Here is a 55,184-nt window from a genome sequence, read left to right as displayed (position 1 = left end):
ACACGGCACACCAGATCCTCGGGCGCGGCAGCGCGGGAACGGTGTGGCTCGGCGACGGACCCGAGGGTCCTGTCGCCATCAAGCTGCTGCGCGAGGACCTGGCCGCCGACCAGGACCTGGTCGAGCGGTTCGTGCAGGAGCGCAGCGCCCTGCTCCACCTCGACCACCCCCGCGTCGTCGGCGTCCGCGACCTGGTGGTGGACGGGAACGAGCTGGCCCTGGTCATGGACCTGGTGCGCGGCACCGACCTGCGGACCCGCCTGGAGCGGGACCGCCGCCTCGCGCCCGAGGCGGCGGCCGCCATCGCGGCGGACGTCGCGGACGGGCTGGCGGCCGCGCACGCCGCGGGTCTCGTGCACCGGGACGTGAAGCCGGAGAACGTCCTGCTGGACGCCCTCTCGCTGGAGGGGCCCGGCGGGGCACCGCCCGCGCTGCTGACCGACTTCGGCGTGGCCAAGCTCATCGACTCGCCCAGCCGGACCCGCGCCACCTCCATCATCGGTACGCCCGACTACCTGGCGCCCGAGATCGTGGAGGGGCTGCCGCCGCGCGCAGCCGTCGACATCTACGCGCTGGCCACCGTCCTCTACGAGCTGCTGGCGGGCTTCACCCCGTTCGGCGGCGGGCACCCCGGCGCGGTGCTGCGGCGCCATGTGACGGAGTCCGTCGCGCCGCTGCCCGGCATCCCGGACGAGCTGTGGCAGCTCATCCACCAGTGTCTGGCCAAGGCTCCCGCCTCCCGGCTGCGGGCCGTGGAGCTGGCGACCCGGCTGCGTGAGCTGCTGCCCTCGCTGGAGGGGCTGCCGCCGCTCGACATCGACGAGCACGTCGAGGACGGCTACGAGCACGACGAGGCGGACGAGGGCGACGGCGAGGGTGCGGCGCACGGGCCTGCCACGGGCGCCGCCCAGGCCGCCGCGGGCGGCGGCGCGGTGCCGCTCGTCCACTCGCGGGTGGGCCCGGACGCCAACCGCGACACGCACACGAGCATGCGCGTGCCTGCGGCGGACGAACTGGCCGGAGGAGCGCACGGCACCGCCCGCGCGCCCCGCCCGGTGGGCGAGGCGCGGGCCGGCTCCGCGAGGCACCACCGGGTTGCCGAACGCCGGCGGCGGCTCAAGATAGGCGTTGTGGCCGCGCTGGTGGCCGCGGCGCTCGCCGTGGGCGGCTGGCTGGCCACGTCGGAGGACGACACAGGGTCGTTGCCCGCACCCGCGGCCGGGTACTCGGGCGACTGACCGCCGACCGGTGCCCGGGCACGCCGTCGCCGTGCCCGCGCACCACCGTCCGGCGGCAGGCGCGGCCACTTCCGTGCATGCCCGAGAGCCGAGACGACGGGAGCACCCCATGACGGCGACCACCAGGCAGGCCGCCAGGGCCGACGCGGCACCGGCCGGGCCCGCGCTGCCCGAGCCGCGCGGCCCGCTGTCCGCGGGGGTCCTGGCGGCGCTGGGCGGCGGCAGCGGGCACCTGGACGACGACCTTCCGGCCCGGGTGGTGACCGCCGACCCGTACGGCGAGGATCTGCACCTGGCCCTCTACGTGCTCTACGAGCTGCACTACCGCGGCTTCGCCCGGGTGGCCGAGGACCGCGAGTGGGACCCCGAGCTGCTGCGGGTGCGCAGGGCGCTGGAGGACCACTTCCTGGCCGCCCTGCGCAGGGACGTGCCCGCCGGGCGCACGGTGGACGAGGTCTTCGGCGAACTCCTGGTCGAGCCCGTCGAGCCGGCGGGGCAGGAGGGCGGGGTCGCCCACCACCTCCAGTACCACGGCGAGCGGTGGCAGCTGCGCGAGTACGCGGCGCTGCGCTCGCTCTACCACCTGAAGGAGGCCGACCCGCACGCCTGGGTGATCCCGCGGCTGACCGGCGCCGAGAAGGCCGCGATGGTGGCCATCGAGTACGACGAGTTCGGCGCGGGCCGTGCCGAGGACGTGCACGCCCGGCTGTTCGCCGACCTGATGCGCGACCTGGACCTGGACGACACCTACGGGCGCTACCTGGACGCCGCGCCGGGCCCGGCCCTCGCCCTGGTCAACCTGATGTCGCTGTTCGGGCTGCACAGGGCGCTGCGCGGCGCGCTGGTGGGGCATTTCGCCTGTGTGGAGGTCACCTCCTCGCCGGGCTCCCGCCGGCTGGCGGCGGCGATGCGCAGGCTCGGGGCGGGCGAGGCGGCCCAGCGGTTCTACGACGAGCACGTGGAGGCCGACGCCGTGCACGAGCAGGTGGTGCGCCGGGAGGTGATCGGCGGGCTGCTGGCGAGCGATCCCGCGCAGGAGCCGGAGATCGCCTTCGGCGCGGACGCCACCGTCCGGCTGGAGGAGCGGCTGGGCGCCGCGCTGCTGGAGGCGTGGCGCGCGGGGGCCTCGGCGCTGCGGACGCCGCTCCAGCCGGAGCCGGGCCCGGCCGTGGCGGCGTCCGGGTCCGAGAGTCCGGATGCGGACCCCGCGGGCGCGTAGGAGGATTGCCGCATGGTGGACATGGCGGGTGCCCAGACGGAGAAGAGCGCGGGCGAGGTCGCCGAGGCCAGGCAGGCGCTGCTGTCCCGGCGGGCCCACGTGATGCGGCCCGCCGCCCTCTCGCGCTGCGTGGGCGCGGACGAGGCGGACTGGCGCCGCTTCGCCTCCCACTGGGAGGACCTGGAGGAGGACGCGTACGCCGCCCGGCACGGCACGCGCCGGCTGCGCCGCTACGGGCACTTCCTGCTCGACCGCACGGGGGCGCTGCGCCCGATGCCGCACCTGGCCTTCGCGCAGCCCGAGGAGACCAACCGGCTGCACGTCGGCGAGGACCGGCACTTCGCACCGCTGACCGACGCCTTCGTGGCCGACCCCCTCTTCGCCTCGCTGACCCGCATGCTCGGCCAGCTCGCGACCTGTCTGCACGACGCCGACGAGTGGAGCGTGAAGGTGCACCCGTTCCGGGTCGTCGCCTCGCCCGACGCGGAAGGGCAGCCCACCCCCGAGGGCCGCCACCGGGACGGCGTCACGCTGGTGACCTCGCTGATGATCGGCCGGGAGAACGCGGCCGGCGGCCGGAGCGCCGTCTACGAGCCCGACGGCACCCAGGTGCTGGCCACCACGCTGCACGAGCGCGGCACTCTCCTGCTCGGCGACGACCGGGCCACCTGGCACGCGGTGGATCCGGTGCGCCCCGCCGACGGCGTGCGCCCGGCGCGCCGCGACGTCCTCGTCACCACGCTGACGGCACACCGGAACGCGGAGCGTGACGCCCAAGTGGGCTAAGGCTGGGGTGGCGGCTTGCGGTTAGGGTGGGGAGCGTGGCAGTCGTCGATGTATCCGAAGAGCTGAAGTCCCTCTCCTCCACCATGGAGTCGATCGAGGCCGTCCTTGACCTGGGCAAGATGCGGTCAGACATCGCCGCGCTCGAGGAGCAGGCGGCGGCCCCCGACCTGTGGGACGACGTCGAGCGCGCACAGCAGGTGACCAGCCGGCTCTCCTATCTCCAGGGGCAGCTGCGCAAGGTCGAGGAGCTGCGCGGACGCATCGACGACGTGGGGGTGCTCTTCGAGCTGGCCGAGGACGAGGGCGACGCCGACGCGCGCGCCGAGGCCGAGGGCGAGCTGGAGTCCGTCCGCAAGACGGTGGACGAGCTGGAGGTCCGCACCCTGCTGTCGGGCGAGTACGACCCGCGTGAGGCGGTCGTCAGCGTGAGGGCCGAGGCGGGCGGCGTGGACGCCGCCGACTTCGCCGAGCAGCTGATGCGGATGTATCTGCGCTGGGCCGAGCGGCGCGGCTACCCCACCGAGGTCTTCGACACCTCCTACGCGGAAGAGGCGGGGATCAAGTCCGCGACCTTCACCGTGAAGGCCCCGTACGCCTACGGCACGCTCTCCGTCGAGCAGGGCACGCACCGCATGGTGCGAATCTCCCCGTTCGACAACCAGGGCCGCCGTCAGACCTCGTTCGCCGGGGTCGAGGTGCTGCCGGTGGTCGAGCAGGTCGACCACATCGACATCCCCGAGAACGAGCTGCGGATCGACGTCTTCCGCTCCTCGGGCCCCGGCGGCCAGTCGGTCAACACCACCGACTCGGCGGTCCGGATGACGCACCTGCCCACCGGCATCGTCGTCTCCTGCCAGAACGAGAAGTCGCAGATCCAGAACCGCGCCGCCGCCATGCGCGTCATGCAGGCCCGACTGCTGGCCCACCGCCGCCAGGAGGAGCAGGCCAAGATGGACGCCCTCAAGGGGGACGGCGGCAACTCCTGGGGCAGCCAGATGCGTTCGTACGTGCTGCACCCCTACCAGATGGTCAAGGACCTGCGCACCGAGCACGAGGTCGGCAACCCGCAGTCCGTTCTCGACGGTGACCTCGACGGCTTCCTGGAGGCGGGAATCCGCTGGCGCAAGCAGCAGGAACAGGCCCAGGACTGACGTTTTGTCAGTCGGTTCATCCGGTCTTCGCTTGACGTGCGTGTGAAGGCTGGGGAAAGCTGTTCGCTCGGCATGCCTGTGTCAGGGGCGCATGTACGGGGTGAAGAATGCGCCCCGGTGACAAACGGCGGGAGCCCGGGGTGGGGACGAACCAGTTCGCCTCGACGGCACGCCCGGTGCGGACGCGCTCCGCGCGCAGCTGCCCCATGGACGAGTACAGCTACTGGGGGTAGTTGGAACATGAGCAAATCGAAGACGCGGCTGCGGGTCGCGCGCATAGCCGCGGCGACGGTGTTCGCGGCCGGCGCCTCGCTGACCGCGGCGGGCGCCGCGCAGGCGGCGGGGCCGGACGATGGCCCTGGCGGCTCCGGTGGAGGTGACAACGGCGGCATCATCGGCGGTGTGATCGGCGGCCTCATCGGCGGCGGTGACAGCGGCGGCGACGACGGTGGTGACTCCGGCGGCGACGACGGCGGCATCGGCGGCGACGACGACGGCGGCATCGGCGGCACCGTCATCGGCGGTGACGACAACGGCGGCGGTGACAACGGCGGCCCGGGCGGCAACGGCGGTCCCGGCGGCGGTGACGACGACGGCGGCGGCGACAACGGCGGCCCGGGCGGCAACGGTGGCCCCGGCGGCAACGGCGGTCCCGGCGGCGGCGACGACAACGGCGGCGGCGACAACGGCAGCGGTGGCAACGGGAACGGCGGCAACGGCGGCAACGCCGACGGCGGCGGGAACGGCGGCAACGGCGGGACCGGCGGCAACGGCGGGACCGGCGGCAACGGCGGCAACGGCGGTGGCGAGGAGCCCGCGACCATCGGCGGTTCCGGCGGTGGCGACGACGACACCTGCGAACTCGACGGCGACAACGTCAACTGCCAGGGCGGCGGGGCCAACCCGGACAGCGCCGGCAGCCAGCCGGTGCAGGACAGCAAGCCCGAGGCGCCGAAGGACGAACTGGCCGAGACCGGTTCGACCGAGACGACGTTCCTCCTCGTGGGCGCCGCGACGATGATCGCCGGTGGCATCGGCTTCCGCCTGATGCCGCGCTTGGTCAACCGTCGTACCGCTGCGTAACGGCACGGCTGTTGCGTGACAGTACGACTGCCGCATAACAGCACGACTGTTGCATAGCAGCACAGACACGCATCGCGCCGGGTTCGGCGGCCTTCGGGCCGCCGGGCCCGGCGCGCTGTCGTCGGGCCCGTACCGGCGTGGCGCTTGGGCCCGCGGTGCTCAGGACCCGGGACGGCGCTCGCGCGGAGTCAGGCCGTGGCGACCTTCTGTGCCACCAGCGCCACGGCCATCAGCGTCGCCAGCAGGGCGATCAGCGCGGCGGGGGACAGGTTGGCGAGCGGGGACTCGCGGTGCAGACGCTCGCGGTGGGCGCGGCACACGGCGCACCGGCCCTCGCTCACGGGCCCCGCGCAGTTGGCACACACCAGTCGGTCGCATGTCATGCGAATCCCTCCTCAGTCGCGCCAACGCCACCCGTGCGTGATTCGTTCCCCATAGGTGCTCTACTCCACTCTGCCAGGTGACGGCAGCTTCCGCAGAAACAAGCAGGTGGAGCGTCAAAGCACCGGTCAGGGGGCGCCGGCGCGGGTGGCGTACGCCGGTGCCGCGTGCACGGCACGCCACGCTTCGCGTATGGTCGCCCACACCGCACCCCCGGCTGAACGCGGGAGGTGCGCCAGGGGCCGCACCGCGGCTTCCGTTGCCCCTACCCAGGCCGACGTGGTGTATCCGTGATCCGATTCGACAGCGTCTCCAAGTCCTATCCCAAGCAGAACCGCCCGGCGCTCCGCGACGTTTCGCTGGAGATCGAGCGCGGCGAGTTCGTCTTCCTCGTGGGCTCCTCCGGTTCCGGCAAGTCCACCTTCCTGCGGCTGATCCTGCGCGAGGAGCGCGCCAGCACGGGCCAGGTGCACGTGCTGGGCAAGGACCTGGCACGGCTGTCGAACTGGAAGGTGCCGCACATGCGCCGTCAGCTCGGCACGGTCTTCCAGGACTTCCGGCTGCTGGGCAACAAGACGGTCGGGGAGAACGTGGCGTTCGCGCTGGAGGTCATCGGCAAGTCCCGGGGCCAGATCCGCAAGACGGTGCCCGAGGTCCTCGACCTGGTGGGGCTGGGCGGCAAGGAGGAGCGGATGCCGGGTGAGCTCTCGGGTGGTGAGCAGCAGCGTGTGGCCATCGCCCGGGCGTTCGCCAACCGGCCCATGCTGCTGATCGCCGACGAGCCGACCGGCAACCTGGACCCGCAGACCTCTGTCGGCATCATGAAGTTGCTCGACCGCATCAACCGCACGGGGACCACCGTGGTGATGGCCACCCACGATCAGCAGATCGTCGACCAGATGCGCAAGCGCGTCGTCGAGCTGGAGACCGGCCGCCTCGTGCGCGACCAGTCGCGCGGCGTCTACGGATACCAGCACTGAGGAAAGCCGAGGAAAGCACGCCATGCGCGCCCAGTTCGTTCTGTCGGAGATCAGCGTCGGTCTCCGTCGCAATCTCACGATGACCTTCGCGGTGATCGTCTCCGTCGCCCTGTCGCTCGCGCTGGCGGGCGGCTCGCTGCTCGCCCGTGAGCAGGTCAGCACGATGAAGGGGTTCTGGTACGACAAGGTCCAGGTCTCCATCTATCTGTGCAACAAGAACGACGCCTCCTCGGACCCCAACTGCGACAAGGGTGCCGTCACCTCGCAGCAGAAGCAGGAGATCAAGACCGACCTGGAGAAGCTCGACGTCGTCGAGAAGATCTACTACGAGTCGGCCGACCAGGCGTACAACCACTACAAGGAGGACTTCAAGGACTCCCCGCTGGCCGACTCGCTGACCGCGGACCAGATGCAGGAGTCCTACCGGGTCAAGCTCAAGGACCCGACGAAGTACCAGGTCCTCCAGACGGCGTTCTCCGGCAGACAGGGCGTGCAGGAGGTACAGGACCAGCGCAGCCTGCTGGAGAACATCTTCAACCTCCTCAACGGCATGAACATCGCGGCGCTGTGCGTGATGGCGCTGATGCTGGTGGTGGCGCTGCTGTTGATCGTCAACACCGTGCGGGTCTCGGCGTTCAGCCGCCGCAGGGAGACGGGCATCATGCGGCTGGTCGGCGCCTCCAGCTTCTACATCCAGATGCCGTTCATCCTGGAGGCGGCCATCGCGGGCCTGATCGGCGCCGGTTTCGCCTGCGTGCTGCTCGTGCTCGGCAAGTACTTCCTGATCAACAACTGGCTCCAGGAGAAGATCCTGCTGATCAACTTCATCGGCTGGGACGCCGTGATCAAGGTGCTGCCGTTGATCCTCGCGGTGGGGGTCCTGGTGCCGGCGGCAGCAGCGTTCATCACGTTGCGCAAGTACCTGAAGGTGTGACACAGGACGCGGGGTGCCCTTGTCGCAACCGCCCGTAGAGCGCCCCGCGCTGCCCTACACTCCGGACCATGCCAGGCTCGTGGTTCCTCGATACGCGCCCGCGCCGGTCGCGGCGCGGGGCCCTGACATTGGTCTTCGTCGGCGTGCTGGCGACCGGCGCCGCCACCGGGTCCTTCGGCGGTGAGCTGACCGCCCTCGGCTCCCCGGCAGGCCCCGACGCGGCGGCACACGGTGCCGCGCGCGGTGCTCCGGGCGCCGCGGGTGACGGCAAGGGCGAGGCGCCCAGGGACGCGCGCGAGGCGCGGGAGCGTGCCGGGGACGGCGCCGACGCCGACGTCGTCGTCAGCCGCAGCGGCGACCGCTGGTCCGCGGCCTACACGGCGCGCGAGTACGCGCAGCTGCGGCGCGCCCTGGAGGGCGGCTACGTCGGCGTCGGCATCTCCGTACGCCAGACCCACGCGGGTGACGGGGCGTCTCGAGGGGACGGCGGTCACCCCCGCACCGACGGCCCGGGGGCGTCGAGAGGGGACGTGTCGGGAGCCGGCCGCGGTACCGCGATCGAGGTGGACGGCGTGCGGCCCGGCAGCCCCGCCGACGACGCCGGAGTCCGCGTCGGCGACCGGCTGCGCTCCGTGGCCGGGAAACCGGTGACCGGCAAGCCCGTGACCGCCGTCGTCGCCCTGCTGCGCGGCTCGGACCCCGACGCGCCGACCGGCGCCGCCGCACCCGGCACCCGCGTCGCGCTGCACCTCGTACGCGACGGGCGCGAGCTGACCCGCACCCTGCGTCGCGCACAGCTGACGACCGAGTCCGTGCGCGTCCGGCGGCTGGGTGACGGCGTCACCCGCATCAAGGTCGCCGCCTTCACCCGCGGCGCGGGCGAACGGGTGCGCGAGGCCGTCCGCGAGCAGGTCCCCGCGGACGGGGCCATCGTCCTCGACCTGCGGGGCAACTCCGGCGGCCTGGTCGACGAGGCCGTTACCGCGGCGTCCGCCTTCCTCGACGGCGGCCTCGTCGCCACCTACGACGACAACGGCAGGCAGCGGGCCCTGTACGCCGAACGCGACGACGCCGGCAGCGGAGCGGGCGGCGTCGACGTGGAGCGCCGCCCCGTCGTCGTCCTCGTCGACAGCGGCACCATGAGCGCCGCCGAACTGCTGACCGGCGCGCTCCAGGACCGGGGGCGCGCCGTCGTCGTCGGCTCCCGCACCTTCGGCAAGGGCTCCGTGCAGATGCCCGAGCACCAGAGTGACGGCTCCGTCGCCGAGCTGACGGTCGGTCACTACACGACTCCGTCAGGTCGCGACGTGGAGGGGCGGGGCCTCACCCCCGACCTCGCCGTCCACGACACGGACGCGGCCATGCAGCGGGCGAGGACAGTATTGAGTGGCCTCGAAGCCCGGTCGTAGTGGGAGAATGGCCGGGCTATGGCGAAGATGAAGACGCAACGGACCAAGGCGAAGGCCAAGGACGACAAGGACGCCAGGAAGCTCGTCGCGCAGAACAAGAAGGCGCGCCACGACTACCTGGTGCTGGACACCTACGAGTGCGGCATCGCGCTGACGGGCACTGAGGTCAAGTCGCTGCGCATGGGCCGTGCCTCCCTCGTCGACGGCTTCGCCCAGATCGACGGCGGCGAGGTGTGGCTGCACAACGTCCACATCCCCGAGTACGCGCAGGGCACGTGGACCAACCACGCCGCCCGCCGCAAGCGGAAGCTGCTGCTGCACCGCGTGGAGATCGACAAGCTCACCGGCAAGCTCCAGGAGACGGGTCTGACCCTCGTCCCCCTCCAGCTCTACTTCTACCGGGGCCGCGCCAAGGTCGAGATCGCCCTCGCGCGGGGCAAGAAGGAGTACGACAAGCGGCAGACGCTCCGCGAGAAGCAGGACCGGCGCGAGGCCGACCGCGCGATGTCCGCGGCCCGGCGGCGGCAGCGGAGCATGGCCAGGTAGCCGCCCCGGGCCCCTGGCCGGCCCCCCCCCGCAGCCCGGGGGAATAGGTGAGGGGCCGAAATGGTTGGCACAGATGCGCACAGGTCACGTACCATGGGCGTCAGCCCTCCCAGCGGGGCGGAGTTTCTCAACTCAACATGGGGATGATCGGTTTCGACAGCGAACGTCGAAGCAGGGGAAGCGAGCCGAGGAACGCGGCAATGATCTCGTTAACCACGTGCCGCAAAAAAATAATCGCCAACACCAAGCGCGATTCCTTCGCCCTCGCTGCCTGAGCAGCGACCTGCGAAGTGTCAGCCCGGGGTAGTTCCCGCCCCGGTTCCTGGCATCAGCTAAGGGAACTCACCGCGTAGGCCCGGTCACGGGGCCTGCCGGGACATCACACAGTGACTGGGCCCGTCGGAGACTTGTCCGCGTGATCTCCGGGGCCGAGAAAATCGCAGCGGACTGCGCTCGGAGAAGCCCTGTTTCCACTTCGTTGGACGCGGGTTCGATTCCCGCCATCTCCACGAAGGCGAGAGGCGAGGTGTGCCCACGGACAGCGTGGGCCGCCTCGCCTTCGTTGTTTTGCGCGGCTTCGCCGCGCGTGGGCGGGGGCTTCGCCACCCGCACCCCCTCCACAGGGGTGGGGCGGCGTGGTGGCGGTGCCCTCTCCTGGGCTGCGGCGTGGTGGCGGTGCTCTCTCGTGGCCTGCGTGGGTGGGCGGCGCGGTGGTGGTTGCTCTCCGGTGTGCTGATCAGGGCTTTTCGGGGTTCCCGGGGTTTCGGGGGCGTGCTGTGATGGGGGTATGGAACAGATACCGGGCAGCTTGCCGAGGCGGCTCTTCCTGCTGGCGTGCGACGTCGAGAAGGAGCGGCTGAAGTGGGGGGACGAGTTGGGGTATGCGATCAGGGCGGCCACGTTGGCCGAGCTCGAGGCGCGGGCGTGCCTGAAGGACGACCGGGGTAAGGCCCGGCCCGTCGGGGGAGGCCGCCGTACCGGTGATCCCGTGTTGGACGGCGCCCTGCGCTCCGTCGAGGGCCACTCCCGTGCCCGCCGCTGGCACACGCTCGTGCAGAAGGAGCGCCGGGAGACGTGTCTGGCGGTCGAGAGTGACCTGGTCGGGGCGGGGCTGATCTCCGTCGCGTCCCGGACGCTGCGCCGCAAGGAGATCACGGTGCGTGACAAGCGGCTTCCTGGTCTGCTGCGGGCGGAGGCCGTGGCGACGCTGACGGGCAGCGATCCCGTCGACCGGGTCGAGCCGTCGCGCGCCGCGCTCGCCTCGTTCGCGGCGCTGGCTCGGCTGTGCCCCGAGCTGAGCTGGGGGGTGCGGCACCGCAACCGCCGGCGGCTCAAGGAGCTGACGGCCCGCGCGGGGGTCGCCGGGCCCGCGTTGAAGAAGGCGCTCGACGCGCGGACGGCGGCGGCGAGCGGGGCCTCGGCGGGGGGCTGACGTCGCCGCTCGCGGCCTCTACGCTGCGAGCGGGCCGCCGCACCCGGAGCGGAAGGAGCGCCCGATGGTGAGAGGCGTACGAGACGACACGCCGGAGCCGCTGGGTCCCGACTCGCTGACGTGGCAGTACTTCGGCGACTGGCGCGGCGTCCTGCTGGCGCCGTGGGCCGGAGCGATGCAGAACATGCACCCGCGGCTGGGCGCGGGGGTCGCGGAGCACTCGCGCTTCTTCGAGGAGCGGTGGGAGCGGCTGTTCCGTTCGCTGTATCCGATCGGCGGCGTCGTCTACGACGGGCCGCGTGCGGTCGAGACGGCGCGGCAGGTGCGCGGCTACCACCACACCGTCAAGGGGACCGACCGCGAAGGGCGCCCTTACCACGCCCTCGACCCGGACACCTTCTACTGGGCGCACGCCACCTTCTTCATGCTGACTCTCCTGGTCGCGGACCGGCTCGGGCCGGGCCTGACGCAGGCCCAGAAGCGCCAGCTGTTCGACGAGCACGTGCGGTGGTGGCGGTTGTACGGGATGAGCATGCGCCCCGTGCCGGCCAGTTGGGAGGACTTCCGCGAGTACTGGGACCGTATGGCGGCGGAGGTGCTGGAGGACAACACGCCGGCCAGGGACGTGCTCGATCTGACGGCGCTGGCGAAGCCGCCCGCGCTGGGGTGGCTGCCCGAGGGGGTGTGGCGGCTGGTGCGCGGGCCGCAGGCGCGGGCCTCGGTGTGGTTCACGGTCGGATTCTTCCCGCCCGCCGTGCGGCGCCGCCTCGGTTACGTGTGGACGGTGCGGGACGAGCGCAGGCTGCGCAGGATCGGGCGGCTCATCCACTGGGGCTGGAAGCTGGTGCCGCCGGCGCGCCGGTTCCATCCCAGGGCGCGGGCCGGCTGGGAGCGGGCGCGGGGCGTGCGCGCCGAGCACGCGCCGCCGGTGGAGACTCCGGCCCGCAACCTGCCGCCGCCCGAGGAACGGGACCGCCCCCAGCACTACTCGCCCCCGGTGTGAGGACGCGCCCCGAAGGGACGCGGGGAACTGCGCGGCCCACCACGATCCCCCCGCAGACCGCCTACTGCCGCCAGGGGCACCCTCTGGCTCGGCATCCGGCCGACAGGACGCGAGGAACGGGACGCTCCCGCGATGGCGGCAGGTCCAGCACGCGTATCTGACCGCGCTCGCGACGGACGGCGACCATCCCCACCTGGTCGCCGCCCTGACCGCCGGGCAGCAGACCGCCGGGCAGGGGGCCGCCGGGCAGCAGGCCGGTGGCCGGGACGGCGTGGGGAGGAGTCCGCGGAGGCCCTCTTCGACCGCCTCGTCGCCCGCGTACTGACGGGGCTCCTCGCCCCCGAGGACGGCGGCCCGGCGGCGTCGGACTGAACGCGGACTTCACCGGCGGGCGGGCGTGGTCACCGCCTGCCGGTCCGTACCGCTCCCGCGCTCGCGGCGACCACCATCGCGATCGCGGCGCACTGGGCCGCCGACAGCCCCTGGTGGAGCACCAGGTATCCGGCCAGCGCGGCGACGGCCGGTGCCAGGCTCGTGAGCACCGCGAAGGTGGCCGCGGGCAGGCGGCGCAGCGCGAGCAGTTCCAGGGTGTAGGGCACGCCGGAGGACATCACCGCGATGGCGAGGCCCAGCGCGAGGACGCCGGGGTCGAGCAGGGTCGTCCCGGCGGAGGTGAGGCCGAGCGGCAGGCTGACGAGCGCGGCGACGCTCATCGCGATGGCGAGGCCGTCCAGGCGGGGGAAGCGGGCGCCCGCGCGGGCGTTGAGCAGGATGTACGCGGCCCACATCGCCCCGGCGCCCAGGGCGAAGGCGACGCCGGAGAGGGTGAGCTGGTCGAAGCCGCCACTGCCCAGCAGGTAGACGCCGGCCAGTGCGAGGCCGGCCCACAGCAGGCCGGCGGCGCGGCGGGAGGTGACGGCGGACAGCAGCAGCGGCCCGAGCACTTCGAGGGTGACGGCCGGTCCGAGGGGGATGCGGTCGATCGCCTGGTAGAAGAGCATGTTCATGCCGCCGAGGGCCAGGCCGAAGCCGGCGACGACGGTCCAGTCGGCGCGCGTGTAGCCGCGCAGCCGGGGGCGGGTGACGAGCAGCAGCAGGACGGCGGCGAGCGCGATCCGCAGGGCGACCGTGCCGAGCGCCCCGGCCCGCGGGAACAGCAGCGCGGCGAAGGCCGACCCGAACTGGACGGACACCGTCCCGGCCAGCACGAGGCCGACACCGGTGAGACTGCCGCGCCCGGTGGACCCACCGACGTGCACACGAACCGCCGAGGTCTCAGGCCCTGCGGCCGCCTCCGCCCCTGCGGCCCCCGCCGCCCCGGCCGCCGCCGTCGGTCCTGCCACCGTTTCCGGGCCGGAGTTCCCGGTGCCCCCGGCGGACGCGGAGGCGGCGGACACGGACGTGGGAGCGGCGGCGCGCGCGGCCACCGGGACGGGCGCGGAGCCGGCGGCAGGGACGGACGTGGCGGCAGACACGGGCGCGGACGCCGAGGTGGCGGGAGCGGGCGCGGTGGAGGTCATGGCCTTCACGCTAGGGATTCTTCCAACGCGGGTGAAATGCCGATTCCGCAGTGGTTATGCTCGGTAGGCATGACCATGGAGCTGCGCCATCTGCGTGCCTTCCTCGCGATCGCCGAGGAGGGCGGTGTCACCCGCGCCGCCGCCCGCCTCCACGTGGGGCAGCCCGCGCTGTCGCGCACGCTGCGCCAGCTGGAGGACCACCTGCGTACCCGCCTTGTGGACCGTTCCACGCACCATCTCGAACTCACCGCCGCCGGACGCGTGTTCCGCGACAAGGCGACCGCGGCGCTCGCCGCGGTCGAGGTCGCTCTCGATCCCCGCGGGCTGACGGCCTGGCCGTTGCGTCTCGGCCACACCTGGGCGGCGCTCGGCGACCACACCGTGCCGCTGCTGCGCCGCTGGGACGAGACGCATCCGGGCGTGCCGCTGGAGCTGCGACGGATCGACGACGCCACGGCGGGGCTCACGCGGGGCGCGGTCGACGTGGCCCTGCTGCGCGGCACCGTCACCGTCTCCGGGATCGCCACGCGGCTGCTGCTGCGGGAGGAGCGGGTGGCGGTCGTCTCGGCGGACAGCCCGTTGGCCGCGCTGCCGCAGGTGACGCTGGCGGACCTCGCCACCCGCCCGATCGCCCTCAACACCGTCTCGGGCACGACGACGATGGACCTGTGGCCGCCCACGGCCCGGCCCCCGGGGGCCATCGAGGTGGCCAACACCGACGAGTGGCTCATCGCGATCGCCGCGGACCGGGCCGTGGGGGTGTCCACGACGGCCACCCCGCGCAACCACACGCACCCCTCGCTGGTCTACCGCCCGCTGGTGGACGCGCCGGCGGTTCCGGTGGTCCTCGCCTGGCGCGAGGGCCCAGGACACCCGGCCGTCCCCGATCTCGTGGCACTGGCGTACGAGGTCGTCTCGGGCGGCGGAGCGGGCGACGGCGGCACGCCGTAACCGGGGGCGGACCTCCGCGGCATTCGCACCGGTTCAGCCGTCGGCGCCGGTCCGGCGCGCGGTGACCACCACGGACGTGTACGGCATCGTGAACGCGCCGCCCAGGGCGTCGATGGCCGCGCCGGTCGCCGCCATCAGTTCCCGGAGCGTGGCGGCCCGCATCCGGGCCGCCACACCGCTGGTGGGGATCTGGTCCAGCCAGGCGTCGCGCGTGTAGGTCCGCTCCCACGTGAACCGCCACTCCTCCGGCTCGTCGAACGCGCCGGACCGGCGTATCCCGTCGGCGGCCGTCGTAAGCAGTGCCACGTGTCCGTCGAGGGCGGGCTTCGCCCACTGGTTGAGCGGCTCGTGAGGCAGCACCCGCTGGTGCACGTCGTGGAAGGCCGCCGCGACCTCGGGCGAGGGCGCGGGGACGTTCCAGAAGAGGGCCAGCCTGCCGTCAGGGCGCAGCACTCCGGCCGCCTTGGCAGCGCCGGCGACCGGATCGACCCAGTGCCAGGTCTGGCCCGCGACCACCGCGTCGAACACGCGCCCGGCCGCGTCCCAGTCCTCGAAGGCCGCCACCTCGGTCTCGACGCCGCCGCGCCGCGCGAAGGCGGCCATGCGCGCGTCCACGTCGAGGCCGAGTACGTGGCAGCCGGCCGCCTCGAACTGGCGGGCGGCGATTCCGGTGCCGCAGCCGACGTCGAGCACGGAGGGTCCTGGGCTGCCGGCGGCGATCCGCCGCACCAGCGCTTCCGGATAGCGGGGCCGCGCCCGGTCGTAGCGTTCGGCGTCTGCGCCGAACGACTCGGCCATCCGGCGTTCCCGGTGGGGTGCGGGCGTGGCGGGCTGTGCGCCGTCCGGCGGTAGAGTGGGCATGTGCCCACCCTAGTGGGCACATGCCCACTAGGCAACGGAAAGGGATGCGAGTGCCGACAGGAGTGCACCTGAGCGACGTGCGCGGCAGGCTCTTCGACGCCGCCGAACGCGTACTGCTGCGGGAGGGGCCCAGCGCGCTCACCAGCCGGGCCGTCACCACGGAGGCCGACTGCGCCAAAGGCGTACTGCACCGGCACTTCGCCGACTTCGACGGCTTCCTCGCCGCACTCGTCCTCGATCGCGTCGCCCGGCTCGACGCGCAGACCCGCGCCCTGTGCGACGCGGCCGGAAGCCGCACCGTCGCCGACAACCTCACGGACGCGCTGACGACGCTGTTCGAGTCCGTGGCCGTCGCGATCGTCGGCCTGGTCACCTCGCGCGACGAACTGCGGGCCCGGCTGCGCGCGTCCCGCCCCACGGGCGTTCCGCTGCTCGCCGAGGCCACGGCGATGATCGCCGCCTACCTCGCCGCCGAACGCGGCCTCGGCCGCGTCGCGGCCGACGCCGACGTCGACGTCCTGGCCCCGACGCTGATCGGTGCCGCGCATCTGCTCTTCGCCGACCGCACGGGCGCCCCGCCCCGTGCGGCAGCCGTGCACCGGTCCGTGGTCACGGTCCTCGCCGGGGCGGGGTGACGCCTCGCCCGCGCGGGGCGGTGGGGACTGTCAGTCCTGCGGACCGTCCGACGGCTCTTCCTCGATCTCCATGTCCTTCGCGTCGTCGGCCCCGAAGCCGTGGTCCAGCAGCTCGGCCGCGTCCTGGAACCGGTCCTTGCTGTTGAGGACCGCGCCGACGAACTCCTTGTCGCCACGGGTGGCGGCGAACACCAGGCACTCGCCCGCCTTGGCCGTGGTCCCCGTCTTGATGCCGGTGACGCCGTCGTACGCGTCGAGGAGATGGTTGGTGTTGTTCCAGGTGTAGTACCGGGTACGGCCGTTGGCGGCCGGGGCCTCGGTCTTGTACTTCTCCGTCTTGACGGCCTTGCGGAAGACGGAGTTCCGTATCGCGTGCCGGGCCAGCTTCACCAGTTCCTTCGGGGTGCTGGCGTCCTCGCCCGTGCCGTCGAAGGTGGAGAACCTCGTCTTGTTCAGGTGGAGCGCGTCGGCCTTGGCGTTCATCTTCCCGACGAAGGACTTCACCCGCTGGGTCGTGGTGTCGCCCTCACCGAAGGTGTCGGCCAGCGCGTAGGCGGCGTCGGCGCCCGACGGCAGCAGCGCGGCGTAGAGCAGCTGGCGGACGGTGAGCTTGTCGCCCGTCTGCAGGTCAGCGGTGCTGGCGTGGTGCTCGGTGACGTAGTCGCGGTACGCCTGCGCGACGGGAACCCGGCGCCCCAGGTCCAGGTCCTCGCTGTCGAGCACGACGGTGGCGACCATGATCTTCGTCGTGCTCGCGATGGGGCGGACGGTGTCGGCTTCCTTGGCGAAGACGGACTTGCCGCTCTTGCCGCTCACGTCGACCAGCGCGGCGCCCTTGGCGGCGACGGTCGGCGGAGTGTCGCGGGAGATGACGGCGTGGGCGACCAGTGGGGTGGCCACGAGCAGCGCCCCGCCGCCGGCGACAGCGGCAACGACCTTACGGCTCGGCTTTCTGACAGTCATCTGGGAGTGCTCCGCATCTGCGGTGTGGCGTCGGTGGGGGTGCTGCGCGCGGCGGCGACGCGTGCGCTCGCTCCGCCGGCCGTGGGGGGCGCGGAGCCGGACGCTGCCGCCGAAGCTCGCACTGGCTTCACGGGAACGCGGGGTCACCGGTTCAATCAGGCGCGCCGCCACGGGATCGCCGGGCGCGCATCAGTTGTGATGCCGTGCCCCGGGGTGAAGTTCACGGGAACGGGAAAATTTCTGAGGGCTGTGGCCGGCCGGGAAGGTCTCCCTCACCTTCCCGGCCGGGCGCGCGGACTCCGAGAGCCGTCAGAGTCCGGACGCCGACGCCTCGTCCAGGATGCGGGCGAGGTCGGCGGGCAGGGGCAGGACAGTGTGCAGGCCGACCCCCGTGCGGCCCGTGTTGCCCTTCGGAGCGCGCCCCATCAGCGAGCCGGGGCCGGCCACGACGAGCCGGACGACCTGTCCGAGCGCCTCCGTCCGGTCGCGGCAGCGCACGGCGAGACGGAACATCTCCCAGTGGGCCCGGGTGTGCGGCCACGCCCAGTCCTGGGACAGGATGTGAGCCCGCTCCAAGTGAGGCCACATCCGCTCGGCGTCGCCCCCGCGCCCCGCCTCGTGCGCCGCCCGGAGTTCGGCTTCGAACGCCACGCGTACGGACGTCGGCATCGGACCTCGCACCGCGGCTTCCCCTTCCTCCGGTGGCGGGCTGCGTGCTGCCCCTCCACTCTGGGCCGCGGCGCCCCGGCGGGCTTGAACGAACCTGCTGCCGCGTGAACCCGCTGCCGCGTACGGGAGAGACGTCAGCTTCTGCCGGAGGCATCCGCGGGGGACGGTGCGCAGCGGCCCTCGTGCGGGCCCGGCACCCAGGTGATGCCGCTCGCCGGCTCGGAGGGCGCCATGCCGAAGAGGCGTTTGCACGAGCGGCTGAAGTGGGCGGCGTCGGCGAAGCCCGCCTCGTGGGCCGCGTCGGACAACGAGCGGCCGCCTTCGATGAGTTCGACGGCGCGCTGAGTGCGCAGCCATCGCACGTACGCGCGGAAGGGGAGCCCGACCTCCGCGCGGAAGACGTGCGCGAAGCGCCCCTCGGACAGGCCGGCCGCGCGCGCCACCTCGCCCAACCTCACTGTCCCGGGCAGGCGTTCGGGAAGGAGACGCAGTGCGGACCGTACGGCGGGGTGCCGGGTGCGGGACGAGGCGGAACCGAAGCGCGCGTCCAGCGCGGCGGTCAGCTCCTCGACCCGGGCGGGCGCGGGTCCGCCGGGCGGCGGCACCCCGGCGGACGCCTCGCCGGGTGCCCCGGCGGGATGTCGCTCGGCGTATGCGGCGAGGCACGGCAGGGCGTACGCGGTCCGGGTCCACTCGTGTGCGCAGCCCCGGTCCGCGGGGAGCGCGTCGAGCGCCCCGCCCACCGTGCCCTCGGGGGCGAGGTGCAGCATCACGCCCTCACTCGTGCCCCGTGACACGGCGTGCGGCGCGTCGGCCGGGATGACAGCGGCGCACCCGTCCACACGGTGACCGCACGCGTCCTGGAGCCGGAACGGCTCCCGCGCGGTGGCCAGAACCTGCACCGCGTGGTGCGCGTGCAGTGCCGCGGTACCGAAAGGGCCCGCGTACAGCAGCCGCCCCGGCAGCAGGGAGCCCGTCCCGGTCCAGTGCGGAGGTTCCGTCGGTGCGCGGTCCATGGTCACCGAGTATGCGCGACGGTGCCGGTTTCTTCCTGTTCGGACGTCCTTGGCGCCGTCACTGTCTAAGGGGGTGACGAGTCAGGGGTGGGTGGTGGTGGCGTGGGTGGTGAACCGCCCCCAGGCGGCGGGGGAGAGGGTGAGGGTGGGCCCGCCCGGATTCTTCGAGTCCCGCACATGCACGGCGTGTGAGCAGTTGGCGACCTCCAGGCACGCGCTGCCCTGGTCGCTGCTGTAGCTGGACTTGTGCCAGTCGTAGGCGACTTCGAGGCAGTTGCCGCCTTCTGTCCCGCTGTAGCTTGACTTGAACCACGCGAGGTTGTGCGGGCCTGGGACGGTCTTTGCACTCATCACGATTCTCCTAGCAGCCGATCCAGCAGGGCCTTTGTCTCCTCTTGGGTGTAGGCCTGCGTGCGCAGCATTGCATACTTCTGCGCGAGACGGCTGATGTCGCCGGCGTCCGAGACGAGTTGACTTCCGAGTTGCGTCTCCATATATGCCAGTTGTTCGTGGTCAGGTGTCTCCAGCAGTACAAAGGGACCGTCGAGCGCAGCGTGCATCCGACGCGTGAAGGGCATGATTTGCAGGGAGCAGTCGAGTACATCAGCCCACTCGCGGAGGTGCTGCATCTGTGCCCGCCACACTTGGTCGCCACCGAGTCTTCCGCAGACGACGCCTTCGTTGAGTACGAAGCTGGTACTCGGGCGGCGCTTGCGATGCAAGATGCTCTGCCGCTCCAAACGAGCCGCAACTTTTTCAGCGATCTCGTCGTCCGTGAACCGGGGGACCCGGTTCTTGAGGACGTAGTGCGCATAGTCCTCGGTCTGAAGGAGGCCTGGGACGAGCATGCTCTCGAACGAGCAGATGACGATCGCTTCGCGCTCCCGATCGATGAACTCCTCCGCCCACAGCGGATACTTGTCCATCTCGGGGAGGTTGGCGACGGCGATAGCCAGCGAGTTCTTCGTTCCGAGGATCTCGTCCAGCAGTTCCGCGAGGTCGCTCTTGAGGGGGCGTCGGCCCTGTTCGATGGAGGCGATGGTCTCCTCGTCGACACACGCCTGTTTGGCGAGACCGCACTGCGTGAAGCCCGCCACGCGGCGGTAGTTGGCCAGCAGCTGGCCGACCATCTTCATGGCGGAGGCATTCTTCTGACGCTTCTTCTGTGGCATAGCCATGTCTCTCCCCAACCCACGCCCGGTTGAGTTTTGTCGGGGTCGTACAGCCAAGCTGTACGACCTCCCTCCCTGGTGAGCGTATCCACAGATCGCGACGGTTCTCTCATGAACCGGGAAACTCATCTGCCCCATTTCCGTGAGCACTTCTACCGCAGGGAGCGCCGTTCCATTCCCCGTTCTCGCGCATTTGTACGGGAGGCGCTCACCGCCTGGGGTGTGGGCGAGCGGCGCGACGACGTACTCGTCTGCGTCAGCGAGATCGCGACGAACGCGCTGCTGCACGGCGTACCGCCCGGACGGGGATTCCGCGTCATGATCTGGCTGGATCATGACGGCCTGCTCCGCCTGGAGGTGCACGACAGCGGCGACGGCGCGCCCCGTGTCGGGTGCCCGGACGACGACGCCGAGTCGGGCCGGGGCCTGCTCCTCGTCGAGACGCTGGCGGACAAGTGGGGGGTGGGGGAGCGGGACCCGGGAAAGGTGGTGTGGGCGGAGTTCGCCGGCTGCTCCCCGCCCGGTGACAGGTGACGGCGAGACTCGCCGCGCATCAGGCCCCGCGGACGAGGTACTCCCTCGCGCAGGCACGGAAGGGGCCGAGGAGCGGATGGGGGTCCGCGTGGCGGGTGGCGACGACCACCTGGCAGGGTTCGATGTCCTCGACGGGCACCGTGACCAGGTCGTCGCGGAGAAAGCAGCGTCGGTCCCCGGCCGGCACCAGGGCGACGGCCCGGCCGTCGGCGACGACCTCGAGTTTGTCCTCGAAGGTGTCGACGAGCAGCGGACCGAGGGGAGCCGGGCTGCCGTCCGAGCGCGGGTCGAGCCGCCAGAAGCCGGTCCACACCGCGGCCATGCCGGCGCAGGCCACGAGGGGCTCGTCGGCGAAGTCGGCCGAGGTGAGGGACTTCTCGCCGGCGAGCCGGTGGTCGGCCGGCACGAGAAGCGCGCGGGGTTCGTCGTAGAGGACCGTCACCTCCAGGCCGTCGGCCGGGATCGGCAAGGGGGTGCGCAGGACGAGGGCGTCGACCCGGCCGTCGGGCAGGGCGCGGGCCTCGTCCCAGTCCAGGTGGCGGGTGCGCACGTGCGCGGTGGGGAAGCGGCGCCGCAGGCCCCGCACCGCGAGGGTGATGACGAGGTCCTCGACGTATCCGACGGTGATCGTGCGCGGCGGCGCGGCGTCGCGGGCGGTGGTCACCGCGTGCCGGGCGTTGTGCAGCAGCGCCTGTGCCTGCGGAAGGAAGGCCGCTCCGGCCGCGGTCAGCGTGCTGCCCTGGGGAGTGCGCTCCAGCAAGCGCACCCCGAGGGCGTCCTCCAGCCGCTGGATCTGGCGGCTCAGCGAAGGCTGGGCGACGTGCAGCGCCGCGGCCGCCCGGGCGAAGTTGAGGTGCTCGGCGACGACCGTGAAGTACCGCACGAGCCGCAGATCGAGGTCCGGGCCGGGAGGTGGCGCTGACGAAGGCGGGGCGCTGTCTGGCACACCGACACCCTATCCGTCATGCGGTTGCTGCATGACGGGGTGCGGAACAGGTCTTGGACCGCCCTGGTCCGGCGGCTGTTGACTCGTGGATGTCCGGCCGGGGCGGCCCGCCGGAGGGAAACCACCAGTCTCTGTTGAAGGAGTGTGTCTGCCATGGGCAGGTTCGAGGGGAAGAAGGCCGTGATCACCGGCGGCAGCAGCGGGTTCGGGCTGGCCACGGCGCAGTCGCTCGTGGACGAGGGGGCGCGGGTGCTCGTCACCGGGCGTGACCGGGCCCGGCTCGACGCCGCAGGCGAACAGCTCGGCCCGCAGGCGATCACGGTGGTCAGCGACGCCGGGTCGCTGTCCGATACCGATGCGCTGGCCGACCGGGTGAAGACCGAGTTCGGCACGGTCGACGCCCTGTTCGCCAACGCCGGCGTCAACGGGTTCGCGCCGTTCGGGGAGACGAGCGAGGAACTCTTCGACGAGCTCATGACCATCAACGCCAAGGGTCCGTACTTCACGGTGCAGAAGTTCGTTCCGCTGCTGGCCGCGGGCAGTGGCGTGGTGGTGACCACCTCGGTCGCCAACGCCCTGGGCCTTCCCATGCTCAGCGCCTACGCGGCCGGTAAGGCGGCGCTGCGTTCGATGGCCCGCTCTCTGGCCCGGGAACTCCTGCCGCACGGCATCCGGGTCAACGCGGTCAGCCCCGGCCCCATCGACTCCGGGATCCTGGAGAAGTCGATGCCGAAGGACGCCGCCGAGCAGACCAAGGCGGGGATGGCCGCGGACAACCCGATGCGGCGCATGGGGACACCGGCCGAGGTCGCCAGGGCGGTGGTGTTCCTCGCCTTCGACGCCACCTACACCACGGGCGCCGAGCTGGTCGTCGACGGCGGCGGCTCCCAGCTGTAGGCGTGCCCTGTCAGGGCCTGGACTCACCTGCCGATCATGGAGCAGCCGAACGGGGGGCGAACTACGTGACCGGTCACGGTGGTTACGGCAATGGCAGGGTCCCCAGGGGCCACCGGCCCGGCCCGGGCGCGTACGGCCACGGGCCCGGCCCGGGCGGTCACGGGCTCGGCCTGCAACTCGGGGTCGTCTTCATCCTCGGCGCGCCGGTGACCCTGACGGCCCTCGGCCTGCTGGAGACCCGCCGGCTGCGCCGCCACCACGGCGTGCGCCTGCGGGGCCACCCGCTGACGCACGGGGCCAGGTGACAGGGGCCGCCCGGCGGGGCGGAATCGCGTACGGTTGACGGCTGCCCTAGGGAGAGCAGAAGGGGGCCGCCGCGTTGAACGCGCAGCACAGAGCGGAGCCGGAGAGCGTCCGCGACCGCGAGATCCGCGCGGAGCAGAGCCATCTCGACCGGGTCTACCGGCGGCTGGAGGAGAAGATCCACGAGGCGGAGTTCCTCATGGACGACGCCGCCAAACGGGGCCAGGTCGGCACGCCGGGCGCCCTGGCCGAGCGTGACGCGCAGGTCTTCCGCGCCGGCATCCACCTCAACCGCCTCAACAGCGAGTTCGAGGACTTCCTCTTCGGCCGTATCGACCTGCTCGAAGGCAAGACCGGCGAACGCGGTCCCGACGGGGCCTACACCTCCGTGGAGCCCGCCGACGGCGCCGTCCGCGAGGCCGCCGACGACGGTGCCACCGACGACGGCGCCACCGACGACGGCGCGGCCGGTGACGGCGCGGCCGGGGGCGGCGACGGCGCGGCCGGCACGGTCAAGATCGCGGACATCGCGGAGACCCTGCACATCGGCCGTCTCGGCGTTCTCGACGCCGACTACACGCCCCTGGTCATCGACTGGCGCGCCCCCGCCGCCGCCCCCTTCTACCGCGCGACACCCGTCGCTCCCGGCCGCGTCGTACGCCGCCGCGTCATCCGCAGCAAGGGCCGCCGCGTGCACAGCGTCGAGGACGACCTGCTGCGCCCCGAGATCACGGCACGGCTCGACGGGGAGGCGCTGGCCGTGGTCGGCGACGGCGCCCTCATGGCCGCCCTCGGCCAGGCGCGCGGCCACACCATGCGCGACATCGTCGCCTCCATCCAGGCGGAGCAGGACGAGGTGATCCGCGCGCCCGCCGCCTCCGTCACCGAGGTCGAGGGGGGCCCGGGCACCGGCAAGACCGCCGTCGCCCTGCACCGCGCCGCCTACCTGCTCTACCAGGACAGGCGCCGCTACGCCGGGGGCATCCTCATCGTCTCGCCCACCCCGCTCCTCGTCTCCTACACCGAAGGCGTCCTGCCCTCCCTCGGGGAGGAGGGCCAGGTCGCCATCCGCGCGCTGGGCTCCCTCGCCGAGGAGACGGCGGGCGCCACGGCCACCACGTACGACGAACAGCGCGTCGCCCGCGTCAAGGGCTCGGCGCGCATGGTGAAGGTGCTGCGCAAAGCCGCACGCGGAGCGCTCGATCTGGGCCTGCGCGCCCCCGTGCCCGAGCGGCTGCGCGTGGTCGCGTTCGGGGCGCGCGTCGAACTCGACGCCACCGAGCTCGCCGCCGTACGCGGGCAGGTCCTGGGCGGCACGGCGCCCGTGAACCTGATGCGCCCCCGCGCCCGCAAACTCCTGCTCGACGCGGTCTGGGACAAGTCCGGTGCCCGCCGCAGACACGACGACCCCGAACTGGCGGCCGAGGTACGGGCGGGCTTCGACGAGGACATCACGGGCGAGGACGACTTCACCGCCTTCCTCGACGCCTGGTGGCCGGAGGTGACGCCGCGCCAGGTCCTCGGCGCCATGGCCGACGAGGGCCGGCTCGCCCGCTGGGCCCGGCGCGTGCTGCGGCCCGCCGAGGTCCGCACCCTCGCCCGTGCGCTCGCCGCCCGGCTCACCCCCCTCGGCGAGGGCGAACTGTCCGTCCACGACATCGCACTCCTCGACGAACTGCGCACCCTCCTGGGCGCCCCGGCCCGCCCCAGGAAACGCGAGGTCGACCCCCTCGACCAGCTCACCGGCCTGGAGGAGCTGACCACCGCGGCCGACCGCGACGCCGGCGCGCGGCGCGAGCGCGCCTGGGGCTACCAGGGCGGGGGCGGCGGCGCCCAGGAACGTACCGAGTACGCGCACGTCATCGTCGACGAGGCCCAGGACCTCACCCCCATGCAGTGGCGCATGGTCGCGCGGCGCGGCCGCCACGCCACCTGGACGATCGTCGGCGACCCCGCCCAGTCCTCCTGGACCGACCCCGACGAGTCCGCCGCCGCCCGCGACGAAGCCCTCGGCAAGCGGCCCAGACGCCGCTTCGAGCTCACCGTCAACTACCGCAACCCGGCGGAGCTGGCCGTCCTCGCCGACCGGGTGCTCGCCCTGGCCATGCCGGGGACCGCGCCGCCGCGCGCCGTACGCTCCACGGGTGTCGAACCCGGGTTCTCCGTGGCGGGCGACGACCTCGGCGCCTCCGTCCGCGACGCCGCCGCGCGGCTGCTGGACGAGGTGGAGGGCACCGTCGGCGTCGTCGTCGCCATGGCCAGGCGCCAGGAGGCCCGCGAGTGGCTCGCGGGGCTGGGGGAGCGGGTCGTCGCGCTCGGCAGCCTGGAGGCGAAGGGGCTGGAGTACGACGCCTCGCTCGTCGTCTCCCCGGCCCAGATCGCCGACGAGTCGCCCGCCGGGCTGCGGACGCTGTACGTCGCCCTCACCCGCGCCACCCAGCGTCTGGAGGTCCTCAGCACGGCAGCGGACCTCCCCGACGAGACGGCGGCCCCCGACCTGTTGCGGGCCGACTGAGAGCGGGCCGAGTGGCGGAGCGGCGGTCGGGCCGAGGGGCGGGCTGACGGGGGCGACCTGCGGGTGGAGCCGTCCGTTCAAGGAGGGCCGGCCGAGGGGAAGTGCGAGTCCGGGGTGGTTTGTTAGCCTGGAGTTGGCACCGGCCCGATCCATGCCCCCGGGCCCAACCATAGGCGCTTCGAGCGCCCACTTGCCGCGAGGCGAGCTGGCGGGTCGGTGTCACTGAACTCCGGTAGAGCGAGAGGGCTCCCGCCGTCACCACGGCGGGAGCCCTCTCGTCGTGCGGGGGTCTGCTCGGCGTCAGCCGACGACGCGGACCCCGTCGGCCTGGGGCCCCTTGCGGCCCTGGGTGATCTCGAACTCGACGCGCTGGGAGTCTTCGAGACTCCGGTAACCCTCGCTGTCGATCGAGCTGTAGTGCACGAAGACGTCCGGTCCGCCGCTCTCCTGAGCGATGAAGCCGTATCCCTTCTCGGCGTTGAACCACTTGACCGTGCCCTGAGCCATGTTGCGGGTCTCCCATGAAGTGCAGAGGCAGTGTGCGGGCCGATCTTAGGCGGATTCTGTCTGTTTCAGGGAGATTGATGGCGTTTTTCCTGCGAAGGAGTGGGGGCCCTGCGGGGGGTGACAGCCTCTCGTATGGTGGAATACGATTTCCGAAACCAGGGACGCGTTACCGCGTACCGGGGGGTAGGTGGGAATATCTGTTGACGTGCCGCGCCGCTGGCCGTAAAAAACGCGGCGGAGTCGGGGCGCGCACGTGCACAACGTGACAAGGGAAAGCAGAGGGAAGTCGGCAATGGCGCCAAGCGTCTCCTACTCGATGACGGTCCGCCTGGAGGTCCCCGCAGGCGGGACGGCGGTCAGTCAGCTCACCACGGTCGTGGAGTCGTCCGGCGGCTCGGTCACCGGCCTCGACGTCACCGCCTCGGGCCACGAGCGGCTCCGGATCGACGTGACGATCGCCGCGAGCTCGACGGCGCATGCCGACGAGATCGTGGCCGAGCTCCGCTCCATCGAGGGCGTCACACTCGGCAAGGTCTCCGACCGCACCTTCCTGATGCACCTCGGCGGCAAGATCGAGATGTCGTCCAAGCATCCGATTCGCAACCGTGACGACCTGTCCATGATCTACACGCCCGGCGTGGCGCGCGTCTGCACCCAGATCGCCGAGCACCCCGAGGACGCCCGGCGCCTGACGATCAAGCGCAACAGCGTCGCCGTCGTCACCGACGGCTCCGCCGTGCTGGGCCTGGGCAACATCGGCCCCAAGGCCGCGCTCCCCGTCATGGAGGGCAAGGCGGCACTCTTCAAGCGCTTCGCCGGCATCGACGCCTGGCCGATCTGCCTGGACACCCAGGACACCGACGCCATCGTGGAGATCGTCAAGGCCCTGGCACCCGGCTTCGCCGGCATCAACCTGGAGGACATCTCCGCACCCCGCTGCTTCGAGATCGAGGCGCGGCTGCGCGAGGCCGTCGACATCCCCGTCTTCCACGACGACCAGCACGGCACCGCCATCGTCGTCCTCGCCTCGCTCTACAACGCGCTGCGCGTGGTCGGCAAGCGGATCGAGGACATCCGCGTGGTGATGTCGGGCGCGGGCGCCGCCGGCACGGCCATCTTGAAGCTCCTGCTGGAGGCGGGCGTCAAGCACGCCGTCGTCGCCGACATCCACGGCGTCGTGCACGCGGGCCGCAAGGACGTCGCCGACGCCGACGAGAACTCGCCGATGCGGTGGGTCGCCGACAACACCAACCCCGAGGGCCACACCGGCACCCTCAAGGAGGTCGTGGTCGGCGCCGACGTCTTCATCGGCGTCTCGGCCCCGAACGTGCTCGACGGCGACGACGTGGCGAAGATGGCCGACGGCGCCATCGTCTTCGCGCTCGCCAACCCCGACCCGGAGGTCGACCCCGCGGCGGCCCGCGAGTCCGCCGCGGTCGTGGCGACGGGCCGCTCCGACTTCCCCAACCAGATCAACAACGTGCTGGTCTTCCCCGGCGTCTTCCGCGGCCTGCTCGACGCGCAGTCGCGCACCGTGACCGACACCATGATGCTGGCCGCGGCCCGCGCGCTCGCCGACGTCGTCGGCGAGGACGAGCTGAACCCCAACTACATCATCCCCAGCGTCTTCAACGAGAAGGTCTCCGGCGCGGTCGCAGGAGCGGTCCGCGAGGCCGTGCAGGCCACCGGAAAGAGCGCCCTGAGCGAACCGGCCAGGGCCACGCCCACCCAGCCCTGACCCGGCCGGAATCCCGCCCTGCTCAGCCGGGGGTTCTCCCGAGCCCCCGGCCCGGCGCGTCGGGGGAAGGTTCACCCGGGCGGCCCTCTAGGGTGGCCGCAACCGGAGACGTCCGGAAGACATCGGATTGGCTTTCCCGCCGCAGGTAGGGGCAGGATGCATCCCCAAGGACTTGTCCGAGGGGGTAACCCCGCCGAGGACGTCGTCCGGGGGGATACCCCACGGGGCGCGCGGGCCCGAAGGCGGACCCGGGTCCGGAGACTGTCGTAGGGCCCTGGCAGCATCGGCTTCGCTTGGTCCGAAATGCGGCTCTGCCGCGTGGCACGCCTCATCGGCAAGAAGAACACGGGAGTACGAATTATGAACCGCAGTGAGCTGGTGGCCGCTCTGTCCGAGCGGGCCGAGGTGACCCGTAAGGACGCCGACGCGATCCTGTCGGCATTCGCCGAGACCGTCGGCGAGGTCGTCGCCAAGGGCGACGAGAAGGTCACCATCCCCGGCTTCCTCACCTTCGAGCGCACCCACCGGGCTGCGCGCACCGCGCGCAACCCGCAGACCGGTGACCCGATCGAGATCCCGGCCGGGTACAGCGTCAAGGTGTCGGCGGGCTCCAAGCTCAAGGAAGCTGCGAAGGGCAAGTAACCCTCAGCACCCCGGGCGGCCTCCCCTTTGGGAGGCCGCCCTTTCGCATGCCCGCACCCTCGCGTCCACCGCGCGCGCCCCAGGGGCGCGGGGAACTGCGCGCCCGGCCACAACGCCCCCGCAGCGGGCCTGCGGGGCCCGGTGGCACTCCCCGTGGTCCTGGTCGGATCCGGGGGAGTCGGGGCCGCGCCCGGCAGGGGCGCGGGGAACTGTGGGGCCAGCCACAACGCAGCCCACAGCCGGCCGCAAGGCCCAACGGCACTCTCTTGGGCCCGGCTGGCTAGGGCAAAAGGGGCGCGGGGAAAGGGAGCCGGGTGAGATCCACCTCTTCGAGGGACCGGACCAGGAGGGTGCCGGCCCCGGAGGGGATGCCGTCGACCGTGGGGACGGCCACCACCCGGCACCCCGCGGCCCGCGCCGACGCGGCCCCCGTGGGCGTGTCCTCGACGGCCAGACAGGTCTCTGGAGCCACCCGCAGGAGCCGCGCGGCGGCGAGGTAGGGGTCGGGGTGGGGTTTACCCCGTTCGGTCTCCCCGTGCGCCACCGAGCAGGTGAAGCGGTGCGGCCCCAGCGTGTCCAGCACGAGATCGGCGATCACGCGTTCGGAGGCCGTGACAAGTGCCACAGGCACGCCCAGGGCGCGGGCGCTGTCGAGCAGGCGCAGGGCGCCCGGCTGCACCGTCACTCCGGCGCGCACCCGCGCCGTGAAGGTCTCGCCGAGCTGGGCCTCGGCGGCCTCGGCCGGCAGTTCGGTGCGCTGGGCGACCAGGGTGGCCGCTCCGTCGAGCGGGAGCCCGGCGAAGGGCGCCAGCGCGGCCTCGTCGGCGGCGGCGCCGTGTGCGGCCAGCAGGTCGGCCAGGGCGGCGAGCCAGTCGCGTTCCGTGTCGACGAGGGTGCCGTCCATGTCGCACAGGAGGGCGGCAGGCAGGGCGGCGGGCGTGAGGGTGGTGGGCAATGCGTGCTCGCACTTCTCCGAGAAGGGGACGGACGGGATCGGCCTCCGGGCCCGCCGGCCCCCGAGGGTCGGGGACCGGCGCGGCCCTCGGGGGCCGGGACCGGCGCGGGGACCGGCGCGGGCCGTGAGGCCCGGGGCGCTCAGGCGTGGGTGCGCGCGAGCGGGTTGGTCTGGGTGGAGTTGCGGACGGTGAAGACGACGGATCCCGGGCGGTAGCGGTCGTCCGAGGTCTCCACGGGGCGCCCTTCGGCGGTGGTGGTCGTCCGGCGTACGCGCAGCAGCGGGCTGCCCCGCCGCAGCCGCAGGTGGTCGGCGTCGGCGGTGCCGGCGGCGACGGCGTCGAGGTGGTGCTCGCCGTGGGCGAAGACGAGCCCGGTGTCGTCGTAGAGCCGCTGGGTGACCGATTCGCAGTCCTCGGGCAGGGCCTCGACGGCCGATCCGATCCACTCGGCGTAGACGGTGCGCTCCAGCAGTACCGGCTCGGAGTCGAGGGTGCGCAGCCGCAGCACGCGCAGGACGGGGTCCTTGTGCCGTACCTGGAGCAGGCCGGCCTCGTCGGTGTGGGCGACGTCCCAGGAGGAGGCCAGGACGCGGCCGCCCGCGGTGCGTCCGCCGGCGCGCGCCCACTGGGCGAAGCTGCGCAGTTCGGTGAAGCTCTGGCTGGGCGTGGTGGACAGCACGACGCGGCGCGCGCCCTGCCGGGAGCCGATGAGACCTTCGGCGAGCAGCGCGGCGACGGCCTGCCGCACGGTGCCGCGTGAGGCGTCGTGCGCGGCGGCGAGTTCGGCTTCGGAGGGGAGCGCGGCCCCGACCGGATAGCGCCCGTCGGCGATGGCGCGCCGCAACTCGTCGGCGATCCGCTCGTGACGCCGGGGCTCGGACATGGGGCGGCTCCTCGTGGTGCTGCGCGGTCTCGTCGGTGGTGCGAGGTCTTGGGCTGGTGCGCGGGCTTGGCCCGATCATGCCACCTGTGCGCAACGTCATGCACGTCCACGGGTGTGGCAGATGCGTATAACCCCAGTTCAGCGGTGCTAAACCTGTTCGCAAATAACGCTTTGAGCTGGGGGTTTGAGGGTGCCCCAGGCTTTGCGCCGCCGGGTGGGTGCTGTTAGCTTGCCCAAGCTCAATGAATCGAGCTTGTCCATACAGGTGGCGGGCGCGAACCCCGGGAGTAAGAGACGTGAAGGCACACCATCACAGCCGCCGAGGCCCCCGTGGCAGCCGACTGCTGGCTGCCGCGGCAGCGGCCGTCACCCTCTCCGCCGTGGCCACGGGATGCGGCTCGGCACCGGCGCAGGGCGGCGACAGCGAGGCGGCGAAGGCCCACTCGGCCGCGGACCTGGGCGGCATGGACAAGCTGGTGGAGGCGGCCAAGAAGGAGGGCGAGCTCAACGTCTACGCCCTCGCGCCGACCTGGGCCAACTACGGCGAGATGATCAAGGCGTTCGAGAAGAAGTACGGCATCGAGGTGCACAACGAGGACCCGGGCGGCAGCAGCCAGGGCGCGTTGAACGCCGCCGCCAAGCGCAAGGGCCAAGACCGCGCCGTCGACGCCCTGGACCTGGGCACCTCCTTCATGCGGGCCGCCAAGTCCAAGAAGCTGCTGACGCCCTACAAGGTCAAGGGCTGGGCGGACATACCCGACTCCCAGAAGCAGCCCGACGCCTCCTACATGAACAACTACGGCGGCTACATCTCCATCGGCTGCGACGCCAAGGCCGTCAAGGAGTGCCCGAAGACGTTCGAGGACCTGCTCAAGCCGCAGTACAAGAACAAGGTCGCCCTCAACGGCAACCCGAACGAGTCCTCCTCGGCGTTCTCCGCGATCATCGCCGCGGCCCTCGCGAACGGCGGCGGCTTCGACGACGTCCAGCCCGGCCTCGACTTCTTCAAGAGACTCAAGAAGGCGGGCAACTACGTGCCCGTGGAGTCCACCAAGGCGACCATCCAGAAGGGCGAGACGCCCATCTCCATCGACTGGGACTACCTCAACCTGGGCTACGGAGCCGAGCTGAAGTCCAAGGGCGTCGACTGGAAGGTGAACGTCCCCCAGGACGGCCAGTACTCGCAGTACTACAACCAGGGCGTCAACACGTACGCGCCCCACCCGGCCGCGGCCCGGCTGTGGCTGGAGTTCCTCTACAGCCCCGAGGGCCAGAACATCTGGCTCAAGGGCTTCTCGCGGCCCGCGCTGCTGGAGGAGATGGAGAAGGACGGCACCGCCGACAAGAAGGCCGCGGCCAAGCTGCCCGAGGTCGACGGCACGCCGAAGTTCCCCAGCGCCGGGCAGGAGGCCGAGGCGCAGAAGACCATCAGCCAGGGCTGGGGCGCGGCGGTCAGCTGATGGCTGTGACGACCCCCACCCCCACCCGCACGAGCGAGGAGCCGGCACCACCGGCGGCCCCGCGCCCGGCACGCCGGCGCGGCGCGGCCGTCCGCCGGTGGCGCTGGCCCGCCGTCGTGCCGTTCTTCGCCTTCATGGCCGTCTGCTTCGGCCTCCCGGCCTGCACCCTGGCCTACAACGCGTTCACCGTCATCGACCCCGACACCGGCGCGAGCCACCACAGCCTGGAGAACGTGCGCACCTCCCTGTCCGGCGCGTACGCCACCGGGCTCGCGGGCAGCGTCAAACTCTCCCTGCTCAGCGCCGTGGTGGCCACCGTGCTGGGCACCGTCATCGCCCAGGCCGTGCTGGCGTCGCGCCGCAGCGCGCTGCGCAAGGCCGTCGTCTCCGCTTCCGGCGTCTTCGCCAACTTCAGCGGCGCCCCGCTCGCCTTCGCCTTCATCGCCACGCTCGGCACCACCGGCACCGTGACGCGGCTGCTGCACCTGAAGGCGACCGGCTTCAGCCTCTACACGTTCGCCGGACTGGTGCTCGCCTACCTGTACTTCATGGTGCCGCTGATGATCGTCACCATCCTGCCCGCGCTGGACGGCGTGCGCGCACAGTGGCGGGAGGCCGCCGCCTCCTGCGGCGCCACCCGCGCCCAGTTCTGGCGCCACGTGGGGCTGCCCGTGCTGATGCCCTCGCTGCTGGGCGGCGCCGTCTTGATGTTCGGCACCGCCTTCGCCTCGCACGCCACCGCCGCCGTCATGACCGGCAGTTCGGTACCGCTGATCACCATTCAGATCGCCAACGCCCTCTCGGGCAACGTCCTCGTCGGCCAGGAGAACCTCGCCCTCGCCATGAGCCTCAACATGGTGGTCATCGCGCTGCTCGTCATGGCCGTACAGATCCCGCTGCAACGACGGAGCAACCGATGGCTGGGCTGACCGTGACCCCCGCGCGCCGCGCACGCCCCGCGCGCAGGAAACGTCCGTACGGCAGCGCCCTGGTACTGCTGCTTGCCGGGCTCTACTTCCTCGTCCCCGTCGCCGCCTCGCTCTGGTTCACCGTCGACGACCCCGCCAAGGGCGTCACCCTCGACGCCTACACCAAGGGCCTCGGCGACGACGGCATGGCCACCAGCCTCGGCCTCTCCCTGCGGCTGGGCCTGGCCACCGTCGCCCTCGGACTGCTGCTGATGGTGCCCACCATGGTCGTCGTCACCCTGCGGCTGCCCAAGCTGCGGCGGGTCGTCGAAGTGCTGTGCATGGTGCCGCTCATCGTGCCGCCCGTCGCCCTGGTCGCCGGTGTCAGCACCGTCTTGTCCTGGCAGCAGGACCTGGCCGACACGCCACTGTGGGGCACCTTCCAGGTGCTGGTGAACAAGAACTTCCCGCTGGTGCTCGTCCTCGTCTACACCGTCATGTCGCTGCCGTTCCTCTACCGCTCGCTGGACGCGGGGCTGCGCGCCGTGGACCTGGCCACCCTCGTGGAGGCCTCACGCAGCCTCGGCGCCTCCCGCCTCGCCACCCTGCGGCGGGTCGTCGTGCCCAACCTGCGGCCCGCGCTCGTCAGCGGCGCCGTCCTCAGCCTGGCCATGGTGCTGGGCGAGTACACCGTCGCCACGGTGCTCGGATTCGAGCCGTTCTCCGTATGGATGGTCCACGTCGGCGAGTACGAGGCCCAGCTCTCCGTCGCCGCCGCCATGCTCAGCCTGCTCATCACCTGGGGCCTGCTGCTCCTGCTCACCAACCTCGCCGGCGGGCGGGCCCGTAAGGGGAGGAAGACCACCGCATGACCACCACCGCCACGACCGCGCACAAGAGCCCGCCGGCCGCCGAGACCCGCTCCGGCGGCGTCGGCCTGCGGCTGGGCGGGCTGCGCCGCGCCTTCGGCAGCACCACGGCGCTCGACGGACTCGACCTGGACATCGCCCCCGGCGAACTCGTCGCCCTCCTCGGCCCCTCCGGCTGCGGCAAGACCACCGCACTGCGCATCATCGCCGGCTTCGAGACCGCCGACGCGGGAGAACTCCTGATGGGCGGCGAGGACGTCACCGCCACCCCCGCCAACCGGCGCGACATCGGCATGGTCTTCCAGTCCTACAGCCTCTTCCCCAACATGACGGCCGCAGAGAACGTCGCCTACGGGCTGCGCGTCCGCAAGGCCCCCAAGGCGGAGCGCGCCGAGCGCGCCGCCGAACTGCTGGAACTCGTCGGGCTGCCGGGACGCGACAAGCACTATCCGCACCAGCTCTCCGGCGGCCAGCAGCAGCGCGTCGCCCTCGCCCGCGCACTGGCCATCCGGCCCCGCGTCCTGCTGCTGGACGAGCCGCTGTCCGCACTCGACGCCAAGGTGCGCCTCCAACTGCGCGAGGAGATCCGCCGCCTCCAGCTGGAGCTGGGCATCACCACCGTCTTCGTCACCCACGACCAGGAGGAGGCGCTGTCGATGGCCGACCGCGTCGCCGTGATGAAGGACGGCCGCCTGGAGCAGTGCGCGCCCCCCAGCGAACTGTACGAGCGCCCCGCCACGCCGTTCGTCGCCGAGTTCGTCGGCACCATGAACCGGCTACCAGGCGTCATGCGGGAGGACGGCACCGTCGAGGTGCTGGGGCGGCGGCTGCCCGTCCACGGCGACTGCCCGGACGCCGGCCACGCGGTCGAGGTCCTGCTGCGGCCCGAGAGCCTGCGGGTCGGCGCCGAGGAGGCCGGGAAGCCGGGCGCGGCGGTCACTGCTGAGGGCGCGGGCCCCGGCGAGACGGCGACCGTGCGCGTCGCCACGTTCCTCGGCGGCACCACCCGCCTCCACCTGACCACCGCATCCGGCGCCGAGGCCAAGGCCGACCTGCCCAGCTGGGAGGCCGGCTCCCTCACCCCGGGGTCCCGGTGCACGCTCGTCCCGCACGACCACCCCGTCCTCGTGGAGAGGACCGCGTGGCCTCCCGCCCCGGTGCAGGAGACCGCGTGACATTCCGTACTCGTGAAGGAGACCGCGTGAACAGGCCCCGCCGTCCGTCGCGCGCCGCCCTGGGAACCGTCGTCCTGGCCGTCACCGCCGCGCTCGGCGCGGCCACCCCGGCAGCGGCCGCCGACCCCTCCTCCGGCACCCCGCGGCTGAAGGTGCTCAACTACAACACCTTCCTGTTCAGCAAGAACCTCTACCCCAACTGGGGCCAGGACCACCGGGCCGAGACCATCGAGAAGGCGGACTTCTTCCAGGGCCAGGACGTGGTCGTCCTGGAGGAGATGTTCGACAACTCCGCCTCCGACGCTCTGAAGAAGAACGCCGCCGACCGCTACCCGTACCAGACCCCGGTGGTGGGCCGCAGCACGAGCGGATGGGACGCCACCAGCGGGGAGTACTCCGGTGTCGCCCCCGAGGACGGCGGCGTCACCCTGCTCAGCAAGTGGCCCGTCCTGCACAAGGAACAGCACATCTTCACCGACGGCTGCGGGTCCGACGCCTTCTCCAACAAGGGCTTCCTCTACGCGGTGCTGGACGTGCGCGGCACCAGGGTGCACGTCGTCGGCACCCACACCCAGGCCACCGACTCCGCGTGCGGCAGCGGCGAGGACGTCTCCGTCCGCGCGGGGCAGTTCAAGGAGATCGACGCCTTTGTGGACGCCCGGCACATTCCGGCAGACGAACAGGTCGTCGTCGCCGGTGACCTGAACGTCGACCGCCACGGCGACGAGTACGCCTCGATGCTCTCCGACGCCGGTCTCGTACCTCCCGACGCGCGCACCGGGCACCCGTACTCCTTCGACACGAAGGAGAACTCCCTCGCCGCCGACCGCTACCCCGACGACCCCTCCGAGGACCTCGACCACGTCCTGCACCGCCGCGGCCACGCCCGCCCTGACAACTGGACGAACCACGTGGTCAAGGAGCAGACGGAGCCCTGGACGGTGACGAGCTGGGGCAAGAAGTACACCTACGACAACCTCTCGGACCACTACCCGCTCACGGCGGGCTGACCGCAGGCCACGCGCACGCGGGCCCGCTCCCGGGGAGGGAGCGGGCCCGCGTGCGGTCAGCAGGTCACGGGTGCTCGAACTTGGCGCCCAGATCCGCCAGCTTCTGCTGGAAGTTCTCGTAACCGCGGTTGATCAGGTCGATGCCGTGCACCCGCGAGGTGCCCTGCGCGGCCAGCGCGGCGATCAGATACGAGAAGCCGCCCCGCAGGTCCGGGATGATCAGATCGGTGCCCTGGAGCTTCGTGGGCCCCGACACCACCGCCGAGTGCAGGAAGTTGCGCTGCCCGAAACGGCAGGGCATGCCGCCCAGGCACTCGCGGTAGAGCTGGATGTGCGCGCCCATCTGGTTGAGCGCGGAGGTGAAGCCAAGACGCGACTCGTACACCGTCTCGTGCACGATCGACAGCCCCGACGCCTGCGTCAGCGCGACCACCAGCGGCTGCTGCCAGTCCGTCTGGAAACCGGGGTGGACGTCCGTCTCCAGCGCGATGGCGTTCAGCGGGCCGCCCGGATGCCAGAAGCGGATGCCCTCGTCACCGATCTCGAAGGCGCCACCGACCTTGCGGTAGGTGTTGAGGAAGGTGATCATCGAGCGCTGCTCGGCGCCGCGTACGAACACGCTGCCCTCGGTCGCCAGCGCCGCGCTCGCCCACGAGGCCGCCTCCAGACGGTCCGGCAGAGCGCGGTGCGTGTAACCGCCCAGCTTGTCCACACCCGTGATGCGGATCGTACGGTCTGTGTCCATTGAGATGATCGCGCCCATCTTCTGAAGAACGCAGATCAGGTCCTCGATCTCCGGCTCGACCGCCGCGTTCGACAGCTCCGTGACGCCGTCCGCCAGCACCGCCGTCAGCAGCACCTGCTCCGTCGAGCCGACCGAGGGGTACGGCAGCCGGATCTTGGTGCCGCGCAGCCGCTGCGGGGCCTCCAGGTACTGCCCGTCCGCGCGCTTCTCGATCGTCGCGCCGAACTTACGCAGCACGTCGAAGTGGAAGTCCACCGGACGCCCGCCGATGTCGCAGCCGCCCAGCCCCGGAATGAAGGCGTGACCGAGCCGGTGCAGCAGCGGACCGCAGAACAGGATCGGGATCCTGGACGAGCCCGCGTGCGCGTCGATGTCAGCGACGTTGGCGCTCTCCACGTGCGACGGATCGAGCACCAGCTCGCCGTCCTCGTCCCCCGTACGCACCGTGACACCGTGCAGCTGGAGCAGGCCACGTACGACCCGGACATCGCGGATGTCCGGCACGTTGCGCAGGCGACTCGGTTCGCCGCCCAGCAGCGCGGCGACCATGGCCTTGGGAACGAGGTTCTTCGCACCCCGCACACGAAGCTCACCCTCGAGCGGGGCGCCACCGTGGACGAGGAGTACGTCGGCTGGGCTGTCGGTCATGGATCTCCGCGATTCCGCGAGACGGGATGGGACAACAGGCAAGCGTAATGGCCCCGTCCGGGGCGAACCCAAGCCCGAGGGGGGCCTGCGACTGTCACAGGTAAGCAATAACACGCTGGGTCAGACGTCGGTTGCGTACCGTGTTGCGGCGGGTGTTGCGGTGGGTGGTCCACCGTGTCCCGGCCCCGTCGCGACGGGGGCCTGGAGGGGTCTGTGACGGGGCGGCCACTGTGCCACGACGGGACGACCGGCACGTCCCCCGCCCCCCGCCCCGCCCCCTTTTCGCCCCCGATGAGTCCCCGAACGCCCTTCGATCCGGCCGTTGGGTCCCCGCGAAAGGCCCCGGTGCGGGATCATTGCGGTATGACCGAGGTGTCCTCGCTCACCGGGCGACTGCTCGTCGCCACACCGGTGCTGGCCGACCCGAACTTCGACCGCGCGGTGGTGCTCCTCCTCGACCACGACGAGGCGGGCTCACTGGGCGTCGTCCTCAACCGCCCCACCCCCGTGAACGTCGGCGACATCCTGGAGCCGTGGGCTCCTCTCGCCGGCGAGCCGGGCGTCGTCTTCCAGGGCGGCCCCGTCTCCCTCGACGCCGCCCTCGGCGTCGCCGTGGTCCCCTCCAGAAGAGCCGGGCGGAGCGACGGTGACGCGGGTACCGGTACCGGTACCGGTACTCGCACCGGTACCGGTACCGGTGCGAGTACGGGGGCGGGTGCGGGCGGCGATGGCGAGGGCGACGGGGGTGGCGCTGCTCGTGGTGGCGGCGCTCGTGGCGCCGCCGCCGATGCCGGGGCCGGTGTTGCCGAGGGCGGCTTGGAGCCCTGTGGGGATGTGAGTGGGGGCACGGGCTCGGGCGCGGGTGCCGCTGCCGGCACCGGTGCCGGTGCGGACTCCGGCGCGGACGCGGGAGAGGGTGTGGACGCCGGGAACGCGGAGACCGGGGGCGCGGGGAGCGCCCGTGGGGCGGACACGGCCGGTGCCAGTGGCGCCGCAGGGGCTCCGGCCGGGACCGCCGGGTCCGGCTCCGGGACTGCCGCCGATGCCGGGTCCGGGACTGGGGCTGCCGCCGATACTGGATCCGGGACCGGGACCGGGACCGGAACCGGGGACGGGGCCGTCGAGCCGGACACCGGCGGGACCGGGGACGCGGCGGGTTCCATGGAAGCCATGGAAGCCGTGCTCGACACCGACGGCCCCCTCGGATGGCGCCGGGTGCACGGCGCCATCGGCCTCGTCGACCTGGAGGCCCCACCCGAACTGCTCGCCGCCGAACTGGGCTCCCTGCGGATCTTCGCCGGATACGCGGGCTGGGGCCCCGGGCAGCTGGAGAAGGAGCTGTCCGAGGGCGCGTGGTACGTGGTCGAATCCGAGCCCGGCGACGTCTCCTCCCCCGACCCCGAGCGGCTGTGGCGGGCCGTACTGCGGCGGCAGCGCAGCGAGTTGGCGCTGGTCGCGACGTACCCCGACGACCCCTCGCTGAACTGACCGCACGCCCGTGGCCCGGGGCCCCGGCTCCCCGGGCGGTACGCCCGGCGCGGAAGGGCCCCGCCGAGGTGACGCGGGTCACCGCCCATGCCTGACGTGTCACGGGCGCATGAGTACCCTTGGACCGCATGAGCACTCTTGAGCCCGAGCGCGGGGCGGGCACCGGCACACTCGTCGAACCGACCCCGCAGACATCGCACGGTGACGGCGATCACGAACGGTTCGCCCACTATGTCCAGAAGGACAAGATCATGGCGAGCGCGATGGACGGCACACCCGTCGTCGCACTCTGCGGCAAGGTCTGGGTCCCGGGGCGCGACCCCAAGAAGTACCCGGTCTGCCCCATGTGCAAGGAGATCTACGAGACCATGGGCCCCAACGGGGACAACGGCAAGGGTGGCGGCGGCAAGGACGGCAAGGGCGGCGGCAAGAAGTAGCCTCCGGGCCTGTCAGCGCCGGCTCAGCGCTGAGCGCCCCGCGCCTCGCGCCCGCGCGCACCCGTGTCGTGCCCGCGCCCGTACCCGCGTAGTGCAGCAGTATGCGAACCGCGCCTCGTCCGCGCTCCCCCGGGGGGGAGTGGGCGGGGCGCGGTGTTGTGCTGCGCGGCGTGAGCGGCTCCTGGCCCCGGCCAGCGCAGCAGGGAGTGCGGCGGGAGGCGTCCCCGTCCCTGAGAGCGCCCCCCGCCACGTCGGAAATCCCGCCCGTTCCGGACGGAGGCGACCGGTCGCCGCTGCCCGGAACGAGGAGACCGATCTTCGGTACCGAGGAGTTCGATGGCGGGCCCCGCGAAAAAGTTCACGGCGAGCTCGGGAAACTTCTCCGGCCCTGCGGAGGTGGCCGACCGGGGGCGGCCACTCGGCGTCGGGCGGCGACCTTTCGACGTCGGGTGGTCGGCGGCGAGCGGGCGGCCGGGCGGCCGGGCAGGCGACGCGGCCGGGCGGCCGACGCGCGTTCAAGGAAGCCGTCGGCCGAGGCACCACGAGCGGTCTCGCCCCGCGTAGGCGCCGAAGTTCTGGATGCGGGTGTACCCGGAGCGGGTGCAGAAGCGGACGGCGTCCGGCTGGGCGTCACCGGTCTCCAGCCGCAGCTCGGTCCAGTCCCGCGCCGCGGCCCACTCCTCCAGGGTCCGCAGCACACGACCGGCCACACCGGTACCGCGCCGACCGGGCTCGACGTACATCCGCTTGACCTCGCCGACCCCGTCGCCGAGGAGGCGGAGACCTCCGCATCCCACGGCCGTTCTCTCCTTTTCGTCCCTCTCCTCCGCGTGGTCGTACGCGACGAAGAACGCCACGATGTCCCCGGCCGACGGCGCGACCCCCGGCTCGCTGTCCGGTCTCCCGTGTCCCGTAGCGCTCCGCGATCTCCGCCCGCTGCCGGGCCCGCAGTGCGGCCCCGTCCGGGTGCTCCCACTCCGCCTGCTCGATCCTCATGGCCGGGGTTCTTCCGGCCCCTCGCTCCACCGGAGTTGCGTGCGGAAGTCGCTCGGCGGGATGGTTGCTCCCTGCTACCGTCAGGTTCACGACAGTTACCTGACGCTCAGGAGCCCGCCGTGCAACTGAACCGCCCCGCCGCCACGTTGGCCGCCGCCGCAGTCGCCTCAGCGCTGCTGCTGTCCGGATGCGGTGGGGGTGGGGAAGGATCGTCCAAGGACGGCAAGATCGAGGGTGCGGGCTCCTCGAAGGACGACGCGTCGCCCTCCCCGGGCAAGGGCGGCGACTCCGCCAAGGACAAGCCCGGCGACTTCCGCACGTCCGACATCGTGCTACCCGAGGACGTCGACCTCGTCTTCGACTGGAAGCAGCCCTCCGACCCGGACAAGGCCGCGGCGTTGGACGGTGCGGCGGACTACATGCGGGCGTTGATCCACGGCACGGCGAAGCAGGACCCGGACGACCCGGTGGTGGTGCGGCACGTGGTGCCCTTGCAGACCGCTGGTGAGTACGCAGCGGTGTTGATCAAGGCACACGTCAAGGACGATGTCACGGTCACCGGGAAAGACCACTACTACCGCGAAAAAGTCGGCGATGTCGTCGATGGGCGGCTTGCCGAGGTCTCCTTCTGCGTGGACCAGTCCGATTTCTTCGCCAAGGAGATCAAGAGCGGAAAGGTTCTGCGCACCGAAGAAAGCGCATCGAGTTACATGCGTTACACGCTGGTCATGCAAAAGCCCAAGAAGTCGTCCTCCCCGTGGAAGGCGCGGTCTTTCGAGTACGAGGACAAGGCGGTGAAACAGTGCAAAGACTGACCTTCGTAACTGGTCTCTGCTTGCTGTCACTCCTCGGCAGTGCCCCGCTCGCGCTGGCGGATGACGAAAGGCGCGAGAAAACCTCCGCCTTCGAGAAGGGCGGCGACTTCGATAACGGCGAGGCCACCGCTGCGGCCCAGGGGAAGCGGACGGTGACCTACTCGGGGGGCGGCGACGGCTCCGGTGGCGGCAACCTCTCCGTTCCCACGGGGAACTGGGCACCGCCTCCATGCTGGTACGCACCCACTTACACGCCCAAGGAGCTCAAGGCGAAGGTTGACGATTCGCCGTACTCCCTTACGGGGCGTCAGCCGAACAACGGGAAGCTCAAGCAAGAGGTCGATCAGGACATCCGACACTTGTACGAGGAGGGGGACTACAAGAACTTCAACCTCAAGAAGGAGGGGAAGGGGAAGTTCTGGGCTGCGGTGCCGAATCCGGGTGAGCCGGATGCGGCGAAGCGGGAGTCGTGTACGAAGCTGCCGTTCTGGGTGAAGAACGGTGAGCGCCCGGATGTGGAGAATGCGATCAGTCCGCAGATCCTTTCCAAGCTCGCCTATGCGCGGATCATCGTTCCTGAGACGGAGGTCGAGCTGAATCCGAAAAACCGCCAGACGGTGAATCTGCCCACCTGGGTGTGGCTGGACGAGGGCAGGTACAAGCCGCTGTCGGTCACGGCTTCCGTCGATCTGGGCGGGGGTGAGTCGATCTCTGCGACGACGACGGTGAAGCCGGGCTCGCTCCACCTGTCTCCGGGTACGGAGGAGTCTGTGTTGCACCCGGAGTCCGGTGAGTGTGCCGCAAATGCAGACGGTGGGGTCGGCACGCCGTACTCGAAGGGTGACGCGGAGAAGATGCCGCCGTGCGGGATGACGTATCAGCGGGCGACGCGGAACGGCGCCGGGTATCCGCTCAGGGCGACCCTCACCTGGGAGGCGTCGTGGAAGGGCAGCGGCGGCGAGAGCGACAACGCGCTGCCGGACGGCGAGTTCAGCGGCGCGCGGGACGTCACCGTCCAGGAGATCCAGTCCGTCAACTAGCGTCGTGTCCGTCAGCTGGCTCGTGCCGTCACGAGGCGTCCTGTCCACGGGTCTTCACCGGCGGCCCCGTCGCCGACGAACCGGGCGGCGCCGGGGACGCCGGGGCTGCCCGGCTCAGGTCGGGGTCAGGCCGGGGAACGCGGGCTCGAACACGGGCGTCCGGAGGGTCGCCCCAGGAATCCGGCTCACCACGGGATGCTCTGATTTTCCCAGCGCGTGTAAGTGCCTGACGGATCGTTCGGCCCGAACTTCGCTACGCGCACGACCTCCCGGGATCCCTCCTCCAGTGTCGCGGAACCCTGATAGTTGTTCAAAGCCGTGCTGGTGAACTCGGGTGAAACAAGGTTCACCTTGATGCCGTCTTCCCCGTGTTCGACCATCATGGACAAGGCCATGATGCTGAGTGCGGCCTTCGAGCCGGCATAACCGGGGCTGAACATCTTCCGCTCCGGAAGTGAAGGATCGGCGTTGAGCGTCAGCGAACCTGCGCCACTTCCGACATTCACGATGCGGGCATCTGAAGAAAGGAGCAGCAGCGGAAGCATGGCTTGGTAGACAGCCAGCGGTCCGAAAGCGTTGGTTTCCCAGATCGTCCGCATCTCCCCCAAGGGGATATTGCTGGCGGCGTAATGCGCCATGTAGTCTTCCAGCGCAACCTCGTTCCGGGTGGCACGCGAGATTGCCGCGTTGTTCACCAAGAGATCGAGCCGGCCGAACTCCGAGCGAATGCGCTCGGCGGCATTGTCGATCGAGGGCTGACTGGTCACATCGAGTTGTACCGGCATCGACCGCTCTCCGATCTCCTCCGCCGCGGCCTTCCCTTTCCCGAAGTCGCGTGCGCCGACGACGACGGTTACGCCGTCCGCCGCCAGCTCCTTCGCCACCTGGAATCCCACGCCCTGATTGGCGCCCGTGATCAATGCGATGCGTTTGTGTGCCATCGGGTGACTCCTTTGCGCACGTTCGCGAGACAAAGCGGATAGCCTATCCACTTCAAGGTAGCGCGTACCGGACAGGCTGTCCACTACAGTGGTGAAGATGGGTGACGAGGAGCCGGCGGCCAGGAGGCGTTCGGACGCCGAACGGAACCGGGCGAAAATCCTGGCCGCAGCGCGGACGGCGTTCGTCGACGAGGCGTTGGACGGGGTGTCCATGGCCGAGGTCGCGCGGCGGGCCGGGGTCGGCATGGCCACGCTCTACCGAAACTTCCCCGGGCGCCGGGAGCTGCTGGAGACGTTGTTCACCGACGAGGTCGACGGTCTCTGCGTGGCGGCCACCGCTGGAGAGGGTGAGTCGCCCGTCGCCGCTCTTACGGTCTGGCTGCACCGGTTCGCGGCGTTCCTGTCCAGCAAGCACCGCCTCGCCGCGGAACTCCTCAAGCACACCGACGTCTCCGACCCCGTCTTCGGCGGCCGCGACCGCGTACTGGACGCCGGCCGACCCTTGTTGGCGGCTGCGCAGGCGGCGCGCCAAGTGCGCACTGACCTGTCGATCGAGCAGGTTCTCGACCTGGTCCTCGCCGTCGCCACGATCAACGGGGAGGACGAGTACATCGGGCCGATCCTGGACACCGCGCTCGACGGCCTCCGGTCGCCCGGCACCGGCGGAGCGTGATCACCCGGCCGACACGGCCGCGCGACAGTACACGGTCTTCACCTCGGGATGGCCCGGCGCCCGGGTCACCGGCACGCCCGTTCTTTCTGCCTTGCCCCAGACCATGCGGCTGCTGGCGGAAAACAGCCTCCCCGGCGCCGGCGCCCCGTTGCGCTTACCAACCTGGAAGTACGCCGTCGCAGACGGACCGGGAGCGGGGACCGTATCCGAGATCCGGGTCAGCGGCGGTCGTGCTCAGCATGCCGTCAGAACGGCGACCAGGGAAGTTGGTGCTGTCCCAGCGGGCACGGGAGCTGAGGGCGCGGCTGCGCGAGGTGAATCAGCGCAGCTGGTACGGCAACCGGAGCTGAGGGTGTGCGCATACGCCGAGCGATCAGCTGCTCACGCTTGCTACCGTCAGGTTCACGACAGTCACTTGACGCTCAGGAGCCCGCCGTGCGACTCGCCCGTCCTGTCCACCCGTTGGCCGCCGCCACCGCCGCCGCAGTGTTCCTGCTCGCCGGGTGTGGGGGAGGGGATGACGGTTCCAAGGACGACAAGATCGACGGGGCCGGGGGTTCGGCGGACAAGTCCGCGAGCCCGAGCAAGAGCGACGCCCCCGCCGAGGACGATGCCGCGGACTTCCGCACCTCCGACATCGAGCTTCCCGACGACATCGACATGGTCTTCGATTGGGAGAAGCCGGCTGACGAGAATAAGGCCGCTGCCCTTGACGGGGCTGCGGACTATATGCGGGCGCTTAACCACGGTACCGTAAAACAGGACCCCAAGGACCCCGTTCTTCTGCGGCACACGATCCCCTTGCAGACGGCTGCGGAGTTCGCCACTGCGAAAATCAAGGCGGACGTGAAGGAGGGGTTCACGGTGACCGGCAAGGAGCGCATTTACAACGAGGAGGTCGGGGAAACGGTCAAGGGGAACCTGGTCGAAGTGGCCTTCTGTGTTGATCAGTCCGACTTCTTCAGTAAGGAAATCAAGACCGGTAAGGTTCGCCGTACCGAAGCGAGCGACAAGGACTACACCCGCCTGACGCTCGTCATGCAGAAGCCGAAGCAGAAGCAGCAGGTATGGCAGGCGCGGACATTCTTGTTCGAGGGGGAGGCGGTTGCGAAATGCAAAGGCTGAGTCCGAGAGTCTCCGTGATCACGGGAGCCTGCCTGGCGTTCCTCGCTCTGGGAATACCCGCGTCGCAGGCGAGAGACGAGCCGTACCTGGACGTTGGCGCGGGGTTCACCGACAAGCAGGCTTCAGCGGCGGCGTCAGGCAAGAGAGTCGTCAGTTACTCAGGCGCTGGCTCGGCCGAGAGTTCCGGTGGGGGCGGCAACCTGTCCGTGCCGGCGGGGAGCAACTGGGCACCGCCACCGTGCTGGTACGCGCCTACCTACACGCCCAAGGAATTGAAAGCGAAGATCGAGGACTCTCCGTTCTCGGTGACGGGCCGGGCGCCGGACAATGGAGGGAACAAGCAGGAGACGGATTCGGCGATCTGGGATCGTTACACAGAGGGAAAGTACAAGGACTTCAATCTGGACAAGCAGGGGGAGGGGAGTTTTTGGGCTGGGGTGCCGAATCCGGATGAGCCGGACGCAGCGAAGGCGCAGTCGTGTACGGAGTTGCCGTTCTGGGTGAAGAACGGTGAGCAGCCGGATGTGGAGAACGCGATCAGCCCGAAGATTCTGTCTGCCCTGGCGTACGAGCGGATCCAGGTTCCGGGTACCGAGGTGGAGCTGAATCCGAAGGACCGGCAGACGGTGAATCTGCCGACGTGGGTGTGGCTGGACAAGGGCACGTACAGGCCGTTGTCGGTGACGGCGTCCGTCGATCTCGGTGGGGGCGTGGAGATTTCGGCGACGACGACGGTGAAGCCGAAGTCGCTGGCGCTGTCCGCGGGGACGGAGGACGCGAGGCTGCATCCTGGTTCGGGGGAGTGCCCGGTGAGTGAGGACGGTGGGATCGGGAGCCCGTACGAGAAGGGTTCGGGGAAGAAGACGCCCCCGTGCGGGGTGACGTATCTGCGGGCGACGCAGGACGGTGGCGGCTACCCGTTGAAGGCGACGCTGACGTGGGACGCCTCCTGGGAGGGCACCGGCGGTGCCGGTGACGACGATTTGCCGGACGGCCGGTTCGGCAACACGCAGAACGTCACCGTCCAGGAGATCCAGTCCGTCAACTGAGGCCGTCGGGGCGGCCGTGGGCCGCTCGGCAGCCGACCGGGGGCCGACTCCCGCGTCGGCCGGGTGCTCAGTCAGGGGAGCCGTTCCACGGGGTCCAGTCGAGGGCCTCTCGCCAGCCGGGCCTCTCGAACGCCCACGCCTGGAGGACGTCGGCCACCGGCTGGGGGCGGAGCATCTCCGGCTGGGCGGGTACGTGGGCCTGGAAGTGGTGTTCGGGGCCGCCCTCGCGGTACTCCACCTGGTAGCTGAAGTCGTCGTTGAGGTGGACCTGCATGTAGTGGTGGCCTGCTGGTTCCTTTCCGAGCCGCTCGACGACGACGAACCGGAACCGCAGGTTCATGTCGGCCAGCAAATCGTGGAGTTGGTCCTCGGAGGGATCGTCCCAGGCCGTTCCGTCCCACTCGGTGGCCCGTAGCGCCGGTTCAGGCCGTGATGCAGGCCGTGATGCAGGCCGTGATGCAGGACGCGGTTCGGGCTTCGCGTTCGGCCGTGGTTCCGAACGCGAAGCCGGCTGCGGTGTCGGTGTGGGTGTCGTCATGGAGGGTGAGCCTAGCGACGGTTCACGAGACGTCCGGTGGGGCGTGGCGGGTGGGCGCACGGCCCGTCCCGGGCGCCGCGCAGGCGGCGGTGCCGCCGGGCAGTCGGTGCCGGTTCGCGGCGACGAGGCGGTAGAGGCCGGCCGCGGCCCACCGAAACGGCGGCAGTGTCAGCAGGGCGCCCGCCACCGGCCACGCGCCGCCCGCGCTCAGCAGGGCTTTCGCGACGGCCTGTGCGCCCCCGTGCACCGCCCCGGAGGGTGTCACCCACAGCACCTCGTGTGCGGCGCGTGCCGGGGTGACGCCGAGCGCGGCGAGTCCGGCCGGCTCGGCGCGCTGCCACGGCAGGCCGGCGCAGCGGGGCCGTACCCACCGTTCGCCGAAGCGCACCGCAGTGGTGCAGAAGCCGCAGTCCCCGTCGAAGAGGAGCAGGGGGACGGATACAGGGTGCAGGGGGTGCGTCCGCATGGCCGCATTCTCGCGCGGCCTGCGCCGGATGCGCGGGTGCGCCCGCGGCGGGCGCGGCCGTGCTGCGAGACTCGGCGGATGGCTGAGACGCGGGACATGAGGGTGTACGTCAGCGCCGACATGGAAGGCGTGACCGGTCTGGTGGGCGCCGACGACGTACAGATGGGCGGCCGCGACTACGAGCGGGGGCGCGTGATGATGACGCAGGACGTCAACGCGGCCGTGCGCGGCGCACTGGCCGGCGGTGCGGGCGAGGTCGTCGTCAACGACACGCACAGCACGATGCGGAACCTGCTCGTGGAGGACCTGCACCCCGCGGCCTCCCTGGTACGCGGCAAGCCGAAGCCGATGGGGATGGTCCAGGACCTGGACGCCTCGTTCGACGCCGTCGTGTGCGTCGGCTACCACGCGCGGGCGGGCTCGCTGGGGGTGCTGAGCCACAGCTACATGGGGCACGAGATCGAGGACATGTGGCTCGACGAGACCCGTGCGATGGGGGAGATCGGCTTCTCGTACGCGACGGCCACCGCGATCGGTGTGCCCGTGGTGGCGCTCTCGGGCTGCGACGTGGCGTGCGAGGAGGTGAAGGAGTGGGACGCGCGGGTGCGCACGGCGCCGGTGAAGTACGCCCGCGACCGCTTCGCCGCACGGTTGCGCCCGGCGCAGGAGGCGCGGGCCGCCATCGAGGAGGCGACCGCTGAGGGGGTGCGCGACGCCGCGTCCCGTACGCGCAAAGAGCCCGACATGACGGAGCACGCCCTGTCCGTGCGCTGGCAGTCGGCCTCCGTGGCCCAGCAGTTGGAGGGTGTACCCGGGGTGACGCGGACGGACGACCGTACGGTCCTGGTGCGGGGCCGGCTGCCCGGCCTCTTCCGGCTCTTCGGGGTCTTCCAGCAGGTGGCGGCGTCCCTCACGGGGCAGGCGCCGTACTGCTGAGCAGCCGCCCGGTTCCCCCGGGCGTCAGCCCCCGGGGGCCGTTCCCCTGGGATCGGCTCCCCTCGGGCCGGCTTCCCGGGGCCCGTCCTCCTGGGACCAGGCCCCCGGGTCAGTCCCCCTCGGAGCGGAACGGGATGGTCAGCCAGGGGCTCTCCGGCTCCGTGGTGAGCAGGCGGTGTCCGGTCAGCGTCTCCTCGTAGAAGGGGCCGAACTCCTCGTCGTCGAAGTGGAGGCAGCGGCCGAGCGCGTACCCCGCGGAGAAGTCCTCCCACGAGCGGTACGCGGCGGTGCTCACGCGCCCCGCGCGCAGCACGGCCTCCTCCGCCTCGGCCAAGGTGCAAAAACGCGCGCCCAGCCCGAAGCGTGCCATGTTGGAGGCGCGGCCGTAGTCCCAGGCGGCCACCGAGCGGACGAACCGGCCCTCGGGCAGCAACCCGTCGGCACGGAAGCGCGCCTCGTACCTGGTGATGCGCCCGATCAGCCGCTTGACGCCCTCGACCTGCGCCTCCATCTCCTCCTCGGACGGGCCCTCCGTACGGGTGACACCCTCAGGGGAGAGCTCGACGCGGGCGGTGGACACCCGGCTGCGCAGCACCCGTTCGGTGGCCTGCCGCCAGTGGCCGGTCTCCACGTGGCCGCCGAAGTCCTGCGCCAGACTGTGCCGCACCCCCAGGGCGAACTCCCACACCGGGCTGCTCATCTCCGCCGTGAGCAGGTCCTCCTGGTGGCGCTGCCACGTCTCCCGCGTCGTGACGCCCCACCAGCGCTCCAGGAGACGCCGTTCGTCGGTGTAGCCGTGGCCGTGACCGAGAGAGTTCCAGTACCTTCCGTTCTTCACGGACATCAGCGCCCCGCACGCCAGCCCGCGCGCGACGGCGCCGGTGCGCGGCCCGCCGACCCACAGGGTGCGCAGGGTCTCGTGCGGATGGGTGCACGCCTGGGTGACGTTGTCCGCGTGGCGCTGCCACAGTGCGCGGAAACCCGGGCCAGACGGGAAGTACGCCTCACAGGGCGAGCCCGGATTGACCGCCAGCCACGGGGGGTCGGTCGCCTCCCAGCCGCGCGCGAACCACCCCAGGCTCTGCGAGAAGAAGACGGGGTTGTCGATCGGGGCCGGAAGCATGGCCTCCGTGTAGACGGGCGTGCACCAGGCCTGGATCTCGGGACGCCACACCGGTGTGATGGCCACCCGCCCCGGATTCGCCTCCAGCCAGCCGCGCGGGGCCGCGTGATACAGCGACTCGCCCGCCAGCACGTCCAGGTAGGCGGCCCAGTCGTGCCGCGACTTCGCCTCGTGCAGTCGTCGTTCGACGTCGCTGGGTATCTCCCGCCACGCCGCCGCCCGAGTCCCCGGGTGGTCCGGGGACTCGGGGTGGGTGCTTGCCGCCCCGGCGGCCCCTCCGCCGGCCGCGGCCTTGGCAACGTCCGGCCCTGCGACCTCCCCGGCCGCCCCCCGCTTCCACATCCGATGACCTCGCAACCTCGCAGTCGTGTCCCGCTTCGCGCCGCTTCCCGCGTGCGTCCGCCGTGCCGTGACGCCGTACCTCGTCGCCGTGCCTCGCGCCATCGGGCTGTCAGAACAGCCGGCTGCAAAGGGGTACGACGTAGACGAGCGCCAGGAAGGCGATGACCGCCCCGATGACGATCCGCTTCCTGGCGGCTGCCGCACGCTGCGCGTCCGCCGGCCCGGGCGGCGGCGCCCACCCGGCCCCCGGATGCGCCCCGTACGGATTGGGCGGCGGGGTCGGCAGACGCGGAGACCGCAGGGCCATGGGGCGGTGTCCTCCGTAGGGCGGTGAGGAGGTCGGGACTGCCATGCATTCTGACCCTCTGTGACGCTCAGGTCAACGCACGGTCAGTCAGAAGTGTTTCGGAGTCGAGCTTCGTGTACTCAGGGGTGAGCGTGAGTGTGCCGGCACTCCCCTGACGGGCCGGTGATCGGCCGAGGCGTGCAGGCGTGGCGTCCCACTCGCCTTCTCGCCTTCGTGGCACTCGCGGGAAGCACTTGATCATGTCCTCCCCGCCATCGATGACGGCGTCAGAGCTCGATGGGGCGGTAAGCCAGACCCGACGAGGTCGGTGACGATGGCGAAGAAGCGGGTGTCGATCTCGCGTTGGGACAGCGGGTCGGTGATGCGTTCCGTCTGGGAGACCGGGTGGAGGCCCCACGCGGTGGTGCGCGTCCCGTTCGATACGGGTGGTGGCGCCGGTGGGGTCGGTGACGGCGACGACCTGGCTGCGGGGGTTCACCAGGTAGTACGTGAGGCGTCCGAGGGAGTTGGTCACCTCGTCACGCGGTCGCCGGTCGCCGGGTCCGGCGGGCTGTGGTCGAAGGCGGCGTGCATGTGGCCTTCGGCGCCGGACTGCCAGACGCAGCGGTCCTGTTCGTCGTAGACGTACGCGTAGTGCGAGTCGTTGGTGTCCGTCCAGGAGGCGATCCGTGCGGCCTCGTCGTAACCGAAGCGCAAGGCGTCACCGGTTGAACCGGTGACCTCGGCGAGGTTGCCCCGCGGGTCGTAGCCGAAGCGGACGATCTCCTGGTCGTCCCCGCCTGGCGCCGCGCCGCGCCGCGCAGGTGCAGCGCGGTCGCCCGGCGCCGTGTCGTGTCCGTCTCGACACGCACGTGGTAGCCGCCGGAGTGGACGAGGGCGAGCGGGGTGCCCTCCGCGTCGTACTCGAACGTGACGCGGTTGCCGTTGCGGTCGTACACCTCCGCGAGGAGGGCGACGCCGGCCCGGTCGGCGAGGTCGGCCGGAGGTGCGAAGGGCCGGGTCAGTCCCGTGTCGGGGTCGTGCAGTGCGAAGTCACCGTCGAAGCGCAGCTCCAGGGGCCACTGCGGCCCCTTGTCCGGGGGTACCGGACCGCCGTCGGGCTCGTGGCTCGGCTTCGGCGGATGGGCGGGCTGAGGCGGGTGCGACGGCTCGGGCGGGTGCGCCGGCTTGGGCGGGTGCGCGGGTTCGGCCACGCGGCTGAGACGAGACGCCTTGGCGGCCGTGTCCGCGGCCCTGCCGCCGCCCCCGGTGAGGGCGTCGAGCGCCACGCCTTCGAAGAACTCCTCCGGGTCGTCCAGGAAGCCGCGGTAGGCCTGTTGCAGGGCGCGGTCCGGGTGCGTCGCGCCAGGACTAATTGGTTCAGACCTATTGCCCTGCCCGGGCCGGGCTCGTAGCCTCACGGCTCACGTGCAGGTTGTGCAGTGCGAAACAGTCGTTGCGTAGGGTGCAATACCAGTGCTGGGGGTCTCGCTGTGAAAGCCGAAGCGGACAAGAGCGTCAAGAGCGACAAGAGCGTCACCGGTGTCAGGGGCTTCACCCGTGTGAGGGCCGCCGGGGCCTCGCTCCTGGCGATGGGCCTGGCCGCGGGACTCGCGGGGTGCGCACCCTCCACCTCGTCGGGCGGCGGCGGTCAGGACGACAAGAGCGGCACCGTGCGGGTGTGGCTCTTCCGCGAGGTCGGCAACGAGCCCAAGGAGAAGGTCGTCGACAAGGTCGCCGACCGTTTCGAGGAGCAGCACGACGGCGTCGAGGTCGACGTCCAGTACATCCCCATCGACAGCCGGGCCGAGAAGATCAAGGGGGCGTTCAACGACCCCGCCTCCGCTCCCGACGTCATCGAGTACGGCAACACCGACACCGCCGGCTACGTCGCCGACGGGGGACTGGCCGACATCAGCGACGAGTTCGGCTCCTGGGGCGCCGCCCGCGCTTTGGACCCCACCGCCAAGAAGTCCGTCACCGTCGAGGGCAAGCAGTACGGGCTGCCCCTCTTCGTCGGCGTCAGGGCCCTCTACTACCGCACCGACGTCTTCGAAGAACTCGGCCTCGAACCGCCCAGGACGCTGGACGAACTCGCCGCCACGGCGAAGAGGATCCGCGCCGCGCACGAGGACATGTACGGCATCGCCGTCGGCGGCGCCTACACCTACGGCGCGATGCCGTTCATCTGGGCGCACGGCGGCGAGCTGGCGCGGGAGAAGGGCGGCTCGTTCACCTCCGCGCTCGACGCCGCGCCCGCAAAGAAGGGCATCAGGGCCTACACCTCCCTGTTCGGCGACGACAACTGCCCCGCGGGCAAGTGCGCCAAGATGGGCGGCAACGAGACCGTCGAGGTCTTCGCGGGCGGCAAGGCGGGCATGGCCATCGGCGGCGACTTCAACCGGCAGGCCATGGAGAACGGCAAGGTCGAAGGCGAGTACGGGGTCGTCCCGCTGCCCGGCGTCGAGAAGGGCGACATCGCCCCCGCGTTCGCGGGCGGCAACAACATCGGCGTCCTCAAGAGCACGGAACACCGCACCCTCGCGGTGCGGCTGGCCGAGCAACTGGCGGGCAAGCGCACCCAGGAGCAGCTGTTCGAGGCGATGGGCTTCCTGCCGACCTTCAGCGACACCCGCCGGCAGGTCGCCGAGCGCGAGCCGTTCGTGAAGCCGTTCGTGCGCACGCTCGACGCCGGGACCGAGTTCGTGCCGGCCAGCCCCGCCTGGGGCACGATCGACTCCTCGCTCATCCTGCCGGAGATGTTCCAGCGGATCGTCAGCGGCAAGGACGACGTGGCCGGCGCCGCCGCCGCTGCCGCGGAGAAGATGGACGAGGCGTTCGCCGAGTGAGCGTCGCCACCGGCGGGGCGAAGTCCCGCCCCCGCCGCACGCCGGGCCCCGCGGACGCCGGCGGGCCCCCAAGGGCCCGCCCCGCCCGCCCGGGGCGCCCCACCGGCGGCGCCCGGCGCGGCGGCTGGACGCCCTGGCTCTACCTCGCGCCGGCCCTGGTCGTCCTGGCCGGGCTGCTGGTCTACCCCGTCTACCAGCTGGGGCTCATCTCGGTCCTCGACTACACCCAGGCGCAGGTCAGCGGCGGGGAGCCCACGAGCTTCCAGGGGCTCGGCAACTACGCCGAACTCCTGGGCGACCCCCAATTCTGGAACGTCCTGCTGGCGACCGTCGTCTTCGCCGCCGCCTGCGTGCTGGGAACCATGACCGTGGGGTGCGCGCTGGCGGTCCTGCTGACGCGGGTGCGGGCGCTGCCACGGCTGCTGCTGATGCTCGCCGCACTCGGCGCCTGGGCCACCCCCGCCATCACCGGATCCACCGTGTGGGTGTTCCTCTTCGACCCGGACTTCGGCCCCGTCAACCGCGTACTGGGACTGGGCGACTTCGCCTGGACGTACGGACGCCTCAGCGCGTTCGCCCTCGTCTTCTTCGAGGTCGTGTGGTGCTCGTTCCCGCTGGTGATGGTGACGACGTACGCCGGAATCCGCGCCGTGCCCACCGAGGTGGTCGAAGCCGCCACCCTCGACGGGGCGAGCGTGTGGCGCACCTGGCGCAGCGTCCTGGCGCCCCTGCTGCGGCCGATCCTGATCGTGGTGACCATCCAGTCGGTCATCTGGGACTTCAAGGTGTTCACCCAGATCTATGTGATGACCGGCGGTGGCGGCATCGCGAAACAGAACCTCGTCCTGAACGTCTACGCCTACCAGAAGGCTTTCGCCTCCTCCCAGTACAGCCTCGGCTCTGCGATCGGCGTCGTCATGCTGCTCATCCTGCTGTCGGTCACGCTGCTCTACCTGAAACTGCTCCGCAGAAACGGGGAGGAGATATGAGCGCCCCCGCCTCCCCTCCCACCTCGGCCGACGCCCATGCCCCCGTCCCTGGCCACCGCTTCCGCCGCCGGATACGCAAACCCTGGCGGCTCGCGGCCGAATGCGCCGCCGTGCTCATCGCACTCCTCGTCGCCTTCCCGCTCTACTGGATGGTCCTCTCCGCGTTCAAACCGGCCGGCGAGATCCGCTCGGACCGGCCCGTTCCCTGGACGCTCACACCCACCCTCGACTCCTTCCGGCGCGTCTTCGCGCAGCAGGAATTCGGGCGCTACTTCCTCAACAGCCTGCTCGTGGCGGGCGCCGTCGTCCTCGCCTCGGCGCTCATCGCCTTCCTCGCCGCCACCGCCGTCACCCGCTTCCGCTTCCGGCTGCGCACGACGCTGCTCGTGCTCTTCCTCGCCGCGCAGATGGTGCCGGTCGAGGCGCTGACCATTCCCCTGTTCTTCCTCATGCGGGACGTGGGCGCGCTCAACTCGCTGCTCTCCCTCATCCTCCCGCACCTGGCCTTCTCCCTCCCCTTCGCCATCTGGATGCTGCGGGGCTTCGTCAAGGCCGTCCCCGAGGCGCTGGAGGAACAGGCGTTCATCGACGGCGCGAGCCGGACACGCTTCCTGTGGCAGATCCTCTTCCCCCTCGTCTTTCCCGGCCTCGTCGCCACGAGCGTCTTCTCCTTCATCTCCACCTGGAACGACTTCCTCTTCGCCAAGTCGTTCATCATCAGCGCCACGGAGAACTCCACCCTCCCGATGGCGCTGCTGGTCTTCTTCGACACCGAAACACCCGACTGGGGCGGGGTGATGGCCGCCTCCACGGTCATGACACTGCCCGTACTCGTCTTTTTCGTCTGCGTACACCGGCGCCTGGTCTCGGGCCTCGGCGGCGCCGTGAAATAGGAGGACCGAAGATGCCGGGCACTGGCTTGGCCTCACTCGTGCCGCGCGCCCGTGAGGTGCGGGAAGCCGACGGGCCGCCCTTCGTCTGGAACACCGACACCGCACTCGTCGCCGAGCCCGCCGCACACGGTGTCGCGCGGTGGCTGCGCGGCCACACCGTGCTGCCGTTCCGCGAAGGTCTCGGGGCCGCAGGGGCGAGCGCCGGGACCACCGTCGAACTGCGCGTCGACGAGGGGCTGGACGCCGAGGGCTACCGCCTCGACGTCACCCCCGCCCGCGTCCTGATCGAGGGCGGTGACGCCGCCGGGGTCTTCTGGGGCGCCCAGACACTCCGCCAGGTCCTGCCGCCCGCGGCGTTCCGCCGTGCGGGCCTCCCCGGGCAGGAGTGGCACGTGCCGCGCTGCCACATCGAGGACGCGCCACGCTTCGGCTGGCGCGGCATGATGCTCGACGTGGCCCGGCACTTCATGCCCAAGGACGGCGTGCTGCGCCTCCTCGACCTGCTCGCCGCGCACAAGCTCAACGTCTTCCACTTCCACTTGACCGACGACCAGGGCTGGCGTATGGAGATCCGTCGCTATCCCCAGCTCACCGAGACGGGCGCCTGGCGGCCCCGCACCCGTGTCGGACACCGCGCCTCCCCCCTGTGGGACGAACGCCGCCACGGCGGCTACTACACCCAGGACGACCTCCGCGAGATCGTCGCCTACGCGGCGGAACGCCACATCACCGTCGTCCCCGAGATCGAACTCCCGGGCCACTCCCAGGCGGCCATCGCGGCCTACCCCGACCTGGGCAGCACGGACGTCGTCGACACCGCCGCGCTCGGCGTGTGGACCGACTGGGGCGTCAGCCCCCACCTCCTCGCCCCCACCGACGACGTGCTGCGCTTCTACGAACACGTACTCGACGAAGTCCTCGACGTCTTCCCCTCCCCCTGCGTCCACCTCGGCGGCGACGAGACCCCCAAGGAGGAGTGGCGGGCCTCGGCCGTCGCGCAGGCCCGCATCGCCCAGGAAGGTCTCCGCGACGAGGACGCGCTCCAGGTCTGGATGGTGCGCCACTTCGACCGGTGGCTCGCCGCACGCGGACGGCGGCTCGTCGGCTGGGACGAGATCCTCGACGGCGGAACCCTCGAAGGGCCAGGGCTCACCCCCGGCGCCGTCGTCTCCTCCTGGCGGGGCACCGACGGTGGTGCCGCGGCCGCCGAGGCCGGACACGATGTGGTGATGTGCCCCGAGCACGAGCTGTACCTCGACCGGCGGCAGGCGCCCGGACCCGACGAACCCGTGCCGCTGGGGCGCGTCGCCACCCTGCGCGACGTGTACGGATTCTCACCCGTGCCGGAGCGGCTCGCCGCGGCGGGGCGCGGCGAGCGGGTGCTCGGCGTGCAGGCCAACATGTGGACCGAGTGCGCGGAGAGTGCGCAGCGCGTCGACTATCAGGTCTTCCCACGGCTCGCCGCGCTCGCGGAGGTCGCGTGGAGCGGACCCGGCGGCTCCTACGACGACTT

56 protein-coding genes, 1 other RNA gene and 1 pseudogene (2 of these 58 cut by a window edge) are annotated in these 55,184 nt (G+C 71.5%); 38 read left to right on the top strand and 20 right to left on the bottom strand.

Annotation, left to right across the window (positions count from 1 at the left end):
- The 5 genes from DQ392_RS02565 to DQ392_RS02545 form a co-directional block, all read left to right on the top strand.
- A protein-coding gene (locus DQ392_RS02565; protein ID WP_114013808.1) for a serine/threonine-protein kinase crosses the window boundary here: on the top strand, positions 1 to 1,238 show its 3' portion. The gene continues 25 nt to the left of window position 1, outside the view; only the last 1,238 of its 1,263 coding nucleotides appear in the window; the start codon falls outside the window, past its left edge; its stop codon occupies positions 1,236 to 1,238.
- A 109-nt stretch (positions 1,239 to 1,347) separates the two neighbouring features.
- Positions 1,348 to 2,457: an iron-containing redox enzyme family protein gene (locus DQ392_RS02560; RefSeq protein WP_114013807.1), complete on the top strand. Its 1,110-nt coding sequence runs from the start codon at positions 1,348 to 1,350 to the stop codon at positions 2,455 to 2,457.
- Between the two features lie 12 nt (positions 2,458 to 2,469).
- Complete coding sequence (locus tag DQ392_RS02555) at positions 2,470 to 3,243, top strand: 2OG-Fe dioxygenase family protein (protein ID WP_114013806.1); 774 nt, start codon at positions 2,470 to 2,472, stop codon at positions 3,241 to 3,243.
- 35 nt (positions 3,244 to 3,278) lie between these two features.
- Positions 3,279 to 4,394, top strand: coding sequence for a peptide chain release factor 2 (prfB, locus tag DQ392_RS02550; RefSeq protein WP_114013805.1), 1,116 nt, complete (start codon positions 3,279 to 3,281; stop codon positions 4,392 to 4,394).
- Positions 4,395 to 4,634: 240 nt separating this feature from the next.
- The gene (locus DQ392_RS02545) at positions 4,635 to 5,477 is read left to right on the top strand and encodes an LPXTG cell wall anchor domain-containing protein (RefSeq protein WP_114013804.1); all 843 of its coding nucleotides are present in this window, start codon (positions 4,635 to 4,637) and stop codon (positions 5,475 to 5,477) included.
- 188 nt (positions 5,478 to 5,665) lie between these two features.
- On the opposite strand, the gene DQ392_RS02540 is transcribed toward DQ392_RS02545, so the two are convergent.
- Positions 5,666 to 5,860, bottom strand: coding sequence for a hypothetical protein (locus DQ392_RS02540; RefSeq protein WP_114013803.1), 195 nt, complete (start codon positions 5,858 to 5,860; stop codon positions 5,666 to 5,668).
- A 288-nt stretch (positions 5,861 to 6,148) separates the two neighbouring features.
- On the opposite strand from DQ392_RS02540, the gene ftsE reads away from it, so the two are divergent.
- From ftsE to DQ392_RS02505, 7 genes are all read left to right on the top strand, one after another.
- Positions 6,149 to 6,838, top strand: a complete 690-nt coding sequence (gene ftsE, locus DQ392_RS02535; protein ID WP_114013802.1) for a cell division ATP-binding protein FtsE — start codon at positions 6,149 to 6,151, stop codon at positions 6,836 to 6,838.
- A gap of 22 nt (positions 6,839 to 6,860) precedes the next feature.
- Complete coding sequence (gene ftsX / locus DQ392_RS02530; protein ID WP_114013801.1) at positions 6,861 to 7,772, top strand: permease-like cell division protein FtsX; 912 nt, start codon at positions 6,861 to 6,863, stop codon at positions 7,770 to 7,772.
- Between the two features lie 68 nt (positions 7,773 to 7,840).
- A complete protein-coding gene (locus tag DQ392_RS02525) occupies positions 7,841 to 9,181 on the top strand; it encodes a S41 family peptidase (RefSeq protein WP_114013800.1) in 1,341 nt (446 codons plus the stop codon).
- 27 nt (positions 9,182 to 9,208) lie between these two features.
- Positions 9,209 to 9,727 (top strand): SsrA-binding protein SmpB, encoded by a 519-nt coding sequence (smpB, locus tag DQ392_RS02520; RefSeq protein WP_425470466.1) that lies wholly within the window; start codon positions 9,209 to 9,211, stop codon positions 9,725 to 9,727.
- A gap of 139 nt (positions 9,728 to 9,866) precedes the next feature.
- Positions 9,867 to 10,239: a transfer-messenger RNA gene (ssrA, locus tag DQ392_RS02515) on the top strand.
- A 275-nt stretch (positions 10,240 to 10,514) separates the two neighbouring features.
- Positions 10,515 to 11,159 (top strand): GOLPH3/VPS74 family protein, encoded by a 645-nt coding sequence (locus DQ392_RS02510; RefSeq protein WP_114013798.1) that lies wholly within the window; start codon positions 10,515 to 10,517, stop codon positions 11,157 to 11,159.
- Positions 11,160 to 11,223: 64 nt separating this feature from the next.
- Complete coding sequence (locus DQ392_RS02505; protein WP_114013797.1) at positions 11,224 to 12,162, top strand: oxygenase MpaB family protein; 939 nt, start codon at positions 11,224 to 11,226, stop codon at positions 12,160 to 12,162.
- Between the two features lie 401 nt (positions 12,163 to 12,563).
- On the opposite strand, the gene DQ392_RS02500 is transcribed toward DQ392_RS02505, so the two are convergent.
- On the bottom strand, positions 12,564 to 13,682 hold the full coding sequence (locus tag DQ392_RS02500; protein ID WP_245981091.1) for an EamA family transporter: 1,119 nt from the start codon (positions 13,680 to 13,682) through the stop codon (positions 12,564 to 12,566).
- A 69-nt stretch (positions 13,683 to 13,751) separates the two neighbouring features.
- Here DQ392_RS02500 and DQ392_RS02490 point away from each other — a divergent pair, with 69 nt between their 5' ends.
- Positions 13,752 to 14,633: a LysR family transcriptional regulator gene (locus DQ392_RS02490; protein WP_114013795.1), complete on the top strand. Its 882-nt coding sequence runs from the start codon at positions 13,752 to 13,754 to the stop codon at positions 14,631 to 14,633.
- Positions 14,634 to 14,666: 33 nt separating this feature from the next.
- On the opposite strand, the gene DQ392_RS02485 is transcribed toward DQ392_RS02490, so the two are convergent.
- Entirely contained in the window at positions 14,667 to 15,494 is an 828-nt protein-coding gene (locus tag DQ392_RS02485) for a class I SAM-dependent methyltransferase (protein WP_245981090.1), read from the bottom strand.
- 50 nt (positions 15,495 to 15,544) lie between these two features.
- On the opposite strand from DQ392_RS02485, the gene DQ392_RS02480 reads away from it, so the two are divergent.
- Positions 15,545 to 16,129, top strand: a complete 585-nt coding sequence (locus DQ392_RS02480) for a TetR/AcrR family transcriptional regulator (protein WP_114013793.1) — start codon at positions 15,545 to 15,547, stop codon at positions 16,127 to 16,129.
- A gap of 30 nt (positions 16,130 to 16,159) precedes the next feature.
- Here DQ392_RS02480 and DQ392_RS02475 read toward each other — a convergent pair whose 3' ends face one another.
- From DQ392_RS02475 to DQ392_RS02455, 5 genes are all read right to left on the bottom strand, one after another.
- Entirely contained in the window at positions 16,160 to 17,092 is a 933-nt protein-coding gene (locus tag DQ392_RS02475; protein ID WP_114013792.1) for a D-alanyl-D-alanine carboxypeptidase family protein, read from the bottom strand.
- Between the two features lie 309 nt (positions 17,093 to 17,401).
- A complete protein-coding gene (locus DQ392_RS02470; RefSeq protein ID WP_114013791.1) occupies positions 17,402 to 17,761 on the bottom strand; it encodes a DUF3703 domain-containing protein in 360 nt (119 codons plus the stop codon).
- Between the two features lie 134 nt (positions 17,762 to 17,895).
- Positions 17,896 to 18,777, bottom strand: coding sequence for a helix-turn-helix domain-containing protein (locus DQ392_RS02465; protein ID WP_114013790.1), 882 nt, complete (start codon positions 18,775 to 18,777; stop codon positions 17,896 to 17,898).
- Positions 18,778 to 18,858: 81 nt separating this feature from the next.
- The gene (locus DQ392_RS02460; RefSeq protein ID WP_114013789.1) at positions 18,859 to 19,128 is read right to left on the bottom strand and encodes a DUF397 domain-containing protein; all 270 of its coding nucleotides are present in this window, start codon (positions 19,126 to 19,128) and stop codon (positions 18,859 to 18,861) included.
- Positions 19,128 to 19,949 (bottom strand): helix-turn-helix domain-containing protein, encoded by an 822-nt coding sequence (locus DQ392_RS02455; RefSeq protein WP_114013850.1) that lies wholly within the window; start codon positions 19,947 to 19,949, stop codon positions 19,128 to 19,130. The genes DQ392_RS02460 and DQ392_RS02455 overlap by 1 nt, the downstream gene beginning before the upstream one ends.
- Before the next feature lie 111 nt (positions 19,950 to 20,060).
- On the opposite strand from DQ392_RS02455, the gene DQ392_RS02450 reads away from it, so the two are divergent.
- A complete protein-coding gene (locus DQ392_RS02450) occupies positions 20,061 to 20,483 on the top strand; it encodes an ATP-binding protein (RefSeq protein WP_114013788.1) in 423 nt (140 codons plus the stop codon).
- A 19-nt stretch (positions 20,484 to 20,502) separates the two neighbouring features.
- On the opposite strand, the gene DQ392_RS02445 is transcribed toward DQ392_RS02450, so the two are convergent.
- A complete protein-coding gene (locus tag DQ392_RS02445) occupies positions 20,503 to 21,429 on the bottom strand; it encodes a LysR family transcriptional regulator (protein ID WP_114013787.1) in 927 nt (308 codons plus the stop codon).
- A 153-nt stretch (positions 21,430 to 21,582) separates the two neighbouring features.
- Between DQ392_RS02445 and DQ392_RS02440 the strand changes: the two genes are divergently transcribed.
- The 3 genes from DQ392_RS02440 (at position 21,583) to DQ392_RS02430 (ending at position 25,144) form a co-directional block, all read left to right on the top strand.
- Positions 21,583 to 22,326, top strand: coding sequence for an SDR family oxidoreductase (locus DQ392_RS02440; protein WP_114013786.1), 744 nt, complete (start codon positions 21,583 to 21,585; stop codon positions 22,324 to 22,326).
- Between the two features lie 65 nt (positions 22,327 to 22,391).
- The gene (locus DQ392_RS02435) at positions 22,392 to 22,631 is read left to right on the top strand and encodes a hypothetical protein (protein WP_114013785.1); all 240 of its coding nucleotides are present in this window, start codon (positions 22,392 to 22,394) and stop codon (positions 22,629 to 22,631) included.
- Positions 22,632 to 22,705: 74 nt separating this feature from the next.
- The gene (locus DQ392_RS02430) at positions 22,706 to 25,144 is read left to right on the top strand and encodes a HelD family protein (RefSeq protein ID WP_114013784.1); all 2,439 of its coding nucleotides are present in this window, start codon (positions 22,706 to 22,708) and stop codon (positions 25,142 to 25,144) included.
- Positions 25,145 to 25,444: 300 nt separating this feature from the next.
- Here DQ392_RS02430 and DQ392_RS02425 read toward each other — a convergent pair whose 3' ends face one another.
- Positions 25,445 to 25,651, bottom strand: a complete 207-nt coding sequence (locus DQ392_RS02425) for a cold-shock protein (protein WP_114013783.1) — start codon at positions 25,649 to 25,651, stop codon at positions 25,445 to 25,447.
- 292 nt (positions 25,652 to 25,943) lie between these two features.
- On the opposite strand from DQ392_RS02425, the gene DQ392_RS02420 reads away from it, so the two are divergent.
- Together DQ392_RS02420 and DQ392_RS02415 are read left to right on the top strand one after the other, a co-directional pair.
- Positions 25,944 to 27,389, top strand: a complete 1,446-nt coding sequence (locus tag DQ392_RS02420; protein ID WP_114013782.1) for an NAD-dependent malic enzyme — start codon at positions 25,944 to 25,946, stop codon at positions 27,387 to 27,389.
- 360 nt (positions 27,390 to 27,749) lie between these two features.
- Complete coding sequence (locus DQ392_RS02415; RefSeq protein WP_114013781.1) at positions 27,750 to 28,031, top strand: HU family DNA-binding protein; 282 nt, start codon at positions 27,750 to 27,752, stop codon at positions 28,029 to 28,031.
- A 280-nt stretch (positions 28,032 to 28,311) separates the two neighbouring features.
- Here the strand turns inward: DQ392_RS02415 and DQ392_RS02410 are convergent, their stop codons facing one another.
- Entirely contained in the window at positions 28,312 to 28,986 is a 675-nt protein-coding gene (locus DQ392_RS02410; protein ID WP_281272942.1) for an HAD family hydrolase, read from the bottom strand.
- Between the two features lie 140 nt (positions 28,987 to 29,126).
- A complete protein-coding gene (locus tag DQ392_RS02405; protein ID WP_114013780.1) occupies positions 29,127 to 29,870 on the bottom strand; it encodes a GntR family transcriptional regulator in 744 nt (247 codons plus the stop codon).
- Between the two features lie 296 nt (positions 29,871 to 30,166).
- Between DQ392_RS02405 and DQ392_RS02400 the strand changes: the two genes are divergently transcribed.
- Genes DQ392_RS02400 through sph form a run of 5 tightly spaced genes read left to right on the top strand, consistent with a single transcriptional unit; the run spans position 30,167 to position 35,292 of the window.
- The gene (locus tag DQ392_RS02400) at positions 30,167 to 31,330 is read left to right on the top strand and encodes an ABC transporter substrate-binding protein (RefSeq protein ID WP_245981088.1); all 1,164 of its coding nucleotides are present in this window, start codon (positions 30,167 to 30,169) and stop codon (positions 31,328 to 31,330) included.
- Positions 31,330 to 32,259 carry an ABC transporter permease gene (locus tag DQ392_RS02395; protein WP_114013778.1) on the top strand — a complete coding sequence of 310 codons (930 nt, stop codon included), beginning with the start codon at positions 31,330 to 31,332 and terminating at the stop codon, positions 32,257 to 32,259. Before DQ392_RS02400 ends, DQ392_RS02395 begins: the two co-directional genes overlap by 1 nt.
- On the top strand, positions 32,247 to 33,110 hold the full coding sequence (locus tag DQ392_RS02390; protein WP_114013777.1) for an ABC transporter permease: 864 nt from the start codon (positions 32,247 to 32,249) through the stop codon (positions 33,108 to 33,110). The genes DQ392_RS02395 and DQ392_RS02390 overlap by 13 nt, the downstream gene beginning before the upstream one ends.
- Positions 33,107 to 34,282, top strand: a complete 1,176-nt coding sequence (locus DQ392_RS02385; RefSeq protein WP_114013776.1) for an ABC transporter ATP-binding protein — start codon at positions 33,107 to 33,109, stop codon at positions 34,280 to 34,282. The genes DQ392_RS02390 and DQ392_RS02385 overlap by 4 nt, the downstream gene beginning before the upstream one ends.
- Positions 34,283 to 34,308: 26 nt before the next feature.
- Positions 34,309 to 35,292, top strand: coding sequence for a sphingomyelin phosphodiesterase (gene sph, locus DQ392_RS02380; protein ID WP_114013775.1), 984 nt, complete (start codon positions 34,309 to 34,311; stop codon positions 35,290 to 35,292).
- 64 nt (positions 35,293 to 35,356) lie between these two features.
- Here the strand turns inward: sph and murA are convergent, their stop codons facing one another.
- The gene (murA, locus tag DQ392_RS02375) at positions 35,357 to 36,685 is read right to left on the bottom strand and encodes a UDP-N-acetylglucosamine 1-carboxyvinyltransferase (protein ID WP_114013774.1); all 1,329 of its coding nucleotides are present in this window, start codon (positions 36,683 to 36,685) and stop codon (positions 35,357 to 35,359) included.
- Positions 36,686 to 37,048: 363 nt separating this feature from the next.
- On the opposite strand from murA, the pseudogene DQ392_RS34990 reads away from it, so the two are divergent.
- The 3 genes and pseudogenes from DQ392_RS34990 to DQ392_RS02365 form a co-directional block, all read left to right on the top strand.
- A pseudogene (locus DQ392_RS34990) lies at positions 37,049 to 37,310 on the top strand (YqgE/AlgH family protein); the annotation flags it as partial.
- A gap of 293 nt (positions 37,311 to 37,603) precedes the next feature.
- Complete coding sequence (locus DQ392_RS36120; RefSeq protein ID WP_425470465.1) at positions 37,604 to 38,173, top strand: YqgE/AlgH family protein; 570 nt, start codon at positions 37,604 to 37,606, stop codon at positions 38,171 to 38,173.
- Positions 38,174 to 38,301: 128 nt separating this feature from the next.
- Positions 38,302 to 38,610, top strand: a complete 309-nt coding sequence (locus DQ392_RS02365; protein ID WP_114013772.1) for a DUF3039 domain-containing protein — start codon at positions 38,302 to 38,304, stop codon at positions 38,608 to 38,610.
- A gap of 515 nt (positions 38,611 to 39,125) precedes the next feature.
- Here DQ392_RS02365 and DQ392_RS02360 read toward each other — a convergent pair.
- A complete protein-coding gene (locus DQ392_RS02360) occupies positions 39,126 to 39,467 on the bottom strand; it encodes a GNAT family N-acetyltransferase (RefSeq protein ID WP_245981087.1) in 342 nt (113 codons plus the stop codon).
- 258 nt (positions 39,468 to 39,725) lie between these two features.
- Between DQ392_RS02360 and DQ392_RS02355 the strand changes: the two genes are divergently transcribed.
- Both DQ392_RS02355 and DQ392_RS02350 read left to right on the top strand, forming a co-directional pair.
- Positions 39,726 to 40,421, top strand: a complete 696-nt coding sequence (locus tag DQ392_RS02355) for a hypothetical protein (RefSeq protein ID WP_114013771.1) — start codon at positions 39,726 to 39,728, stop codon at positions 40,419 to 40,421.
- On the top strand, positions 40,409 to 41,461 hold the full coding sequence (locus DQ392_RS02350; RefSeq protein WP_245981086.1) for a hypothetical protein: 1,053 nt from the start codon (positions 40,409 to 40,411) through the stop codon (positions 41,459 to 41,461). The genes DQ392_RS02355 and DQ392_RS02350 overlap by 13 nt, the downstream gene beginning before the upstream one ends.
- A 185-nt stretch (positions 41,462 to 41,646) precedes the next feature.
- Here the strand turns inward: DQ392_RS02350 and DQ392_RS02345 are convergent, their stop codons facing one another.
- Entirely contained in the window at positions 41,647 to 42,402 is a 756-nt protein-coding gene (locus DQ392_RS02345; protein WP_114013770.1) for an SDR family NAD(P)-dependent oxidoreductase, read from the bottom strand.
- 97 nt (positions 42,403 to 42,499) lie between these two features.
- On the opposite strand from DQ392_RS02345, the gene DQ392_RS02340 reads away from it, so the two are divergent.
- From DQ392_RS02340 to DQ392_RS02330, 3 genes are all read left to right on the top strand, one after another.
- Complete coding sequence (locus DQ392_RS02340; protein ID WP_114013847.1) at positions 42,500 to 43,075, top strand: TetR/AcrR family transcriptional regulator; 576 nt, start codon at positions 42,500 to 42,502, stop codon at positions 43,073 to 43,075.
- 435 nt (positions 43,076 to 43,510) lie between these two features.
- Complete coding sequence (locus tag DQ392_RS02335) at positions 43,511 to 44,200, top strand: hypothetical protein (protein ID WP_114013769.1); 690 nt, start codon at positions 43,511 to 43,513, stop codon at positions 44,198 to 44,200.
- A 14-nt stretch (positions 44,201 to 44,214) separates the two neighbouring features.
- Positions 44,215 to 45,249 carry a hypothetical protein gene (locus DQ392_RS02330; protein WP_245981085.1) on the top strand — a complete coding sequence of 345 codons (1,035 nt, stop codon included), beginning with the start codon at positions 44,215 to 44,217 and terminating at the stop codon, positions 45,247 to 45,249.
- A 67-nt stretch (positions 45,250 to 45,316) separates the two neighbouring features.
- Here the strand turns inward: DQ392_RS02330 and DQ392_RS02325 are convergent, their stop codons facing one another.
- Complete coding sequence (locus tag DQ392_RS02325) at positions 45,317 to 45,589, bottom strand: hypothetical protein (protein WP_114013846.1); 273 nt, start codon at positions 45,587 to 45,589, stop codon at positions 45,317 to 45,319.
- A gap of 220 nt (positions 45,590 to 45,809) precedes the next feature.
- Positions 45,810 to 46,253 (bottom strand): thiol-disulfide oxidoreductase DCC family protein, encoded by a 444-nt coding sequence (locus DQ392_RS02320; RefSeq protein ID WP_114013767.1) that lies wholly within the window; start codon positions 46,251 to 46,253, stop codon positions 45,810 to 45,812.
- Positions 46,254 to 46,349: 96 nt separating this feature from the next.
- Between DQ392_RS02320 and DQ392_RS02315 the strand changes: the two genes are divergently transcribed.
- Positions 46,350 to 47,189, top strand: a complete 840-nt coding sequence (locus tag DQ392_RS02315; RefSeq protein WP_114013766.1) for a M55 family metallopeptidase — start codon at positions 46,350 to 46,352, stop codon at positions 47,187 to 47,189.
- A 109-nt stretch (positions 47,190 to 47,298) separates the two neighbouring features.
- Here the strand turns inward: DQ392_RS02315 and DQ392_RS02310 are convergent, their stop codons facing one another.
- From DQ392_RS02310 to DQ392_RS02300, 3 genes are all read right to left on the bottom strand, one after another.
- A complete protein-coding gene (locus tag DQ392_RS02310) occupies positions 47,299 to 48,654 on the bottom strand; it encodes a DUF1266 domain-containing protein (protein WP_114013765.1) in 1,356 nt (451 codons plus the stop codon).
- A gap of 109 nt (positions 48,655 to 48,763) precedes the next feature.
- On the bottom strand, positions 48,764 to 49,006 hold the full coding sequence (locus DQ392_RS02305; protein ID WP_147266473.1) for a hypothetical protein: 243 nt from the start codon (positions 49,004 to 49,006) through the stop codon (positions 48,764 to 48,766).
- Between the two features lie 465 nt (positions 49,007 to 49,471).
- Positions 49,472 to 49,657: a hypothetical protein gene (locus DQ392_RS02300; RefSeq protein WP_245981082.1), complete on the bottom strand. Its 186-nt coding sequence runs from the start codon at positions 49,655 to 49,657 to the stop codon at positions 49,472 to 49,474.
- A gap of 875 nt (positions 49,658 to 50,532) precedes the next feature.
- On the opposite strand from DQ392_RS02300, the gene DQ392_RS02290 reads away from it, so the two are divergent.
- The 4 genes in view from DQ392_RS02290 to DQ392_RS02275 are tightly spaced (at most 11 nt apart) and all read left to right on the top strand, a layout consistent with a single transcriptional unit that may run on beyond the window.
- The gene (locus DQ392_RS02290) at positions 50,533 to 51,789 is read left to right on the top strand and encodes an extracellular solute-binding protein (protein ID WP_114013845.1); all 1,257 of its coding nucleotides are present in this window, start codon (positions 50,533 to 50,535) and stop codon (positions 51,787 to 51,789) included.
- The gene (locus DQ392_RS02285) at positions 51,786 to 52,778 is read left to right on the top strand and encodes a carbohydrate ABC transporter permease (protein ID WP_114013761.1); all 993 of its coding nucleotides are present in this window, start codon (positions 51,786 to 51,788) and stop codon (positions 52,776 to 52,778) included. The genes DQ392_RS02290 and DQ392_RS02285 overlap by 4 nt, the downstream gene beginning before the upstream one ends.
- Positions 52,775 to 53,671, top strand: a complete 897-nt coding sequence (locus DQ392_RS02280; RefSeq protein WP_245981081.1) for a carbohydrate ABC transporter permease — start codon at positions 52,775 to 52,777, stop codon at positions 53,669 to 53,671. Before DQ392_RS02285 ends, DQ392_RS02280 begins: the two co-directional genes overlap by 4 nt.
- Before the next feature lie 11 nt (positions 53,672 to 53,682).
- On the top strand, positions 53,683 to 55,184 hold the 5' portion of the coding sequence (locus DQ392_RS02275) for a beta-N-acetylhexosaminidase (protein ID WP_114013760.1). Its footprint extends 124 nt past the window's final position; 1,502 of the gene's 1,626 nt are visible here — the first part of the coding sequence; it begins with the start codon at positions 53,683 to 53,685; the stop codon falls past the right edge of the window.

The sequence above is a fragment of the Streptomyces reniochalinae genome (genome assembly GCF_003323735.1).
GTDB classification, from domain to species: domain Bacteria; phylum Actinomycetota; class Actinomycetes; order Streptomycetales; family Streptomycetaceae; genus Streptomyces; species Streptomyces reniochalinae.
The sequence above is the reverse complement of the archived record's forward strand: the minus strand, read 5'-3'. Positions and strand labels throughout refer to the sequence as shown.

Coding starts and splice junctions, on each gene's coding strand:
- DQ392_RS02560 (WP_114013807.1), top strand. CDS start 1,348: ATGACGGCGACCACCAGGCAGGCCGCCAGGGCCGACGCGGCACCGGCC.
- DQ392_RS02555 (WP_114013806.1), top strand. CDS start 2,470: ATGGTGGACATGGCGGGTGCCCAGACGGAGAAGAGCGCGGGCGAGGTC.
- DQ392_RS02545 (WP_114013804.1), top strand. CDS start 4,635: ATGAGCAAATCGAAGACGCGGCTGCGGGTCGCGCGCATAGCCGCGGCG.
- DQ392_RS02540 (WP_114013803.1), bottom strand. CDS start 5,860: ATGACATGCGACCGACTGGTGTGTGCCAACTGCGCGGGGCCCGTGAGC.
- ftsX (WP_114013801.1), top strand. CDS start 6,861: ATGCGCGCCCAGTTCGTTCTGTCGGAGATCAGCGTCGGTCTCCGTCGC.
- DQ392_RS02525 (WP_114013800.1), top strand. CDS start 7,841: ATGCCAGGCTCGTGGTTCCTCGATACGCGCCCGCGCCGGTCGCGGCGC.
- smpB (WP_425470466.1), top strand. CDS start 9,209: ATGAAGACGCAACGGACCAAGGCGAAGGCCAAGGACGACAAGGACGCC.
- DQ392_RS02510 (WP_114013798.1), top strand. CDS start 10,515: ATGGAACAGATACCGGGCAGCTTGCCGAGGCGGCTCTTCCTGCTGGCG.
- DQ392_RS02505 (WP_114013797.1), top strand. CDS start 11,224: ATGGTGAGAGGCGTACGAGACGACACGCCGGAGCCGCTGGGTCCCGAC.
- DQ392_RS02500 (WP_245981091.1), bottom strand. CDS start 13,682: ATGACCTCCACCGCGCCCGCTCCCGCCACCTCGGCGTCCGCGCCCGTG.
- DQ392_RS02490 (WP_114013795.1), top strand. CDS start 13,752: ATGACCATGGAGCTGCGCCATCTGCGTGCCTTCCTCGCGATCGCCGAG.
- DQ392_RS02485 (WP_245981090.1), bottom strand. CDS start 15,494: ATGCCCACTCTACCGCCGGACGGCGCACAGCCCGCCACGCCCGCACCC.
- DQ392_RS02475 (WP_114013792.1), bottom strand. CDS start 17,092: ATGACTGTCAGAAAGCCGAGCCGTAAGGTCGTTGCCGCTGTCGCCGGC.
- DQ392_RS02470 (WP_114013791.1), bottom strand. CDS start 17,761: ATGCCGACGTCCGTACGCGTGGCGTTCGAAGCCGAACTCCGGGCGGCG.
- DQ392_RS02465 (WP_114013790.1), bottom strand. CDS start 18,777: ATGGACCGCGCACCGACGGAACCTCCGCACTGGACCGGGACGGGCTCC.
- DQ392_RS02460 (WP_114013789.1), bottom strand. CDS start 19,128: ATGAGTGCAAAGACCGTCCCAGGCCCGCACAACCTCGCGTGGTTCAAG.
- DQ392_RS02455 (WP_114013850.1), bottom strand. CDS start 19,949: ATGCCACAGAAGAAGCGTCAGAAGAATGCCTCCGCCATGAAGATGGTC.
- DQ392_RS02450 (WP_114013788.1), top strand. CDS start 20,061: ATGAACCGGGAAACTCATCTGCCCCATTTCCGTGAGCACTTCTACCGC.
- DQ392_RS02440 (WP_114013786.1), top strand. CDS start 21,583: ATGGGCAGGTTCGAGGGGAAGAAGGCCGTGATCACCGGCGGCAGCAGC.
- DQ392_RS02425 (WP_114013783.1), bottom strand. CDS start 25,651: ATGGCTCAGGGCACGGTCAAGTGGTTCAACGCCGAGAAGGGATACGGC.
- DQ392_RS02420 (WP_114013782.1), top strand. CDS start 25,944: ATGGCGCCAAGCGTCTCCTACTCGATGACGGTCCGCCTGGAGGTCCCC.
- DQ392_RS02415 (WP_114013781.1), top strand. CDS start 27,750: ATGAACCGCAGTGAGCTGGTGGCCGCTCTGTCCGAGCGGGCCGAGGTG.
- DQ392_RS02405 (WP_114013780.1), bottom strand. CDS start 29,870: ATGTCCGAGCCCCGGCGTCACGAGCGGATCGCCGACGAGTTGCGGCGC.
- DQ392_RS02395 (WP_114013778.1), top strand. CDS start 31,330: ATGGCTGTGACGACCCCCACCCCCACCCGCACGAGCGAGGAGCCGGCA.
- DQ392_RS02390 (WP_114013777.1), top strand. CDS start 32,247: ATGGCTGGGCTGACCGTGACCCCCGCGCGCCGCGCACGCCCCGCGCGC.
- DQ392_RS02385 (WP_114013776.1), top strand. CDS start 33,107: ATGACCACCACCGCCACGACCGCGCACAAGAGCCCGCCGGCCGCCGAG.
- murA (WP_114013774.1), bottom strand. CDS start 36,685: ATGACCGACAGCCCAGCCGACGTACTCCTCGTCCACGGTGGCGCCCCG.
- DQ392_RS02365 (WP_114013772.1), top strand. CDS start 38,302: ATGAGCACTCTTGAGCCCGAGCGCGGGGCGGGCACCGGCACACTCGTC.
- DQ392_RS02345 (WP_114013770.1), bottom strand. CDS start 42,402: ATGGCACACAAACGCATCGCATTGATCACGGGCGCCAATCAGGGCGTG.
- DQ392_RS02340 (WP_114013847.1), top strand. CDS start 42,500: ATGGGTGACGAGGAGCCGGCGGCCAGGAGGCGTTCGGACGCCGAACGG.
- DQ392_RS02325 (WP_114013846.1), bottom strand. CDS start 45,589: ATGAACCTGCGGTTCCGGTTCGTCGTCGTCGAGCGGCTCGGAAAGGAA.
- DQ392_RS02320 (WP_114013767.1), bottom strand. CDS start 46,253: ATGCGGACGCACCCCCTGCACCCTGTATCCGTCCCCCTGCTCCTCTTC.
- DQ392_RS02315 (WP_114013766.1), top strand. CDS start 46,350: ATGAGGGTGTACGTCAGCGCCGACATGGAAGGCGTGACCGGTCTGGTG.
- DQ392_RS02310 (WP_114013765.1), bottom strand. CDS start 48,654: ATGTGGAAGCGGGGGGCGGCCGGGGAGGTCGCAGGGCCGGACGTTGCC.
- DQ392_RS02305 (WP_147266473.1), bottom strand. CDS start 49,006: ATGGCAGTCCCGACCTCCTCACCGCCCTACGGAGGACACCGCCCCATG.
- DQ392_RS02290 (WP_114013845.1), top strand. CDS start 50,533: ATGGGCCTGGCCGCGGGACTCGCGGGGTGCGCACCCTCCACCTCGTCG.
- DQ392_RS02280 (WP_245981081.1), top strand. CDS start 52,775: ATGAGCGCCCCCGCCTCCCCTCCCACCTCGGCCGACGCCCATGCCCCC.